We start from the raw sequence: 57,671 nt of genomic DNA on the forward strand, positions 1-57,671 counted from the left end.
GAAACCTATAAACAGGTTTCCGATTGTCTCTCATCAGAAGGATCGGTCAACTGATCCTTATCTGATCTACATTGCGCCTGAGGCGACCTTTTTGCGTTTTATCAGAGTAGTAATGCTACTCCAAACGACTTAGATATATTCTACTCGGTCAATTTCGAAGTCTTTCGCGCCACCCGGAGTTTGAATAGCAACTTCATCGCCTTCCATCTTACCAATCAGGCCACGAGCAATAGGTGAGCTCACTGAAATGCGACCTGCTTTGATATCGGCTTCGTCATCACCAACGATTTGGTACGTTTTTTCTTCTTCGGTGTCGATATCAATCAAGGTTACGGTTGAACCAAAAATAACTTTACCCGTGTTCTCCATCTTCGTTACATCAATAACTTGAGCAACTGACAGTTTGTATTCAATGTCACGGATTTGTGCTTCACAAATGCCCTGCTCTTCACGAGCGGCGTGATATTCAGCATTCTCTTTTAAATCACCTAGCTCACGAGCTTCAGCAATTGCCTCTGAGATCTGAGGACGTAGTTTAAGTAGACGATCGAGTTCTGCACGTAGCTTTTGCTCGCCACGTAGTGTCATTGGAACTTTTTCCATTTTATAACCTCAAGCCCAAATGGGTCTTTGGACAAAAAAAGCCCACCCTGTCATAGGACTGGGTAGTGCGCTTAAAGATGTATTTCGTTTAGTGTAAACAAACTCCCGGACGAAATCATCTTAATTCGAAAGACAGCAAGACTATGCCTTTTCGGCATAATGATATAACTCACTTTTAGAGCGGTTCTAGGGCGAATCACCTTCTCAATTTATTGAAAAACAACACTGTTCATTACACCAAAAACCTCAAAAAAGATAAAAACTAATCAATGTCAGGCCAATGTCATTGCCAATAATTTCAATCAAAAACAGTAATTTAAATAAAAACAACGCACAATTGAACAGTGTTCATCAGTGGGATTTATATCATTTTACTAACTCATACGGAAACTTTAGCAGTAAAACATGTCCAGCGAGTTGTTAGATCAATGGCTTACAAGTGCGAACTATATCGCTCAATTAGCCAATTTTGGACCAACAACTTGTGAGAGATCACCTCTCCCCCATACAACAATGATTATGGACAGCTAACTAGGACAAATAAGATGAAAAAGACTCTAATTGCTCTTTCTGTATCTGCAGCAGCTATGGCAACTGGCGTAAACGCAGCTGAACTTTACAACCAAGACGGTACTTCTCTAGAAATGGGCGGCCGTGCTGAAGCACGTCTATCTATGAAAGATGGCGACGCTCAAGACAAATCTCGCATCCGTCTAAACTTCCTTGGTAAACAAGAAATCAATGACAACCTATACGGTGTTGGTTTCTGGGAAGGTGAGTTTGAGACTGCTCAAAACGGTACTGTAGACGGCGACGACAAGAGCGATCTAGAAACTCGTCTTGCTTACGCTGGTCTTGGCGGTGCTTACGGTGAGTTCGCATACGGTAAAACTGAAGGTGCACTAGGCGTTATCACTGACTTCACAGATATCATGGCTTACCACGGTAACTCTGCAGCAGACAAACTAGCTGTATCAGACCGTACAGACAACATGATGGCTTACAAAGGCCAGTTTGAAAACCTAAGCGTAAAAGCAAGCTACCGCTTCGCTGATCGTATGGAAAACAAAAACACTGGTGAGTACTACGACAACAAACAAGACGGTTACTCTCTATCTGCAATCTACGCTCTAGCTGACACTGGTCTTGAGCTAGGTGCTGGTTACGCAGATCAAGACAAAGCTAACGAGTACATGCTAGCTGCATCTTACACAATGTCTGATCTTTACTTCGCTGGTGTATTCACTGACGGCGAGAAAATGGAAGATTCAAACAACAGTAACACAGTTGATTACACTGGTTACGAGCTAGCGGGTGCTTACACTCTAGGCCAAACAGTATTTACAACATCATACAACAATGCAGAAACTAACAACGAAACTTCTGCAAACAACTTCGCTGTTGATGCTTCTTACTACTTCAAGCCTAACTTCCGTGGTTACATTTCTTACAACTTCAACCTGATTGATGCAGGTGACAAGTTTGGTTCAACTGACACTAGCAAAACAGTTGCAACTAAGATCGATGCTGAAGACGAGCTAGCTCTAGGTCTACGTTACGACTTCTAATTCCGGTCTTTGACTAGAATATCGAATGCCCGCTTTAAGCGGGCATTTTTTATACTTCATTTTAAGCAGCGCGCCTTTCTCTCGTGTCTCATTCATGAAGACATTTGAAGCATTTCTTTAGTTACCTAGCATATTGAAAGGACTTGCGTATACTCAATCACATAACTCACCTTAGAAAGTATCATTATGCGTTTACGTTGGCTCTTGCTCATATTCTCTTCATTACTTTCTGCTTTTTCACAAGCGTACCCTCATCAAGAGGTGTTGCCTGAAGGCGCCCGCATCAGTTTAGTTGCGGAGAAACTCAGTGAAAATGCTGAGCTTGACGGTGTTCATCCTACCGAACAACTGTTCCCACCAGCGAGTACATTAAAAATCGTCACCGCATTAGCCGCAAAGCTAGAACTGGGTGATAATTTCCGGTTTCGAACCAAGCTGGAAACGTCGAACTCAGATGCAGTGATTTACTTTGTCGGCGACCCAACACTCCAAACCAACGACTTAAAATCACTTCTCACTCTAGCTAAGAAAAATGGCTTAAAACGGATTAACGGTGACCTATGGCTCGATAACAGCGCATTCACTGGTTATAACCGTGCGGTGGGCTGGCCGTGGGATATCTTGGGAGTTTGCTACAGCGCTCCGGCATCGACCATCACACTCAATAACAACTGTGTACAAGCCTCTATCTATACACAAAAAGATGGTGGAACGCGGGTCTACGTACCAGAGCATCAACCTATTCGTGTCACAAGTACCGTAGAAACAGTTTCTAAAACCATTAAGAAAAGTCGTCATTGTGACTTAGGTTTAGTTGCAAATCCCGATAACAACTACAAGCTAACAGGGTGCTTGGTTGAAAGAGACAAACCATTGCCACTGAAATTTGCGGTTCAAGACCCTGAGCGTTACACCAGTCAAAGGTTGGCGACTTTGCTTAAGGAGCTCAACATTGGGGTATCAGGAAAGATTAGGGTCGGTACGGCGCCAGAAAAGCAGCGAAAGCTCATCGCAATGCATCAATCAAAGGCCTTACCAGACATTCTTGAAGATATGCTCAAAAACTCTGACAACTTGATTGCCGACACATTAACCAAAACACTTGGTGCTAAATTTTTCGTTCAGCCAGGCAGTTTTACTAACGGTACAGAAGCGATCAAGCAGATCATTTTCGCCAACACTGGTATTGATATTCGTAATGCGCGCCTAGAAGACGGCTCAGGACTTTCGCGAAATAACCGGATCTCCGCGACCAAGATGGCTGAAATGCTGCGCTATATTTGGAAGCATGAAAACGAACTCAAATTGATTGCCATCATGCCGAAATCAGGTGAATCCGGCACATTAAAGTACCGACAAAGTATGCGAAAACTTCCAATTAAAGGACAGCTGATAGCGAAAAGTGGCTCTATCTACGGGACTTACAATATGGCTGGATATGGCTTGGATAAAAATGGTCAACCTAACACCATTTTTGTTCAGTTTGTTTCAGACTACTTCCCAGAAAAACGGGACGACAACACACCTGTCATCGCCCCGATTACACATTTTGAGCAGCTTTTTTACAATGACATTGTGAACTTTAGTCAGGCAATACCTAAGAAATAGTTCACCACGTTAAAGTAAATCCACATTCCTGAAATATCGACGATAGACGCAAGAACTGGACTCACCAATACGGCTGGGTCCAACTTGCAAGCTCGTGCAATAATTGGCAACAGCCCGCCCAATGTTGTAGAAATGGTGACTTGAATGAACAGCGCAACTGCTATTGCCAGTGCGATATCGGTCAGTTCAAAGCCTCCTGTTGATTGTCCTGCACTAAATAACATAATGCGTCCAATCATCACGATAGCGATCGCTAGCGCAATAAATAGAGCGACTCGGCTCTCTTTCCACAAAACTTCTAACCATTGGCGTTTTTTTAACTCTCCAGTAGCAAGAGCACGAATCACTAAAGTTGCTGCTTGTGTTCCTGTGTTACCACCAGCAGCTGCAATCACTGGCATGTACACTGCAAGTAAAACAAGCTGACTAAGGGTGTCCTCATACTGAGCAATGATCAAGCCTGACACTATCCCTAAAAGAGCCAGTGCAATGATCCACCCAATACGCTGCTTCACGTGCCCCAAAACACTAGTCGATAAATAACCATCAGGTGTATCAACTTCAGACATATGCAGACCTAATTGGTGAGCATAATGACGTGCGCGTTTGTCATGGCCTGCTTGCTCAAGTTGAGCAATAAGACTATTCACATAGCCGACAGAGCAATGCTGTAAAATACCTACAGCCTCATCAATCGGCATAACCGTAAGCAAATGGACTTGTTGCTCTTGCTCGTACTGCAAGAATGCATTGCGAGCTGCACCAATTTCTACTTCAGAAAAGTTTGGTGTTGTTTCAATAAAAGTGTTGTTCATTACCGTCATGGCGAATCTCCCGATTGGCATTGGTAACGACCATCGACAAAGCATGAAAAGCCACTCTTGCACGCTAAAAGTCAGACAACAAATAAGATGCACAGAGAAAACCAATGCGAATGCACTGTCTATTCAGAATGTATGAAGGAAATAACGAGAAAAAAATTAGAAAAGATGCCTCACCACTTAGGTAAGGCGGAGATCGCCAATACCGAAGCGGGTTATTTCGCTCCCTTAATCTTACTCACCCAACGACTGGGAGGATGGTCGGTATTGTTCATGTAAATCTCCGATAGCGCTGCCATTATTGGCAGCGCAAGTATAGTAGCAAAGTTCATCAGGTATGGAAGTTTTACTTTGCCGTTTTTGCTAAATTTTCATACAAAAAAAGCGCCCTTCGGACGCTTTCATTTGCAGTCATTATGGATTACTGAATAGTAATACGAGCAAATTTACGTTTACCTACTTGGAACACGTAAGTACCCGCTTCTGGAGCAAATTTGCTGTCCGCAATTTTTTCACCATCAATCTTCACAGCGCCCTGCTTAACCATGCGCATCGCATCTGACGATGATGGACATAAACCCGCTTCTTTCAACAGATTACTCACTGGGCGACCTGCGTCAAAGTCAAACTCTGGCATTTCATCAGGAATTTGGTTCTTCGCAAAACGGTTTACGAATTCTTGCTCTGCTGCATCGGCATCGGCTTCACTGTGGAAACGAGCAATAATTTCTTTTGCTAGCAATACTTTGATGTCACGAGGGTTTTTGCCCGCTTCTACATCAGCTTTGAATTGAGCAATCTCTTCCAGAGGACGGAAAGAGAGCAGCTCGTAGTAGCTCCACATTAGGTCATCAGAAATAGACATGATTTTACCAAACATTTCGCTTGGCGCTTCGCTGATACCGATGTAGTTGTTTGCTGACTTAGACATCTTCTTCTCGCCATCAAGGCCCACTAGAAGCGGCATCATCAGTACAACCTGAGGTTTTTGACCGTGAGACTTTTGCAGTTCACGACCCATTAGAAGGTTGAACTTCTGGTCTGTACCACCTAATTCAACATCCGTTTCCATTGCTACTGAGTCCCAGCCTTGTAGAAGTGGGTACATGAACTCATGAATAGCAATTGGCTGACCACCCGCGTAACGCTTTTTAAAGTCGTCACGCTCTAGCATACGAGCAACGGTTTGGTTTGCCGCAAGGCGAATCATACCTTCTGCGCCCAGTTCAGACAGCCACTCAGAGTTAAACTGAATTTTAGTCTTTGCAGGATCGAGAATTTTGAACACTTGCTCTTTGTACGTTTCAGCGTTACGCAATACGTCTTCGCGACTTAGCGGTGGACGAGTTGTGTTTTTACCTGTTGGGTCACCAACCATTGCAGTGAAGTCACCGATTAGGAACGTCACTTCATGACCTAGTTCTTGGAACAAGCGAAGCTTATTGAAAATAACCGTATGGCCTAGGTGAATGTCAGGTGCTGTTGGATCAGCGCCCAATTTAATACGTAGAGGACGGTCTTCTTTTAGTTTTGCGATTAGCTCTTCTTCTGGAATCAGCTCTTCAACACCGCGCTTAATCTCGGCTAGTGCAGCTTCAATGCTCGCCATTCTTGTTCACTCCCACAGATTTGGCAAAAATATAATAGCTGAACATATTACTTGAATAGCGATGCATTTTGAAACACGTTAGACTAGGTAGTTGTCACTTTTTCCGTTTAATTTAGCAATCAAGTACCTCATGCATTCGATTTTTGTCCGACTTCCACTCTTGCACAAAGTATTGATCGGTTTTTTTAGTGCGCTGATTATCTTCGCGCTCTTCTTTTTACCTGATCCGCAAGACCTAGACCCGCAGCAGAGCCGATTAAAAGTTGGTCAACATTATCCTGTGCCAGTTTCCCTCGAACTCAGTGCACTAAATAGTTCATCGCCTGCGGTTCCCGCCGTGCTGCGCTGGGAGACATACAAGGTAAAAAATGGCGAGAGTGCTGCCATCTTATTTAGTCGCGTAGGGCTTTCTGCTCGTCTATTACATGAACTGGTGTCATCAGACAAAGAAGTGGAAAAACAGTTAACTCGGCTTCGACCTGGTGACCGATTGCAATTTGGTTTTGACGAAAATAACGACTTGGTGCAGCTAAGAAGAACACTAAGCGCGTTCGAGACTTTTCGTATCACATTAAAAGACGGCAAGTACGTTTCTGAAGTTGATAAAAAAGAAGTCGACTTCCAGTACAACTACGCTGAAGCCACCATCAAATCAAACTTTTGGAATGCAGGAATATCTTCTGGATTAAATGGTAACCAAATCATGGAACTGGCTGGCATATTTGGTTGGGACATCGACTTTGCTTTAGATATTCGTAAAAACGACAGCTTCCGAGTACTTTACCAAGAGGAAGTGGTAGAAGGTGAAGTAATCGGCCGTGGAAAAATCATTGCTGCGATCTTTAAAAACCAAGGCGATACCTTTACCGCAATATTGGATCAGAAAAGTGGCAAGTATTACGACGAAAATGGGCGTGCAATGAAAAAAGCATTCTTACGCGCGCCGTTGGATTTCCGTCGAGTTTCGTCTAATTTCAACCCACGCCGCTTACATCCAGTGACGGGACGCGTTCGTCCTCATAGAGGCACGGACTATGCAGCACCAGTGGGCACCCCGATTTGGGCGGCTGGTGATGGTGTCGTTCAAAAATCGTCTTACAACAAATTTAATGGTAACTACGTTTTCATTAAACATAGTAATACTTACATTACCAAGTACCTGCACTTAACCAAACGTACTGTACGAGCTGGTCAACGCGTTAAGCAAGGCCAAACCATTGGTACGCTTGGCGGAACTGGCCGTGTAACTGGCCCTCACCTGCACTATGAGTTCCTTGTGAATGGTGTCCATAAAAACCCGCGCACGGTGAATTTGCCACAATCTAAATCCCTGACAGGCAAAGCGAGACAAACTTTCATGGCAAACGCGAAAATTAGCATGGACAAGCTTGAACGCTACAGCAAACTGCTAGCAATGAAGTAAGCCAGGTATTGAAAAGGGCAGCGAAGCTGCCTTTTTGTTTTGTCGATATCATCACGATAAAGCTTACTGCTCGGAGTGATGCTCTCTCCCGAGCATCAGCAAACACGGGGTCAGAACCAACGTTAGCAAAGTCGCAAACGCCAAACCACCCGCGACAGCGGTCGCAAGCTGAGACCACCATTGAGTGCTTGGTGCACCAAACTCCACTTTCTGATTAACTAAGTCGATGTTCATTTCTAACACCATTGGCAATAAGCCTAATATGGTGGTCACCGTCGTGAGTAAAACGGGTCTTAAACGCTGCACACCCGTACGCAAAATAGCCTCAGGTTTTTCTAAACCACGTTTACGCATCTGATTATAAGTATCGATTAAAACAATATTGTTGTTTACCACGATACCAGCCAACGCAATCACTCCAATTCCCGACATAATGATGCCAAATGGCTTTTGGAAAATAAGTAACCCAGCGAAGACACCAACAGTAGAAAACAGCACTGCGCTAAGGATTAAGAAAGCTTGATAAAAGCTATTAAACTGCGTAATTAAAATCAAAGCCATCACACCAAGCGCGACAATAAAAGCATTTTGCAAGAATGCTGATGAGTTTTCCTGCTCTTCATTTTGCCCCCGAATCTTATATTCAATGCCTTCCGGTAACTCGAGCTGTTCCATTCCAGCAGCAATCTTAGGTAATTCAAGCGCTAAATTGTAACCTTCCACCATATCCGCTTTAATATTGATAACTCGATGACCGTCGACCCTACGAATGGTGTCTTGCTTATGATCTGGTTTGATTTGAGCAAAATTCGTAATCGGTACCAGACCAGCTGCCGTTTTCACTCTCAGTTGATCAAATCGACCTATGTCGCGCTTATCTTGCGGATAGCGCACCAAAATATCGACTTCTTCATCTGCATCATCAGGCAAATAATCGCCTATTTTCAAGCCGTTCGTAACAAACTGGACGGTATTCCCGACTAAGGTAGCATCCGCTGCAAAGCGAGAGGCGTCATCTCGCTGGATATCAATTTGCCAATCAATCCCTTCCTTATTAGTGGTATCACTCAAGTTCGTCAGTGCAGGATTACCATCAGCCCAATGTCGTACTTTTTTGGCCGCTTCATCTAACGCACTAACACTCAAGTTTCGTGATGATACTTCAATCACGAGATCATGCTCGACAGGCGGTCCTGCGTCCGGGAATTTATACTCAAGTTCAACACCATAAAAGCGATCTGTCGTCTCTTTTAGTTCCTCAATAATGGTTTTCACTTTGCGTCGATACTGCCAATCCACAGGCGTTATTTGAATCTGGCCAATCTCGTCCCCATTATCGCTCGACCCCGTGCGCGTGTAGACACTTTCAAACTCGTCATGACCGAGCATCACCTTCTCGATTTCGCGCATAACAACATCTTTTTCGTGAATAGACAGGTCACCATAAGAACGAACTTTAACGGTAAAAAAGGCAGGGTCCACCTCAGGGAAAAACTCTGCACCCAAGCCAGCTTTGTTGTAAGTGAAGCCGACACCTGCCGCTAGCAGTATCGCGCTGAGTAAGACCTTCCATGGATGACGAATCGCTACCGACAGAGTCTGGTAATAAAGCTTGGTAATGCCTGTCGCTTTTTCAAAGTTGCCGTTATGCAGCTCCACCATTTCTCGCTGAGCTTTCTGATTGACGACTTGAGGCTTGCCAATGATCCCACCGATGACAGGAACGAACAGTAAAGCCATCATCAGTGAAGCGGCCAAGGTAGCAATTAAAGTAAGTGGTAAGTACTTCATGAACTCACCAGTGATGTCTGGCCAGAAAAGTAACGGAGCAAACGCAGCCAATGTGGTTGCTGTGGATGCGGTAATAGGCCAGGCCATTCGCTTTGCTGCATCTCGATAGGCTTCTTTACGTGGCGTTCCTTCTTGCATGCGCCGATCTGCAAACTCTGTCACCACAATGGCACCATCCACCAACATACCTACTGCCATAATTAAAGCAAACAGTACGACGATATTGACCGTCAGCCCAAATACCGATAACACCAACAACCCAGTCAAGAACGATCCTGGAATAGAAATCCCCACGAGAAGCGCGGTCCTAACCCCCAATATGGCAATAATGACGATAACTACGAGGATAATTGCGGATAAGATATTGTTTTGTAGATCACTGAGCATCAATTTGACATCGTCGGATTGATCCCAAGTGTATTTAACTTGCAAATTGTCGGGCCACTCGGCGCGCTTCTGTCCCTGAGCCAGTACTTCTTTTACCAGCTCAACCGTTTCAATGATGTTTTCCCCTGCCCGTTTTTTTACGTCCAAAACGATGGCAGATTCGCCATCTAAACGAGCAAAACTTTCAGGATCGCGAAATGCACGCCGTACTGTCGCCACATCGCCAAAAGTGATCACCTCTTTGCCATTCACCTTGATCGGTAGTTCAAGCACATCTTTCAGTGAATCAAAAACCGATGGGACTTTTACCGAAAAGCGTCCATACCCAGTATCGACAAACCCCGCAGCCACAACTCGGTTATTCAAGGCAATTAAATTATAGATATCCGCTTGATCGAGACCGTAGCTTTCCATCAATAGCGGATCGACAACTATTTCCACGATGTCTTCGCGATCCCCTGCGATTTCAACTTCAAGAACCTGACGGAAACTCTCCAAACGATCACGTAGCGTTCTGGCAATCTGTACAATGGTCCGCTCTGGTACGGTGCCATATAGCACAACGGTCAACACAGGCTCTTCAGATGCAAACGTGACTTCGTTTACCGTTGGCTCATCACTGTCCTCTGGTAACTTTGGCTTCGCAAGATCAACCGCATCACGCACATCTGCCATCGCTTTATCAAGATCCACTCCGACACTAAATTCCAGCGTCACCGAAGCATGCCCTTCTGATGCCACAGAGGTCATCTCTTTTACGCCTTCAATAGAGCGCAACTCTTGCTCTATTGGCCGAACTAATAAACGTTCGGCATCGACGGGAGAAATGCCTTGATGCCCAACAGAAACGTAGATAATAGGAATGGTAATATCTGGGCTCGATTCCTTGGGGATAGTGACGTAAGTAATGACACCGGCAATTAAGATCATCACCAGTAATGTCAGCATGGTGCGAGCGCGGGATAACGCAGCATCAATCAGAGTGTACATAAGTGCTCCTTACTGCTCACTAGCCGCTTCAACAACTACGTCATCAACTTTATTGGCCAGTACTTGATCACCATCTCGCACAAAACCTTGTCCCAGCACGATAATGTCTGCACGCTCTCCTAACCCAGAGAGCCACACACCATCATCCTCGGCCTTAACGAGTTGAATTGGAACAAACTCAACATACTCATTACGCAGTGTCTTGACACCTAAGTTACCTTCTTCATCTAGTGCTAACATGGCAGCCGTAATCTTTACTGCCAACACTTCACTCAAAGGCAGCTGTACTTCTGCGCTCATACCGGCAGGAATTCTTGCGTCTTGATTATCAATTTCGATTTCAATTGGAAATGTATTAGTAGAAGCAGAAGAAACACGTCCAATGTAGCGCACACGACCTTGATGATGCTGTTGGTTAATGGTTCTTACGTCGGCTTCTAGGCCTTCCTTAAGGTATTGTATATGCCGTTCACTGACATCGGCTTCAATCACTAAAGTATCCAAATCAATGACCGTCGCAATAGGATCGCCAATCCCGACAAAATCACCTAACTCAACAAAGTGGTGATCTACGATGCCATCAAATGGCGCTTTAACCTCAGTATTTCTTAAAGCCGTTTGCACGTTACTCAAATTCGCACGTGCATCTACCAACGCTGCTTGCGCTGTCGCAAATGCAACCTCACCTTGCAGTCCACGACTTTTTAGCGATTTAGCTGCATTAAACTCTTTCTCTTTAACCAACAGCATCGCCTGGGCCCGTTTAAGTTGAATGCCAAGGTCGCGCTTATCGATGTTTGCGATCACTTGTCCCTGTTTGACCGCTTGGCCTTTCTTTATGTTAAGACTGACTATTTTACCGGCAACTTCGGCGCCAAGACGCGCTTGACGATTGGGCGCTGTTCGTCCATACAATTCAATGGTTTTACTGGTAGGTTCGGCAAGAAAAGTATCAAACATCACCTTTGCAAGTGGTGTCGTGTTCGTGGATGTTGAAGAGTTAGGATGATCATCTTGTGCTTTGAGTTGGCCGATGGTTAGCCATGCAACAAGAAGTAAGACGAGGATAAGAGATACTAGCCAAGGGCGCTCGACAATTCGGCGTCCAAAAGAAAGTCCAGACATATAAAGTCCTTTTTATTATTTCTCTGCATATCTGCGAGCGTGCGCTTTACGTGACATCCTTCTACATAAAGCACAGGCAGCCATTAGCTGCCTGTTAGGTGTTAATTACACACTGAACGATGCACCACAACCACATGTTGTCGTTGCATTGGGGTTATTTACGAAGAAGCGCGCTCCTTCCAACCCTTCTGTGTAGTCAACAATACCGCCAACGAGATATTGCAGACTCATAGGGTCTACAACCAGTGTTACACCACTGTTTACGATTGTCGTATCGCCTTCGTTTACATTTTCATCAAAAGTAAAGCCGTATTGGAAGCCGCTGCAGCCGCCGCCAGTAATGTATACGCGCAGTTTCAATGCTGGGTTTTCTTCTTCAGCAATCAATGCTTTAACGCGAGATGCTGCTGCGTCAGAAAAAGATAATGGTACGTTTACTTCGCTCACGAAGACCTCTCTCACTCGTGTAATGCGTCAAGCCTGAAGCAAGACGTCAAATTTGTGCTAATTGAGACGATTATCCAATACCTGACAAACTCGTTCAAGTATTCGCCGCCGATTCTTTATAACAGATGCGGATATATAAGATTACACTGCGAAACAACACATAAATTAAGCAAAACGTTTCTAACTTGATTATAGCTAGGTACAATGCGCTCCACTTGGTCCGAGCAATCAAAAGAGGATAACCCCATGACCAAATCATCAGAGCTGTATCAAAAAGCTCAGCAAACCATCCCTGGCGGTGTCAATTCACCAGTTCGTGCATTCAACGGCGTTGGCGGTTCTCCGCTATTTATCGAACGAGCAGACGGTCCACTGATTTTTGATGCCGATGGTAAAGCGTATATTGATTACGTTGGCTCTTGGGGTCCAATGATTCTTGGCCACAACCACGCGGTTATCCGCGAAGCAGTAATTGATGCAGCGCAACGCGGTCTCAGCTTCGGTGCGCCAACAGAACTTGAAATCGCGATGGCAGAATTAGTTTCTGAGCTTGTTCCATCAATGGAGCAAATCCGCATGGTAAGTTCTGGTACTGAAGCTACTATGAGCGCGATTCGCCTTGCACGTGGCTTCACCGGTCGCGACAAGATCATGAAATTTGAAGGTTGTTACCACGGCCACGCTGACAGCTTGCTAGTAAAAGCAGGTTCTGGTGCACTAACACTAGGTCAACCAAGCTCTCCTGGCGTTCCTGCAGATTTTGCTAAGCACACGCTAACAGCAACATTCAACGACCTAGATTCTGTACGCGAGCTATTTGCTGCTAACAAAGGCGAAATTGCTTGTATCATCGTTGAGCCAGTAGCTGGCAACATGAACTGTATTCCACCAGTGGAAGGCTTCCACGAAGGGCTACGTGAAATCTGTGATCAAGAAGGCGCGCTACTAATTTTTGATGAAGTAATGACAGGCTTCCGTGTTGCTCTAGGCGGCGCGCAAGCACACTACAACATCAAACCCGACCTAACGACACTGGGTAAAGTAATTGGTGGCGGTATGCCAGTAGGTGCTTTCGGTGGCCGTAAAGAAGTGATGCAATACGTTGCACCTACAGGCCCAGTTTACCAAGCTGGTACCCTTTCCGGTAACCCTGTCGCAATGGCAGCAGGCTACGCATGTTTGAACCTTCTAAAAGAAGAAGGCAACGAAAAGCGCCTAACTTCTAAAACGAAACAACTTGCTGAAGGTTTTAAGTCTCTAGCAGAAAAACACGGTATTCCGCTAGTTGTTAACCAAGTGGGCGGTATGTTCGGCTTCTTCTTCACTGACCAAGAAAAAGTAACTTGCTACGAAGACGTAACGAAGTGCGATGTAGAACGCTTCAAGCGTTTCTTCCACTTAATGCTAAAACACGGTGTCTACCTTGCGCCATCTGCGTTTGAAGCGAGCTTTACTTCACTCGCTCATGGTTCAAAAGAGATTGATGCCACACTAGAAGCTGCTGACCGCTGTTTTGCTGTTCTTGCAGAAGAAGCGAAATAATCGCTAAAAACGGCGATAACGCATTTAGAAAAGGACCGTAACGGTCCTTTTTTATTTCCAATTCAAAATAACCAATATCGCTAATACCCCAACGACAATGCCAAACCACGGTATTCGCTTAGCTTTTTTCTCAGTTTGACACTTTTTATCACCGTTGCAACAACCCATAGCTCATCTCTTGATTGATAACCGACTGATTTGTAGTCATTATAGCAAGGTACATCGCCCTGCTCTAATTCGGCATTGTCATAAGCTTGAAAGAGTTAAGAGTGCAAAGTAATAAAGGTTACACGCCATCATTGAAGGCATAAACCGTAAACGTCACCTGTAAGTTGGACTAATACCATGCCAAATAATGTAAAAATAACGTCGAGTCACCGAGTACTAATGGTTGCTTTACTCGCCGCTGCTTTTGCTTGCTACTTATTGGTTGAGCCATATATCAACTCAATTGTGATGGCTTTTATCATTTCTTTGCTCATGTTTCCGATACACGAATGGTTTGAGCAGAAAATTCCCAAGCACCCCAATATGGCGGCACTGCTGTCATGTGTCGTTTTGACGTTTATTATTGTTATCCCGCTTTTATTTGTGTTTGCCGCCATTGTTCAGCAAGGCTCTGTTTTCTCACAAAATACATATAATTGGGTTACCAATGGTGGTATCCAAGATATATTCCAACATCCTTTCGTTATCAAAGGCTTAGCGATTGTTAATGAGTACTTACCTTTTGATAAAATCGAGCCCAAAGCCATCGCTGAGAAAATTGGGCAATTTGCCACATCGTTTGGCTCTAACTTAGTTGCTATTAGCGCAAAGATTTTAGGAGACGCAACCAACTTCCTAATGAACTTCTTCCTAATGCTGTTTGTGTTGTTTTTTCTGCTTCGTGACCACGACAAAATTATCTCTGCGATTCGTCATATTCTGCCACTTTCACGTAGCCAAGAAGACCGAATATTGACAGAGATAGAGCAAGTTTCTAAATCAGCCGTAATGGGCTCATTCATGACGGCGATTGCTCAAGGTTTGGCTGGCGGCATCGGTATGTGGCTCGCCGGCTTCCCTGGGCTATTTTGGGGAACGATGATGGGCTTTGCATCATTCATTCCAGTGGTAGGAACCGCGCTAATCTGGATTCCTGCAGCAGCGTACTTGTTCTTAACAGGCGATATGACTTGGGCTATCTTTTTGACGGTGTGGAGTGTAGTTGTCGTTGGCTCTATAGATAACCTATTGCGCCCGTTGCTAATGCAAGGCAGCGCCGGCATGAATACCCTTATGATTTTCTTCTCATTACTGGGTGGTCTGCATCTGTTTGGTTTGATTGGTCTTATCTACGGCCCACTTATTTTTGCCGTGACCATGGTACTGTTTAATATCTACGAGGAAGAATTCAAAGACTTCCTTAACCAACAAGACAACAGCTAGTCACCGCTTAATCACTTCAAGCTTGGGGCAGATTGTGCGAAAATCTGCCCCAAATTATTTCTGATGAACCAAATTTATGTCTGCTTATATCGCTCCTAGCCAAATAGCTCAGCGCCAACTTGAATACTTCAACGGAAAACACGTTTTAGTCGCTGGTGAAGTTGAAGACCTATTTCCTCTTGAGTTAGTAGCTCATTGTGAGTCTGTTGAAGTGTTTACTTCCAACTATAGCTACTACCGCCAAATTCAAACCTCTGACAAAGTGAAAAGTCATTTTGGCTCTGTGTTTGATGTTGAAACAAAAGCAGACATGGTCCTTTTATACTGGCCAAAAGCAAAAGCCGAAGCAGAATACTTGCTGGCGATGTTGATGGCGAAACTGGGCATTAACACCGAAATCGTCATCGTTGGTGAAAACCGCTCCGGCATCAAGAGCATCGAGAAGATGTTCCAAGAATACGGCCCTGTGAACAAGTACGACTCTGCTCGTCGCTGCTCATTTTACTGGGGTAATTGCCTCAATGAACCAAAACCTTTCAACCAAGCAGATTGGTTTAAGTCTTACACTGTTACACTCGGTGAGCAGTCGCTAGCGGTTAAGAGCCTACCTGGCGTATTCAGCCATGGCGAGTTCGACTTAGGTAGCCGATTGCTGCTTGAAACCTTACCTAAGCTGTCGGGCAAAGTGCTCGACTTTGGTTGTGGTGCAGGTGTGCTCGGTGCGTTTATGGCGAAAGCGAATCCAGAGATCGCGATTGAGATGTGTGACATTAATGCTTATGCGATCACTTCTAGCCAAGCCACATTAGAAGCGAATGGTTTATCCGGACGCGTATTTGCATCAGATATATACTCGGATACCGCAAAAGACTACCGCTTTATCGTCAGCAACCCGCCATTCCACAGTGGTTTAGACACAAATTACAACGCAGCGGAAACCTTGTTGGGCCAGGCACCACAATATCTAACCAAAGACGGTGAAATGGTGATTGTCGCGAATAGCTTCTTAAAATACCCACCAATTATCGAGCGGGCGTTTAATAATTGCGAGACGCTAAATAAGACCAATAAATTTTCTATCTACTACGCGAAAAAATCATAACTTCCCCCGCGCAGGCACAAACCTGCGCGATTTTTTCTCATAAATTCAACACTCATAAGAAAAACTGCGTCACCCTGCACGCTTTACAACTAACTTTCTTGTCAAAGAAAAAAAACTCGTTAATTTTGTTAATTCTATCTAGTTGAACATCTTATCCGTTTTTAACGAGAACCTCGGCAGCGAAGTATGTTTTAGAACTGCCCATTATGAGTTGTAATCTTATCCATGTTTAAATTCTACAAAAAACAGAAATTTAAGCGCCTTCAGAGTACACTGATGACCGCATTTCTGGTGCTCAGTATCACACCTCTTACCATTACTGCGATCTTTTTCTTGCAGTCCCACAGTAAAGATCTGCAAGAACAAAGCACCTCGCACTTACTGTCTGTTCGAGATACAAAACAGCAGCAAATCATCGACTACTTTGAGGCACGAGAAACCGAAGTCATGGGCTTTGTGCGCTCAGAGTTGGCTTACGCCAGTGGTGGCCGATTCTACGGTCTCGTCAATGCTTTTAGTCGTTTAGGCAATGATATTGAAGAGTCTCGTAAAAACGCCCAACAGCGCTACATCAAGGGCAGCGGAGACCAAATCAAAACCTCAACGTTACCCGAGTCATCCAACTATGTAGGAAGTGAACGTTACCGGCTTTTGCATAAACGCTATCATTGGGCCTACTTGGAGCTCCTCAAGCGCTCTGATTTTAATGACATTTTGCTGGTCGACATCAATGGTAACGTCACCTACTCGATCAACAAAGACGATAACTACGGAACGAACTTGTTATCAGGCCCCTACAAAGACTCGGCACTTGGCAAAACTTTCAAGCGTCTCGCCGATGATGTGACTGAACGTCGAAAAGTAAACGAAGACTACACTCCTGTGATTGTGTCTGACTTCGAGCTGGAAGGGGGGAAATCAGTCGCTTGGCTAGGTGCACCAATTGTTCAGCAAGGTTATCTACACAGCTATGCCATGTTCCGCTTGCCAAATAATGGCATCACTAAGTTAGCCGCAGACGCTAATCGAGAGTCATCCATTAACACCCTGCTGGTTGGAAATGATCACCAACCTCGCACAATTAACACGAAACAAGACGACATTAAGAACAGTTTAGAAGTGATCGATAAAGCACTCTCTGGTGCGTTTGGTGTCGGCACTTACACGAACGGCTTAGGTGAAGAAATCATCGCGGCTTATGCACCGATTGAAACTCGTGGTGTGATTTGGGCGCTCGTCGTACAGTTACCAGAAAACGAAGCTTTCGCTCGTATCCATCAACTCGAAAAACTATTCGTTATCGCTATGTTGATCGCCATTATCCTTGTGGTGATCGCTTCTCACTATTTATCAAACTTTATCACTTCTCCGTTGCTGAAATTGACTTGGGTTGCCGAAAAGGTCTCTGCAGGGGATCTTGATGACACGTCTTTTAATACGGTTCGTAAAGATGAAATTGGTCGGCTTGCGTTAAGCTTTGAACGAATGCAACGCTCTATTCGAGAGAAGATTCAAACCATTAAGAAGCAAAATGAAGAACTAGAAAGCAACATACAGATCATTCAAAAACAGAATGAAGAACTGCAATTGGCCGATAAATTAAAAGATGAATTCTTAGCCACGACTTCTCATGAACTTCGTACACCGTTACACGGCATGGTCGGGATTGCTGAAACCTTAGCGTCCGGCGCCAATGGTACGATCCCCGCTAGCCAGAAATATCAGCTTGATATCATCATTAAAAGTGGTCAGCGTCTCGCTAATCTAGTCGATGACTTGTTGGATTATCATAAAATGCGTTATGGAAGCATGGATATCCAGAAATCAGCAGTGAGTTTGGGCAGTGCAACACGATTGGTTTTAGAGCTTTCTAGCCATTTACTCGGAAGTAAAACCATCCGCATCATCAACCAAGTCCCAGCGGATTTAAAAGCAGTATCAGCTGACCCGCAACGCCTTGAACAAGTGCTATATAACCTGATTGGCAATGCGATTAAATACACCTCAGAAGGTAAAATTGTTATCTCCGCTAATGTGGTAGATGATCATGTACGCGTACAAGTCGTGGATACTGGACAAGGAATTCCCGCAGAACAACTTGAGCATATTTTTGAACCACTTATCCAAGCAGGGCAAGACGCGAGCCGTTATCGTCAAGGTGCAGGGCTTGGGCTCTCCATTAGCCGGCAATTGATCGAATTAATGGGAGGCTCGTTATACGTCAGTAGCCAACCAATGGTCGGAACTACCTTCAGTTTCACTTTACCGCTCGCCAGTGAAGAAGAAATCCAAGCAACCCAGACTCTAGCTGCGCACGGGCACTTCCAAATTCCTGAAGTTAATGTAGAGAACAGCGAAGACTTATCACTTCCAGAGAACCCAGACGGCCCGTTACTGTATGTTGCTGACGATGAACCAGTAAACTTACGCGTGCTTGAAAGCTTTTTACGTTTAGAGGGCTATCGTGTGCGTACCGTCTCCGATGGGCCAGAAACGTTAGCGCTCGTCGAGCAAGAGAAGCCGGAACTTCTGTTATTGGATATCATGATGCCAGGCATGAGCGGCTACCAAGTTTGTAGTGAACTACGTGAAACCTATGATCATGCCGAGTTGCCAATCATTATGCTCACCGCACTCAGTCAAACAGAAGATCGTGTAAGAGGTTTTGAAGCAGGAGCCAACGACTATTTATCGAAACCATTTAATAAACAAGAGTTGGCGGCACGTATCCAAGCGCATTTAACGGCAAGTAAAGCAGAAATGCGCCATATGGAAAACAAAGTGCTAGAGTCTGAACTTAGACAGCGAGCAGTCGTTGAAGCAAGCTTACTTGAGACTCAAGGTCGTTTGTTGGAACAGCTAGAATCGGCTCCTGAAGCTATCATCTGTCTACGTGAAGACAAGCGTATTCGCTTTGCTAACGAAGCTGCTTGTAAGCTATTCAAGCGCAGCTTAGAACAGCTAAAGCGCTCATCTGCTGATGAGCTGATTGCCCCTAAATATCTAACCGTCAAACAACCTCATTACTGTGGCAAGATTGATATCTATATTGAAGATATTCGTCAGAACATCGAAGCAGACATTCTTAAGCTCCCTGAAGGTTCAGGGTTAGATATCATGTACATCTTTAATGTCGGCGGTGGAGCCAGTGCCGCTCGCATACATAATCTAGAAACCGCCGTAGAAGTGCTTTCAAGTTATGCATTTGATGGTGACAAAGACCAATTGCAAAAGCTAAAAGAGCTTGGCGGAGAATTTACGCGCCTTGCAGACAAAGCACTCGGTAATAAAAAGGACAAGCAAGAACTTATGCGGGAAGTTCTAGTCGACGCAATGACACATGCTTTAGAGTATTGGGAATCTGTAACGGGTGAAAGTAAATTCGCATTTGCAGAGCAAAGTGGCTTGTGGCGCGTTTATCTAGACCGAAGTACTTTACAAACACGCACCTTAGATAAATACATGCGTATAGAAACATTACCCAAAACACCACGTTGGAGAACGGTGCTAAGCTCGATAGAGTTCATTCTCGAACACTGCAAAGAACAGAGCCCCGAGAGAGCATACATAGAAGCACAACGAGATAAACTACAGCGACTATTGACCAGCTAATATTTATCAAAAAAACTAGCCCAGCGTGCATGCTGGGCTTTTTTGTTATTCGAGTATTCCCTTCCTTGAGATAAAAGAGACCGCCTCTTCCTACCCCATTAACATATTTCCAATAACGAACATTCGGTTAGACAACGCTATCTATTGTTGGTCTTCAAAACGTACGACCTTATCCATTTAACTTGTCTTAACTAGGTAAGTTCGAGCAACCGAAAAAACTTCATTCATACAATAAAAAAAGGACAACAAACGGAAGAAAACTGTCGATAAAAAAGGCCATTTTTCAGATAACAAGCGGATTTTGACGAACTATTGATAGAGATTGCGAACTTAATCACAACAGAACGGCAGATTAATTTTTAGCTGATTAATTAACACCATTTCTGCATGTGAGCGAGATCTCCGAACCTAGAAAACAAGCAGGAAACGTATATTTAAAAAGGACCAGCAGGTTAGTAATCACCAACACTTATTATTAACAAGGATATAAACTGCGACGCATATCAACGTTTATTTTTTGGCCCAATGCTGGTTAAAATTAGCCAAAATAACGTTTATAACGGAGAGCTCAGAGATTTTAACGTTTTTAACGGGAATCAAGTTTGATTATTTTATGGATAAGGTGTTTTCTTACTCCTGCCTAAGGCCTACAGGCCACTCTTGGCGAAACTCAATGTTGTAATGAGTAAGGCATGTACAAGAGGTAGGTCTTAGAGAGTGTTTATCAATTGATGACATTCAATTCCATTTAGTGAAATGAAAGCAAATAGTAAGGAACAGCTATGCTTGCCAATATTAAAAAAACAGCACTAGCAACAGCAATTATTGCAACGGCTACTACAGGTTTTGCATCGGTAGCTACTGCGGCTGAACGCAGTGAACTGACTATCCACCCTAAAGAGTTTACAACTTTCGTTCGTAACTTTAACCCTTTCTTGGGTGCAACTAACCTGCACACAACAACCGACTTTATTTACGAGCCGCTCGTTGTTTTTAACGAAATGCACGGTAACACGCCTGTATTTCGTCTAGCAGAAAACTTTACCATGGCTGATGACCTGATGAGCGTAACCTTCGATATCCGTAAGGGCGTAAAATGGTCTGATGGCAAAGCGTTTACCGCTGATGATGTTGTTTATTCTTTCAACCTAGTTAAAGAGAAGCCAGAGCTAGACCAATCTGGTATCAACTCTTGGGTGACTGGCGTAGAAAAAGTTAACGACTACCAAGTTAAATTCCGTCTAAGCGAAGCAAACTCAAACGTTCCTTACGAAATTGCGAAAGTACCAGTCGTACCTAAGCACGTATGGAGCAAAGTAAAAGATCCAGCAACATTCACAAACGAAAATCCAGTAGGCAGTGGTCCATTTACTGAAATCGACACTTTCACACCGCAGCTATATATCCAGTGTGAGAACCCGAATTATTGGGATGCTGACAACCTAGATGTAGATTGTCTGCGTGTGCCACAAATCGCGAACAACGACCAATTCTTGGGCAAAATCGTTAACGGCGAAATGGACTGGACGTCTTCATTCGTACCAGACATCGACCGTACGTACGCTGCAGCAAGTCCGAATCACCACTACTGGTACCCACCAGCGGGTACTCAAGCATTTGTAGTGAACTTCAAAAACCCAGACGCTGCGAAAAACGAAGCACTAACTAACGTTGACTTCCGTCGTGCGTTCTCTATGGCGCTAGACCGTCAAACTATCATTGATATCGCTTTCTACGGCGGCGGTACAGTGAACGACTTCGCATCTGGCCTTGGCTACGCATTCGAAGCTTGGTCTGATGAAGAGACGCACAACAAGTACAAAGGCTACAACACATACAACGCGGAAGGTGCGAAAAAGCTTCTAGCTAAAGCTGGCTTCAAAGATGTAAACAAAGATGGCTTTGTGGATACACCATCTGGCAAGTCTTTCGAGCTTCTAATTCAATCACCAAACGGTTGGACTGACTTCAACAACACGGTACAACTAGCCGTTGAGCAACTAGCAGAAGTGGGCATTAAAGCTCGTGCTCGTACACCGGACTTCTCGGTATACAACCAAGCTATGCTAGAAGGTACTTACGACGTTGCTTACACCAACTACTTCCACGGTGCAGATCCACACTTGTACTGGGATAGTGGCTACAACTCGAAGCTACAAGCTGGTGACGGCATGCCTCGCTTTGCAATGCACTTCTACAAGAACGATAAGCTAGACGGTCTTCTTAACAGCTTCTACAAGACAGCAGATAAGCAAGAACAGCTAGAGATCGCTCATGGCATTCAGAAGATCATTGCTCAGGACCAAGTAACTATTCCTGTGCTATCTGGCGCGTACATGTACCAATACAACACAACTCGCTTCACTGGTTGGTGGAACGAAGAAAACCCTAAGGGCCGTCCAAACATTTGGGCAGGTATCCCAGAGCGTCTACTTCACGTACTGGACCTAAAACCAGTTAAATAAGTAGAAGTTCATTTCAAGCGGCATGCATCCCGTGTGCCGCCTATAAAAATCCCTTGTTAACGAAACCAATATGTGGCGCTCGTCGTCAGGGGATTTTTCGCTCTAAATTTCGCTAGGAGCGACCTGAAACCAGAAACAGGGAAAAAATCTGGGTGAGTAAGGTGTGAGTTATGGGTTATTTTTTAAGACGTTTGTCGTTCTATCTTGTCGCGCTCTTAGTTGCAGCGACGTTAAACTTTATTATTCCGCGAGCAATGCCTGGTGACCCAGTTACCATGATGTTTGCTAATGCTTCAGTACAGGTGACTCCAGAACGAATCGCAGCAATGAAAGAACTGCTCGGTTTCGTTGATGGGCCAATTTACATTCAGTACTTCTCGTACATTAAAAACATTCTAAGTTGGGAGCTAGGTACATCAATCCAGTTCTACCCTCTTTCAGTTAATTCTTTACTAGGTAGTGCATTTGGCTGGTCACTATTTCTAGCTGGTACTGCGGTTGTACTTTCTTTCTCCATCGCTTCTGTCCTTGGTATTTTTGCCGCCTGGAAGCGCGGTAGTAAGTACGATGCATTCGTAACGCCTGGCACATTGATCATTCAAGCGATTCCACAAATGGTTATCGCAATGTTAGCACTGTTTACCTTTGCGATTGGCCTGAAATGGTTCCCATCTGGCTATGCTTACACGCCAGGTACTATTCCTGATTGGACAAGCTGGGAGTTCATCAAGAACGTGGGTTACCACGCTGTACTACCTCTATTCTGTGCAACCATCGTTCAAATTGGTGGCTTCCTAGTTAACATGCGTAACAACATGATCAACCTTCTCGCCGAAGACTATATCACGATGGCTAAAGGTAAAGGGCTGAGTGAAAACCGCGTCGTCTTTAATTACGCCGCACGTAACGCACTACTTCCAAGTGTTACCGCACTGTCTATGTCTTTAGGTATGGCCATCGGTGGTCAATTAATCATCGAGATGATTTTCAACTACCCAGGCCTAGGTACTGTTCTATTGAACGCAATTCACGCTCGTGACTACCAAGTACTTCAAGGTCAGTTAATTATCATGACGATGTTCATGCTGTGCTTCAACTTAATGGCTGACATGCTGTACATGATTCTAGACCCTCGCCTACGTACGGGAGGCAAATAATCATGAAAGAACTATTCAAACTTATTTTAGGTAACGCATTTGCTCGCATTGGTCTTGGCATTGTTACGCTGTTCGTGTTCGTTGCGATTGCCGCTCCTTTACTTACAAAGCATGCGCCAGACAAGCGAACCGGTAACCCACACGAATACCCAAGCTTTGTTGTAAAACAGGCACAAAACAACCCTGATGGTTGGGTTGCTAAAAACCTAGCAGACGATCGTCGTACACTGATTATGTCTAAAAAGGCCGACCACGTATTAGGTACTAGCCGAATGGGTCGCGATATCTGGTCGCAAGTGGCTTACGGTGCACGAGTATCACTGGGTGTAGGCTTTGGCGCTGGCATCATCGTGTGCTTCTTAGCAACAGTCATTGGTATATCGGCAGGTTACTTCGGCGGCAAAGTGGATGACGTATTGAGTGCCGCGATGAACATCATGTTAGTAATTCCGCAGTATCCATTGCTATTCGTGTTGGCGGCCTTTATCGGTGAAGCAGGCCCACTCACTATTGCCTTGATTATCGCTGGTACTTCTTGGGCATGGGGTGCACGTGTTGTCCGCTCTCAAACTATGGCACTACGCGAGAAAGAGTTCGTTAAAGCCGCCGAAGTATTGGGAGAGTCTTCATTCCGCATCATCTTTGTTGAGATTTTACCAAACCTTATCCCAATTGTCGGTGCGAGCTTCATTGGCTCAGTAATGCTGGCGATCAACACTGAAGCGGTCATTTCGTTCCTAGGTTTGGGTGATGCCAACACGATCAGTTGGGGCATCATGCTTTACAACGTGCAAACCTCATCAGCCATGCTGATTGGCGCATGGTGGGAAGTACTAGCACCTTGTATTGCCCTAACATTACTGGTTACTGGTCTTGCTCTGTTGAACTTTGCCGTTGACGAAATTGCGAACCCTCAACTTCGTTCTCACAAAGGCATGAAACGCTGGAAAAAACTAGCAGCAAAAGACAAGAAAGAGCGTGAGCCTGAACTGGCACCACAAAATGCACTATGGAGCGGAGATAAATAATCATGACTGCACCACTAATTTCCATCCGTAACCTATGCGTAGACTACATCACAGACGCGGGCGATGTCCGCGCCTGTAACAACGTGAGCTTCGACATTGCACCAGGTGAAGTATTCGGTCTGGCTGGTGAATCTGGCTGTGGCAAATCCACTGTTGCCTTCTCACTAATGCGCCTTCATAAGCCGCCAGCGTTTATCACAGGTGGTGAGGTTATCTTCAACGGTGAAGATATCCTTCAGTACAGCGATGATCGCATGCAAGCGTTTCGCTGGAGTGAAATGTCGATGGTATTCCAGAGTGCGATGAACGCTTTGAACCCTGTTCTAACCATGGAAGAGCAGTTCTGTGACGTCATCATGCGTCATACCAATATGACTCGCGCTCAAGCAAAAACACGCGCTGAAGGTCTGCTGGAAATCGTTGATATCCACCCTAGCCGATTGAGTGATTACCCGCACCAGTTCTCTGGTGGTATGCGTCAACGTCTAGTAATCGCAATCGCTTTGGCTCTGAACCCAAAAATGATCATCATGGACGAACCGACTACCGCATTGGATGTAGTGGTTCAACGTGAAATTCTACAAAAAATTTACGCGCTTAAAGAAGAGTTTGGTTTCTCAATTCTGTTCATCACACATGACTTGTCATTGATGGTCGAGTTCTCGGATCGTATCGGCATCATGTACTCAGGTGAGTTGATTGAAGTCGCGCCTTCTAAGCAAATACTGGAAAGTCCTTACCACCCTTACACCAAAGGTTTGGGTAGCTCTTTCCCTCCACTAACTGGACCAAAGACCAAATTGACTGGTATTCCAGGTAACCCTTTGAACTTGCTAGAAGTACCACAGGGCTGCCGCTTCCAAGCTCGTTGCGACCGCGTACATGAAGCATGTACACGTGTACCAACCCAATTACGTCAAATTGAACCAGGTCGCCTCTCAAATTGCCATTTGTACGGCGACACCATTGCTCAAGCTAAGGTTTAACAACAAAAAAACGCTAGCTAAGAACAAAAATTACACTGGAGAGAATTATGAGCAAACAATTCGGCGAACTGCTGATTGAGGGTAAAAATGTCGTTAAGGACTTCCCTTTAAACAGTAACTCAATCAAACAATCTAAGATGCGCGCAATCAACGACGTCTCTTTCAAAATGTACAAGAGCCGCGGCTTGTCAGTGGTAGGTGAATCTGGTTCAGGTAAGTCTACTACTGCAAAAATGATTGCAAAAATGTACGCACCAACCGATGGCATCATTGAATACAAAGGTCGTGATATCCAAGATATCACCTCTCGTCACGATTTAATGACCTACCGTGAAGGTGTACAAATGGTGTGGCAAGACCCGTTTGGCTCGCTAAACCCAACGCACAATATCTTCCACCATATTGCGCGCCCGCTGCTGATTCATAAGAAAGTAGCACCGGGCAACAAGAAAGAACTGGAAGAGCGTGTGTACGACCTACTTGAACAAGTTGGTCTTATTCCACCAAAAGAAACGGCGCAAAAGTTCCCGCACCAGCTATCTGGCGGTCAGCGTCAACGTGTAAACCTAGCTCGTAACATCGCAGTTGGTGCAGAAGTGGTATTGGCGGATGAGCCAACATCGATGCTCGATGTATCAATCCGTGCCGGTGTTCTGAACTTGATGGAAGAGATGAAGTTCGAGAAACAAATGTCTCTGCTTTACATCACTCACGACATCGCAACAGCGCGTTACATTGCTGAAGATCTCGCGGTCATGTACGTAGGTCACATGGTTGAATGGGGCGATACTGAAGAAATCATTCACGATCCTCAACACCCATATACGCAACTGTTGGTATCTGCGGTTCCAGATCCATCGAAGTCTATTCACGAGAAACTGAAAGGCAACAAAGGGGAAATCCCACTTTGGACACCAGAATCTGTCGGCTGTCCATTTGCTGGACGTTGTGTACACGCTACCGACAAATGTCGCGAACGACTACCGGGCGTCACTCAACTGTCCGACAACCACTTTGTCCGCTGTTACTTATTTGAAGATTAATCATAACGAGGGTCAGGTTCAGCCTGGCCCATTCCTGTTTTTATCGTTTCCCGGAGACATTGAATGCTGCTACTGACTAACCACATTGGTTATGAACGTCTGGGCCCAAAGAAAGCCATTATCCAGACCGAACAACCACACTTGTCTTCTTACACTGCTCAATTGATTTGTGCCACTAGCGAGCAAACCGTGGCAACTTTTGCGGTTGAAGAACAAGGTAAAGTGGCGAACTGGCATCAGGGCTATTTCTACCTCATCGACTTTTCCTCTTTCACAACGTCAGGTGACTATTTCTTGCAAGTAGAAGATACGCGCTCTTCCTCTTTCATCGTTGGCGAACACATTCTGTTGGATCAAACTTTGTCAGATGTGATCCACTACTTCAAATCGCAACGTTGCGGCGGGATCTTCGATCAACAAGATCGACAACTTCCAGTACTAAACTCCAATAAAAAGGTTGATGTACACGGCGGCTGGTACGACGCATCAGGAGACGTTAGCAAGTATTTAAGTCACCTTTCATACGCGAATTATTTGAATCCTCAACAAACCCCAATGGTGGTTTGGAACATCCTAAAAGGGGTTTCATTGCTTGAAGGAAGCGAAGACATTGCAGCTTTCACACGTACACGTCTGATTGAAGAAGCCCTGTTCGGTGCAGACTTTCTTGTGCGTATGCAAAACGAAAAAGGCTTTTTCTACATGACGGTCTTTGACAAGTGGAGCAAAGATACTGCGCAACGCGAGATTTGCGCGTACGAAACTCAACTTGGTCACAAATTTGACGACTATCAAGCAGGCTTTCGACAAGGTGGCGGTGTCGCCATTGCAGCGCTAGCGGCAGCGTCGCGTTTAAGTGTTCACGGTGAATACGATCAACAAAAATACCGCAACGCTGCCGAAAATGGTTACTGGCACTTAAAAGAGCACAATACGCAGTACCTCAATGATGGGGAAGAAAACATTATCGACGAATACTGTGCGCTACTGGCTTGTGTAGAACTGTTTAAAGCAACCAAAGAAACTCGCTACTTGGAAGAGAGCCGTTTGTGGGCGCAACGTTTAGTTGCACGCCAAATGAGCGACGAGCAGATTCAACACTTTTGGTCAGCAAACCAAGACGGCAGCCGTCCATATTTTCACGCAGCCGAAGCTGGTCTACCAGTTATTGCCCTATGCGAATATCTATCAATTGAAGACGACTCAGCACGAGCGGAATCGGTAAAACGTATCGTCAACCTAGCGTGTGAGTTTGAGATCACAATATCGAATAAAGTGATCAACCCATTCGGTTACCCTCGCCAATATGTTAAAGGCGTAAATGAGTCAAAACGCGAGGCATTTTTTGTAGCACACAACAATGAATCCGGCTATTGGTGGCAAGGCGAGAATGCTCGACTGGGCTCACTCGCGACCATGGCGTACCTTGCTCAACCGCATATAGCGTCGCAAGAAGTACAGCAACAACTTTCTGTGTTTGCTCAAGATGCATTGAACTGGATTGTAGGCTTAAACCCATACGACATGTGCATGCTAGATGGCCATGGTCGTAACAACCCTGATTACCTCCCTCAATATGGTTTCTTCAACGCAAAAGGTGGCGTGTGTAACGGAATCACTGGCGGCTTTGAAGACGAGGAAGACATTGCATTTAATCCACCAGCGCAAAAAGAAGACGTGTTACAAAACTGGCGCTGGGGCGAACAATGGATCCCGCATGGCGCTTGGTACTTACTCGCGATAATCAGTCAAGCTCAGCATGTTTCTCAGTTGGCAACCTCTAAAAATATGAAGGAAGAATAATCATGGGAATGTATTTTGTCGGTATCGATGGTGGCGGCACGTCATGTCGAGCCAGGATTAAAGATTCACAAGGTAATTTTCTTGGCGAGGCCAAAAGCGGCAGTGCCAACATCATGCTAGGTGCTGAAATAGCAATGGCTTCGATTCTTGAATCCATCACTTCGGCTACCGAGCAAGGCGGTCTGACACAACAAGATTTCGCGTCGATGCACGTCGGCTTAGCCCTTGCTGGCGCAGAGCACAAAGCATCTTGGCAAGCCTTCATGTCTCTTCCTCATCCATTTGCCAGTATAACTCTGAATACCGATGCTTACGGTGCGTGCGTTGGTGCGCACAATGGCGAAGATGGCGCAATCATGATTGCGGGAACCGGTTCTTGTGGCATCTACCTTAACGGATTGGAGCAACACGTTGTCGGTGGTCGTGAGTTCCCTATTTCGGATCAAGGTGGCGGCGCAGTGATGGGGCTACGTCTAGTTCAGCAAGTTTTGTTAGCTGAAGATGGCATCAGAGAAAAAACGCCCCTAGCACAACATGTTATGACGCATTTCGAAAATGAGGTAGACAACGTGGTGGCGTGGTCAAAACAGGCGCTTCCTCGTGATTATGGGCAGTTTTCTCCGGCTATTTTCCAACATGCGGAACAAGGCGATGCACTGGCCATTGAAATGCTGAAGCAAACCGCAGCGGATATAGAAATGTTTCTCGTGGCATTAAACAAGCGCGGCGCAACACGTATTTGTTTAATGGGCAGCATAGCTGAACGCATTGTACGTTGGCTTTCACCACCAGTTCAGCAATGGGTTGTTGAGCCACAGTTTGACGCGATTGAAGGCGCAATTATGTTTGCTGGCAAACCAGAACATAACCTTTACTCGCTCAGTGCGGCGTAGGAGTAGATATGGAATATCGTGTTGATCTCGTAGTCCTTTCTGAGCAGAAACAAAACTGCCGCTTTGGCCTTACCTTTCATAACTTGAGCGACCAAGACCTGAACAGCTGGAGCTTAACTTTCGCTTTCGATCGTTACATTCTTCCAGACAGCGTTTCAAATGGTCAACTGACTCAAATTGGTAGTTTTTGCACACTTGAACCAGAAGGGGTGGTACTGGCTGCCAACCATCACTATTACTGTGAATTCAGTATTGGTTCGAACCCATTCCGTTATTACTCGGATGGCTTTAACGAAGCGATGATCAACTTTGTCGTTGATGGAAACCCACAGCGCGCACAAGTGGATGTCACGCCTATCGTATTAGCTTCACCATACCGTGAACGCAGTGAGATTCCGGCAAGTTTAACCCATGCACAGCCCTTGCTGCCAAAACCAAACCATATTGAGGTCAGCGATCACTATTTTAGCTTTGATCATCATGCTGGCGTCGCGGTTTATTCAAGCCTGGCCAATTCAGCTAAAGAATGGCTACTTGAAGAGCTTAAGCGCATTCACCAATTTGAGTTCGCATCAGACAATGGCAGTCAGATCATCTTCAAAGGCAACCCAACCTTGGATGAAGGCGCTTACAAACTGAAAGTAGCCGAAGAGTCAATCAAAATTGAAGCAGGATCTTCGTCTGGTTTTACCCATGCTTGTGCAACGTTATTACAACTAATCAAAGTTGGCGATCAACCTAACTCAATGGAAGTAGTTTGCTGTTCAATCAAGGACAGGCCACGTTTTCGTTACCGCGGTATGATGCTGGATTGTGCTCGTCATTTTCACTCCGTTGAGCAAGTCAAACGCTTGATCAACCAACTGGCTCATTACAAGTTCAATACGTTCCATTGGCATCTTACCGACGATGAGGGTTGGCGAATTGAAATCAAATCACTGCCTCAACTGACCGATATTGGTGCTTGGCGCGGATTGGATGAGATCAATGAACCACAGTACACGCACTTTGATGAACGTTACGGCGGCTTCTACACACAAGAAGACATCAAAGACGTTATCGAATTTGCATCGCAACGCGGCATCACCATCATTCCTGAAATTGATGTACCTGGTCATTGCCGAGCCGCCATCAAGTCGTTACCACACCTATTGGTAGAAGCGGAAGATACCACCGAATACCGCAGTATTCAGCATTACAACGACAACGTCATTAACCCTGCTCTGCCGGGGAGTTATGAATTTATCGACAAAGTGCTAGAAGAGGTCTCTGCGCTTTTTCCTGCGCCTTACGTTCATATTGGTGCCGACGAAGTACCTAACGGCGTATGGTCAAAAAGCCCAGCATGCCAAGCACTAATGGAACAACTGGGTTACAGCGACTACAAAGATTTGCAAGGACACTTCTTGCGTTATGCCGAAGACAAACTTCGTAAATTGGGCAAACGCATGCTGGGCTGGGAAGAAGCTCAACACGGCGACAAAGTCAGTAAAGATACGGTGATCTACTCATGGCTAAGCGAAGAAGCGGCATTGAACTGTGCTCGCCAAGGCTTTGATGTGGTGCTGCAACCAGCACAAACCACTTACCTAGATATGACCCAAGACTACGCACCTGAAGAACCGGGCGTGGACTGGGCAAACCCACTGCCACTAGAAAAAGCTTACAACTACGAACCGCTCGCTGAAGTGCCTGCTGACGACCCAATACGTAAGCGCATTTGGGGCATTCAAACAGCATTATGGTGCGAAATTATCAATAACCAACCTCGCATGGACTACATGATCTTCCCTCGTTTAACTGCAATGGCAGAAGCATGTTGGACAGACAAACAACACCGAGATTGGACCGACTATTTATCACGCTTGAAAGGCCATCTACCTCTGCTTGATTTGCAGGGAGTGAATTACCGTAAACCGTGGAAGTAATACAAAACTGATGTCGAAACATCACGCTTGAAGAGTTTTTAAATTTTGGCTGCTGATGCAGCTTCGTAAAAAGGAAAGACACAAATGAAATACGGCTATTTCGATAACGAGAATCGCGAATACGTCATCACTCGCCCTGACGTACCAGCACCATGGACCAACTACCTAGGTACTGAGAAGTTCTGTACGGTTATCTCGCACAACGCGGGTGGCTACTCGTTCTACAACTCTCCAGAATACAACCGTGTTACTAAATTCCGTCCAAATGCGACATTCGATCGCCCAGGACACTACGTTTACTTGCGTGATGATGAGACAGGTGATTACTGGTCAATCTCTTGGCAACCAGTTGCGAAGAGCCTAGACGAAGCAAACTACGAAGTTCGTCACGGCTTGTCTTACTCTAAGTTCAAATGTGAATACAGCGGTATTACCGCAACAAAAACTCTGTTCGTGCCAAAAGGCGAAGACGCTGAAATCTGGGATGTAGTGATTAAAAACACCTCTGACAAACCACGTACGATCAGTGCATTCTCATTTGTTGAGTTCTCATTCAGCCACATTCAGTCTGATAACCAAAACCACCAGATGTCTCTCTACTCTGCTGGTACGGCTTACAACGAAGGTGTGATAGAGTACGACCTGTACTACAACACTAACGATTTCGAAGGCTTCTACTACCTAGCGTCAACGTTTGATCCAGATTCATACGACGGTCAACGTGATAGCTTCCTAGGTCTATACCGCGACGAAGCAAACCCACTAGCAGTAGAACAAGGTAAGTGTTTTAACACCGCACAAACTTGTTACAACCACTGTGGCTCTTTGCATAAGCAATTTACTATTCAGCCGGGTGAAGAAGTTCGCTTTGCTTACATTCTCGGTATCGGTAAAGGCAACGGAGAGCGTCTGCGTGCTAAGTACCAAGACCTTGCAGAAGTCGACAACGCATTTGCGGGTATCAAAGCACACTGGGATGAGCGTTGTGGCAAGTTCCAAGTGGAATCACCAAACGAAGGTCTAGATACCATGATCAACGCTTGGACGTTATACCAAGCGGAAACGTGTGTGGTGTGGTCTCGCTTTGCTTCATTCATCGAGGTGGGAGGCCGTACTGGTCTTGGTTACCGCGATACAGCGCAAGATGCAATCTCAGTTCCTCACGCTAACCCAGCAATGACGCGCAAACGTATCGTTGACCTACTGCGTGGCCAAGTAAAAGCGGGCTACGGTCTACACCTATTCGATCCAGATTGGTTTGATCCAGAAAAAGCGGATGTTAAACCATCGAAGTCTCCAACCGTAGTTCCAACACCTTCTGATGAAGACAAAATTCACGGCATCGAAGACACTTGTTCCGATGACCATCTATGGCTAGTTCCAACCATCTGTAAGTACGTGATGGAAACCGGTGAGCACAGCTTCTTCGACGAAGTGATCCCTTACGCCGACGGTGGCGATGCAACGGTTTATGACCACATGAAAGCCGCGCTAGACTTCTCGGCTGAATACGTAGGTCAAACCGGTATCTGTAAAGGTCTGCGTGCAGACTGGAACGACTGTCTGAACCTAGGTGGCGGCGAATCTTCAATGGTGTCGTTCCTACATTTCTGGGCACTGCAGGAGTTCATCGACCTAGCGAAATACCTAGGTAAGGAAGCCGACGTTGAAAAATACACCGAGATGGCAGCAAACGTGCGTGAAGCGTGTGAAACACACCTTTGGGACGAAGAAGGCGGCTGGTATATCCGTGGTCTAACGAAAAACGGCGAAAAGATCGGTACAGCGCAACAAAAAGAAGGTCGTGTACACCTAGAGTCAAACACACTTGCGGTACTTTCTGGTGCGGTATCTCAAGAGCGCGGCGAAAAAGCGATGGACGCTGTCGATGAGAACCTATTCTCTGAATACGGCCTCCACCTAAACTCACCATCTTTTGCAACACCGAATGATGATATCGGCTTCGTAACTCGTGTTTACCAAGGCGTAAAAGAGAACGGTGCGATATTCTCGCATCCAAACCCATGGGCTTGGGTAGCTGAAGCGAAACTGGGTCGTGGTGATCGTGCAATGAAGTTCTACGATGCGCTAAACCCATACAACCAGAACGACATCATCGAAAAACGTATTGCAGAACCATACTCATACGTTCAGTTCATCATGGGTCGTGACCACCAAGACCACGGTCGTGCAAACCACCCATGGTTAACAGGTACGTCAGGCTGGGCTTACTTCGCTGTTACCAACTTTATTCTTGGTGTGCGTACAGGCTTCGATGGCCTAACTATCGATCCATGTATCCCAACGAACTGGCCTGGTTTCGAAGTGACTCGCCAATGGCTAGGAGCAACGTACAACATCAAAGTCGTTAACCCAGACTCAGTAAGCAAAGGCGTTAAGTCGATTACCGTGAACGGTGAAGCTGTAAATGGTGCATCTGTACCAGTTCAAGCGGAAGGTTCAGTAAACGAAGTTATCGTTACTCTAGGTTAATCATCTTTTGGGGGAGTCCTTCTCCCCTTTTGATTTATCCGGTGCATTTATGTTTTACAAGTGCATCGGTTCGCTAGCAAAGATTTAAGACGCGGTGGGATGCCGCTCTTATCGAGGATCGAATCATGATCAAATTTGGTACAGGCGGTTGGCGTGCATTTATTGGTGAGGAGTTCACCAAAGATAACGTACGCTTGGTTGCCCAAGCAGTTGCAAACATCACGAATAACGAATCGGTTGCTGATCGCGGTTTTGTGATTGGCTATGACCGTCGTTTTCTTTCCGATAAAGCAGGTCGTTGGTTCGCTGAAGTTCTAGCAGCAAACGGCATTATGGTTAGCTTTATCGACAAATTTGTCCCAACACCTATCGTAATGTTTAAAGCGAAAGAAATGGGCTGCGCATACTCGGCATGTATTACCGCATCACACAACCCTGCCGATTACAACGGCATTAAAGTCTTCATTGAAGGTGGTCGTGACGCAGATGAAATCATCACCCAAAAAATCGAATCACAAATAGACGCGCTCACTGCGCAAGATGTAAAAAGCGTCGACTTTGAACAAGCGGTTGAAGATAAGCTGATTGAAATCATCAATCCGATGAACGAATTCGTTGACTCAATCATCGACTTTATCGACATCGGAGCGATCAAGAAGGCGAATTTACGTGTTTTGATCGACCCAATGTTTGGTGTCGCGAAAAACGCACTGCAAACCGTATTAATCAACGGCCGCTGTGACGTTGATGTGATTAACGATGGCAAAAACCCAGACTTCGGTGGGTTAATGCCTTCGCCAAGCGCTGCAACACTCTACCGTTTGATGCACCTAGTGAAAGAGCAAGGTTACGATATTGGCATCGGTACTGATGGCGATGCGGACCGTCTTGGTATTATCGACGAAAAAGGTAACTTCATTCATCCAAATGAAGTGCTACTGCTGCTTTACTACTACCTACTTGAATACAAAGGCTGGAAAGGCTCCGTGGTACGTAACATCGCAACCACCCACCTTCTCGATAAAGTCGCCGAAGATCATGGCGAGAAATGCTTTGAGGTTCCTGTAGGCTTTAAGCACATCAGCTCCCAAATGGAAGCGGATGACTCACTGATTGGCGGGGAAAGCTCTGGTGGCCTAACCATTCGCGGCCACATCAAAGGTAAAGACGGCGTATTCGCATCAAGCCTATTGGTAGAAATGATTTCAGTAACCGGCAAGAAGCTGTCTGAGTTGCTGGATGAAATCTACGGCAAGTACGGCTATGCCTACATGGCAGAAGGCGATTGCAAGTTCAAACCAGCGCAAAAAGACGTACTGTTCAACAAGATTTATGTTGAAAAGCAGTTGCCTGAGTTCGAGTTTGAAATCGAAAAAGTCAGCTATGAAGATGGTGCGAAAGTCTACTTCAAGAACGGCGGTTGGATCATCGCTCGCTTCTCTGGCACTGAGCCACTGCTACGAATTTTTGCAGAGATGCAAGATAAGGACACTGCGGAACGTGTTCTTCAACAGTTTAAAGACTTCTTGTCTTTATAACTGAACCTTGTGCCCGCTTCGAGCACTATGATGAGAGTCAACGCTGTCTGAAAAGGCGCTCATCAACAGGAGAAGAGCACTTGCCCGGCTCCACAGCCGGGCTTTTTTATTGTATGTTGGGAAGTCGTAAACGAGATAGAAAAGATACTCAGGAGCGTTAAGCAAATGCCAGGACGCCTTGCGTTTCAATTTTCACCGCGACGGACTCACCTATATTTAATGCTTGCGAAGCTGTAGCTAACAAACGGTCACCATTCGCGTTAATCACATAACGGCAGTGATCACCCATAAAATGCTGTTCCAATACGGTTACCGAACTATCTTCATCGGATTGAATTTGCACATGCTGCGGTCTTAGCAGTAAAGAGCACTCCGCCTGTACTGGAATATCTTGTTGAGCCGTGGCTTCAACCACGCCCAAGTGGGTTTCATATTCTGAATTCGAAACCCGTTTAGCAGCAAGGTAACTGCCACCACCTAAGAAATCAGCGACAAATTTACTTGAAGGCTGGTAGTAAAGCTCAGATGCTGTGCCATATTGCTCGATGACTCCATTGTTCATCACTGCCATTTTATCGGCGAAAGCAAAAGCCTCTTCACGGCTATGCGTAACAAAAATGGCAGTCACACCTTGGGCCTTAAAAATCTTACGGATCTCACTTATCAACTCATGGCGAACTTGCGTATCAATATTAGAAAACGGTTCATCAAGTAACAATAAGTCTGGGCTGTAAGCTAATGAGCGAGCAATCGCAACACGCTGCTGCTGTCCACCAGACAATTGATGAGGATAACGATCGCCATAACCTTGAAGATGCACGAGTTCTAACATCTCTTGAACTTTGGCATTTTTCTCTTTTGTCGAGCACTGCTTTAAGCCAAAGGCAATGTTTTGCTCCACCGTCAAGTGAGGAAAAAGTGCGTAATCTTGGAAAATCATCCCGATATTACGCTGTTCTGGCGGCAACCAGTTTTCCCCATCATCAATTGTGACGCAATTTAGACTCATTTCGCCTGACGTTAACGGCAATAATCCCGCAACGGCCTTTAATAGTGTTGTTTTCCCACAGCCACTGGCTCCTAGCAAACAGACAATCTGCCCTTGTTCTACCTCAAGAGACAATGATTCGAGTACAGTTTGATCGTCATATTGGCACGTTAGGTTTTTAATTGATAATGCACAGCTCATCAGTGATTTTGCTCCAGTGAACGGTTAACAACAACAAGCGGGATCAACCCAACAAGAACCAACAGAACCGCTGGCAAAGCGGCCAATTCTAAATGCTCATCCGAGGCGAAGTTATAAACGTATGTGGCTAGTGTTTCAAAGTTAAACGGACGAAGTAACAAAGCCGCATTAAGCTCTTTCATCGACTCGATAAACACTAATAAAGCCGCAATCAGTGCACCGCGCTTAACCAGCGGAAAGTGCACGCGCCACAGCATGGCATTGGGCTTACAACCCATAGTGCGCGATGCCATATCTAACGACGGAGAAATTTTATTTAAATTACTTTCGATACTACCAATCGCTACCGCGGAAAAGCGCACAACCATGGCAAATACTAGTGCGAACATGGAACCAGAAAAGATAAGTCCCGGCCTTCCCCACTCCATGGCTTTAGCAACATCGTTGACACGATGATCCATAAACAGCACAGCGACCATCACACCGATGGCTAGTACCGTTCCTGGTACTGCATAGCCCATAGAAGAAAGACGCATAAATGCCAAGCTTTCTCGTTTACCACTGACTCGATGGGTAAAGTTAACGATCAGTGCGACAGCAACACCAATAATCGCAGCAATAACAGACACAACTAAGCTATTCCATGCGTATTCACGAAACTCTGAGGTCCAACTCTGCGCAAAATAAGTGATCGCATAATCAATCAGCTGTAGTAGCGGCAAAATAAAAGCGACTGAAACCAAGCCCCAACACCAAACCAGTGCGGTCCACTTTTTCCAGCCCGTCAACTCGTAACGAAAATCTTCGTGACTGTTAAATTGGCTTTGAAAAAGCTTTTGTTTACGGCGGCTGTATCGTTCGGCACTAAGAAGCAGTACTACAATGACGAGCATCATGGCAGAAATCTTGGCTGCCGCATTAAGATTAGAGTACCCCAACCAAGTATCGTAGACCGCTGTGGTTAACGTATTCACCGCGAAGTAACTTACCGTACCAAAGTCACCGATGGTCTCCATTGCGACCAATGATAAACCTACTGCGATAGAGGGTCTTACTAACGGCATCGAGATGCGCCAAAAGCTTTCCCATGGAGAGCACTTGAGCAAACGCGCGCTTTGCAATAAAGATACATTTTGCTCCATAAACGCAGCCCGGCACAATAAATACACGTAAGGATACAACACCAAAGCCAACACAAAGGTCGCACCAGGCAACGTACGAATGTCAGGGAACCAATACTCGCCAGGTCCCCATCCGGTTACATCACGCAAAAAGATCTGAATCGGGCCTGCAAAATCAAACCAATCAGTAAAAATATAACCAATGATATAACCTGGCATTGCAAGAGGTAGCACCAATGCCCACTGCAACCATTTTTCGGTCGGCAGTTTACACATGGCCATTATCCAAGCGCTTGGAATACCAAGAATTAAGGACAGCACCATTACGCCAACAGTTAGCGCAACCGTGTTAAAAATATAAGTCGGCATGACCGTTGCCATTAAATGAGCAAACAAATCATCCGTTTCACCAATTGCGGTGTAGAAGATCGCTAAGATCGGCAAAACCAGTAGCAGAGTTATTACCCCACTACTGGTTTTCCATAAAGAGTGTTTATCTTTCATCGCCTAATTACTGCAAGGCTGTATGAAATACAAATGCTGTTGCAAATACATCTCATATCCTTTAATCAAATGGGGGTACTGTTATACCCCCACAAGGAATTAAAGGTCAAATTTCACTTCATCTAATAGCTTAATTGCCGCTTCGTGGTTGGCTGCAATATCGTCTAGAGAAAGCTTGTCTGCTTTAAAGTCACCCCAAGATTCCACAAGCTCAGAACGCTTCACGCCTTCTTTAACTGGGTACTCGTAGTTAACTTCTGCGTACATTTGCTGCGCTTTGTCACCCGTTAGGAATTCCATTAGCTTCACAGCATTGTCTTTGTTTGGAGAGTACTTAGCCATCGCCATACCAGAGATATTCACGTGAGTGCCTGTAGTCTCTTGGTTAGGGAAGTTGATGTAAACTGCATCAGCCCAAGCTTTTTGCTCTTTGTCGTTAACCATTTTACCTAGGTAGTAGCTGTTACCTAGAGAAACATCACATAGGCCTTCTTTGATCGCTTTAACTTGTGCACGATCGTTGCCTTGTGGTTTGCGAGCAAGGTTTGCTTTCACGCCTTCTAACCACTCTTTGGTTTCTGCTTCGCCATTGTGAGCAATCATTGCTGAAACTAGAGAAACGTTGTACGGGTGCTTACCGCTACGAGTACAAATTTTACCTTTGAACTCTGGCTTAGCTAAGTCTGCGTAGTTGAAATCTGCGCCTAGTTTACCTACGCGATCACGTGATGAATAAACGCTACGAGAACGTAGAGTTAGAGCAAACCACTCATTCTCTTTATCTTGGTATTGATCAGGTACGTTTTCTTCAATGATTTTGCTATCGACTTTCTGAACTAAACCTTTGTTTGTCAGTTCAGCTAGACGGCTGATGTCTGTCGTAAGAATAACGTCAGCAGGGCTGTACTCACCTTCTTGAGCTAGCTTTTCTGCTAAGCCTTTTTTAGCAAATTTTACGTTTACTTTGATACCAGTTTCTTTAGTGAACTCATTGAACATAGGTTCAACTAGGAAAGGTTGACGGTAAGAGTAGACGTTCACTTCTTCAGCAGCCATTGCTGTTGGAGCTAGAGTAGCGCAAGTTAGTGCTGAAAGAGTTAGCAGTTTTTTCATTGTTTAATCCTTTACCATGCTAATGATAACGTTTATCAGTTGCGTTATTATATGTATGTTCAATAAGAAGACAATGACGAATATTAAAAAACCTGCTCATCGGAGCAGGTTTTATTGTGTTAAGTGTGTAACCATTTATTACAAGCTAATGATTATTTCACCGTAACAAACTCTGGGTAAGCACCAACACCACAATCATGCATGTCCATACCTTCCATTTCTTCATCTTCTGTAACGCGAATCCCAACGGTCGCTTTCAAGATTGCCCACACAACTAGGCTAGCACCAAATACCCAAGCAAAGATAACTACGGCACCTAAAAGCTGTGCACCAAACGTTGCATCACCGTTGCTCAGTGGCACTACCATTAGGCCGAAGAAACCACACACACCGTGAACTGAGATAGCACCTACTGGATCGTCAATTTTAAGTTTATCTAGAGCAATGATACTGAATACTACTAGTGCACCCGACACCGCACCAATCGCAACCGCGTACAGTGGTGATGGCGATAGAGGGTCTGCAGTGATGGCAACCAAGCCAGCTAGCGCGCCATTGAGGATCATCGTTAAATCGGCTTTACCCCAAGTAGTTTTACAAACGAATAGCGCCGCAATTGCACCGGCAGCCGCTGCTGCGTTAGTGTTTAGAAAGATCTGACCTACCGCTGTAGCATTCTCAAAATCTGAAACCATCAACTGAGAGCCACCGTTAAATCCAAACCAGCCAAACCAAAGGATAAAAGTACCCAACGTTGCCAAAGGCATGTTAGAACCTGGAATCGGATAAATTTCACCATTTTTACCGTACTTACCCTTACGCGCGCCAAGCAGTAACACACCAGCAAGAGCAGCAGAAGCACCTGCCATATGTACGATACCAGAACCCGCAAAGTCACTAAATCCAGCTTCTGCTAGGAAGCCTCCACCCCATGTCCAGTAACCTTCCATTGGATAGATAAACGCAGTTAAAATCGCTGAGAAAATCAAGAAAGACCAAAGCTTCATGCGCTCAGCTACCGCACCAGAAACGACGGACATGGCAGTTGCAACGAAGACAACTTGGAAGAAGAAGTCAGACTCTAAAGAGTGGTCGGCCCCTTCACCTTGAGTACCAATTAACGTACCAAATGAAGGTAACCAGCCTCCTTCTCCATTATCGACATACATGATGTTATAACCGACAATCAGAAACATCGTACATGCGATGGCGTACAAACAGATGTTCTTCGTAAGAATTTCTGTTGTGTTTTTAGAGCGCACAAGGCCAGCCTCTAGCATCGCAAAGCCTGCTGCCATCCACATTACCAACGCACCGGAAATGAGGAAGAAAAAGGTGTCAAGTGCGTAACGTAACTCGGTTACTGTTGTTGTTAATTCCATAATAAGTATCTCCAATCCTTTGAATTCTTAAAGTGCTTCTGCGTCCATTTCGCCAGTTCGGATACGCACCGCTTGGTTCAGATCGTAAACAAAAATTTTACCGTCGCCGATTTTTCCGGTTTGCGCAGCTTTTGTAATTGCTTCAACAACGCGATCTACATTGTCTGCGTGAGTCGCGATTTCAATTTTCACCTTTGGTAGAAAATCGACTTGATACTCTGCACCGCGATACAATTCCGTGTGACCTTTTTGACGACCGAACCCTTTAACTTCTGATACTGTCATCCCTTCGATACCGACATCAGCCAATGCTTCTCGTACATCGTCTAATTTAAACGGCTTAATAATGGCATTGATTATTTTCATTGAGTTATCTCCGAAGCTTTCATCCTGAAACACTTCTTATAATCCAATCTACGTGCCAAGTTTTTAAGTTATTGAATAATAAAAACTAACCTCAATTTACATATCTATAAACAAAAAGAGCGCACCATATCGGTGCGCCCTTTTCACAAATTTAAAGCAACGGCAGAGAAGTTACCCAAAACTGTGCATTAAATGTTCAAAAAGTCTTTCCACTGTTCGATAAGTGCCATGAAATCCTCTATCCCACAACTTGCTGTACTTTCTGCATTGTAGAAGTCGAACTCACTTTCCATCTCGACATCATATTCATGGGCTAATGCGTTTTCTTGTACAAGAACTTCGTCGCCCTGAATCATCAAGCTAATTTCCGTGCCTGTTAGGTTATGCTCCTGAGAAGGCGCTGAAAATGACCGCTCAATTAGCTTTTCAACCTGTGCAACCTTCATCGGATCTTTGCCAATTTCTTCTTGCAACCAGCGCCCTACAATCTCATGTCCCATGCTACATTTTACGTAGTACTCGCCCATCAACGTGTTACGAATGAATTCAAATTCCACCGAGATTGCCTATTTCGTATCAATTTGGTGCGAGTATAGCGAATTGCTCCCATAAAAAAAGCACCTCATATGAGGTGCTTTTGAATTGTGCATTTCTGATTATGCCGGTTCTTGGAAGATCACTTCGTCCGCTTTCTTGGTGTATTGATCCATTTTATGGAAGTTCAAGTAGCGGTATGTATCCGTTGCCGTAGCGTCGATTTGCTTCGCGTATTCTAGGTATTCTTCTTTGGTTGGAATCTTACCTAGAATTGCACCTACTGCAGCTAGCTCAGCTGACGATAGGTAAACATTCGCCCCAGTACCCAGACGGTTCGGGAAGTTACGCGTTGAAGTCGACATTACTGTTGATTTATCTGCAACACGTGCTTGGTTACCCATACAAAGTGAACACCCTGGCGTTTCAATACGAACCCCTGCACGTCCGAAGATACCGTAGTAGCCTTCTTCAATCAGTTGGTCTTTATCCATCTTTGTTGGTGGCGCTACCCAAAGGCGCGTTGCTAACTGGCCATTGAACTTATCAAGCAATTTACCTGCTGCGCGGAAGTGACCGATGTTCGTCATACAAGAACCGATGAACACTTCATCAATCGCTGTGCCTTGTACTTCAGACAACAAACGAGCGTCATCTGGGTCATTCGGTGCACATAGTACTGGCTCATTGATTTCAGCCATATCGATTTCAATCACATGTGCGTATTCAGCGTCTTTATCTGCTTGCATCAGCTCAGGGTTTGCTAGCCACTCTTGCATTGCTGTAATGCGGCGCTCGATAGTACGGCGATCACCGTAGCCTTCAGAGATCATCCACTTCAGCATCACGATGTTAGAGTTTAAGTACTCTTCGATCGACTCTTGAGACAATTTCACAGTACAACCTGCCGCCGAACGCTCTGCAGATGCATCAGAAAGCTCAAATGCTTGCTCAACCGTTAGCGTTTCTAAGCCTTCAATCTCAAGGATACGGCCAGAAAATTCGTTGATCTTGCCCGCTTTTTCTACCGTTAGTAGACCTTGCTGAATCGCGTAGTAAGGGATGGCATGAACAAGATCACGCAGTGTAATACCCGGTTGCATCTCACCTTTAAAACGAACCAAGATTGACTCTGGCATGTCTAGCGGCATAACGCCTGTCGCAGCTGCAAAGGCAACCAAGCCCGAGCCGGCTGGGAATGAAATACCCAGAGGGAAACGAGTATGTGAGTCACCACCCGTACCGACAGTATCCGGTAGTAGCATACGGTTTAGCCATGAGTGGATAATACCGTCACCAGGACGAAGAGATACACCACCGCGGTTCATAATAAAGTCCGGAAGTGTATGGTGAGTGTTAACGTCTACTGGTTTTGGATAAGCCGATGTGTGACAGAAAGACTGCATGACAAGATCAGCAGAGAAGCCGAGACACGCCAAGTCTTTAAGTTCATCACGAGTCATAGGGCCAGTAGTATCTTGCGAACCTACTGTCGTCATTTTCGGCTCACAGTAGGTTCCAGGACGGATGCCTTCTACGCCACATGCTTTACCAACCATTTTCTGTGCAAGCGTGTAACCCTTGCCAGAATCTGCGATTTCACCTGGTTTGCGGAATACGTCCGAAGGCTCAAGACCTAGCGATTGACGCGCTTTGTCTGTCAAACCACGACCGATGATCAATGGGATACGACCACCAGCACGAACTTCATCAATCAGTACTTCTGTTTTTAGCGAGAACTCAGCTAGAACCTCACCAGTTTCGTGGTTGCAAACTTTACCTTCATATGGGTAAACATCGATAACATCGCCCATGTTGAGCTTAGTTACGTCAACTTCGATTGGTAGTGCGCCAGCATCTTCCATTGTGTTAAAGAAGATAGGGGCAATTTTGCCACCAAGCACATACCCACCAGCTCGTTTGTTTGGAACGTAAGGGATATCATCACCCATAAACCAAAGCACTGAGTTGGTTGCAGATTTACGTGAAGAGCCAGTACCAACAACATCACCAACGTAAACCAATTGATGGCCTTTGTCTTTTAACTCTTCAATTTGCTTGATCGGGCCAATAGTACCCGGTCGATCAGGGTTTATTCCTTCACGCTCGTTTTTAAGCATCGCCAGTGCGTGTACTGGGATATCAGGGCGAGACCAAGCGTCAGGTGCAGGTGAAAGGTCATCCGTGTTCGTTTCACCTGTTACTTTAAATACGGTTAGAGTGACTTTTTCTTCAAGCTTAGGCTTAGAAAGGAACCACTCAGCATCAGCCCATGATTGAAGTACTTTCTGTGCATGCGCATTGCCTGCTTTCGCTTTCTCTTCTACGTCATAGAAAGCATCAAACATCAGCAGCGTATGAGACAGCGCTTTTACTGCGATCTCTGCCAGTGCTTCATCATCCAATAGCTCAACTAGCGGTTCGATGTTGTAACCACCTTGCATAGTGCCTAGCAGTTCAGCCGCTTTTTCACGACTCACTAATGGTGATTTAACTTCACCTTTTGCTACTGCTGTTAGGAAACCCGCTTTTACATAAGCAGCTTCATCAACACCTGGAGGGATACGGTTTTCAAGTAGGTCAAGAATGACTTTTTCTTCACCTTGCGGGGGATTTTTCAGAAGTTCTACAAGTCCAGCAACTTGTTCTGCGTCTAGCGGTTTAGGAACAACTCCTTCAGCAGCACGCTCTTCGACGTGTTTACGGTAGGCTTCAAGCACGACTTTTTCCTCTCATTGCGGTTCCTCCTCTATTATTACTATTGTTAAAGTAAAGGAGTGAACATCCTTGGAAACTTGGCTCTCCATTGCCCTTGTTTTCATTCAATTATGATTGAGAAACAGCGCCGTAGAGGCCAAACTGTGGGCAAAATAATAGCAAATTTAACCTTAAATTAAAATCTTATCATTTTGACCAACATAGCAACTTACGACTAAAGTTCTGCTAATTTTGACCAAATATGCCAAGTTTTTGCTTTCTCATACCCGATTAATTAAACGATGTTCCTACGATCAAATACACAGCATCCAAATCTTGCTCGGTACGACCGTATGCCAACATTATTGGTCCTATTGGTGAGTCAACACCAAAGAAGATGGAGCCAGCATTGTAAAGCGGCGCTTCGTTTAGTTTCAGATCATTATCAGACCAAACACCGCCATATTCGACCGATGCGCCCAGGTAGACTGGAGCTTCAAACAATCCGAAATCATTATCAAACCACTTATATCGGTACACCAAACTGCTGAAAAATAAGTTCTGTCCGATCAGGCTATTTCTTGGGATTCCCGATAGGCTTAAGAAGCCGCCCAACTCTCTGGGATCAAGCGGTAAAGATGAGTTTTTACTCTCTACAAAACTATATTCAGCATGTCCGACTAAAGTATGACGCTGATGACTCACTGCACCTTTAAATCGTGCAGAGATTTCATAAACGGTATCTTCAATAATTTTGTCAGTTTCTAAAAGGCTAACGCCTTGAGGACTTTGATCATGAGACACTAAATATTCGAGATCGACTAAAAGCCCACGAGTCGGAAATGCGAAATCATCAAGTGTATCTAGGCGATAATTGGCAAACAGGCCACGACGTTCAAAATCCAATTTACCAGCAGAAGCCAAAGTAGAAAGCTCAATATCTCCGGTTGAGTAGCGAGCGCCAAATCGAAGTTCTTGCCACAATGTGGGTTGGATACCTATCGCTAACTCTGTTGTAAAATCATCGTAAGTGACCGGAAAAAAGTCATTTACTGACTCTAAATCTGGTGCTTGAGGCTCTGTTAAAGGTAAGTTTCGGCTCTCACTACCATAGGAAATTCGCCCCGATACAAAAAGTTCTTGGCTAGATAAAACAGGGGAATACAACTCAGCTTCAATCAGCTTATCCGTGCCCATTTCTACGTTGAACGCCAACTCCGCGCCATGAGAGTTTAAATTGGTAAAGTTGGTCGATATTCCTATGCCGTACTGGCTATCTGTATCGAAGTCATCTTCAAGAAAAAATCGGAAGTTGAGATAATTAGGCCCCCACGACTTCTCGTTAACATCAAAAACCAACAATGTCTCACCATCCACCTCTTCAAAGTGATAAGTGATGAGCTCGAACCTATCTAACGCGTAGAGGTTTTCAACGGCTTTCTCAATTTCGGCCGTTGAAATACGACGTCCGGTTTCTAATTCAATACGATTCGTCAACAACACATCGCTGTAGTGCGTGTTATTAACAATCACTATGTCATCAACCACACGCTGATCACCATAAATCAAAGTTTTACGAACTTCTTGTTTGCGATCGATGTATTTTTGATAGTCCGCATTGGACAAGCGCAACCCTTTCAGCTTGTCTTTTAACTGCTTGGTAATATCGTACCCAGCTTGAAAAGCCCAAGGCATTTTGTCGAACTCGACAGTTTCCATGGTGCCCACATTGGGACGAATATAGATATCTTGAGGTTCAAGCTCGTCCACTTGCTGTTGTGTACTACGACGAACGAGATAGTTAGAGAGTTGGTCCGCGACAGTAAACAGCCCCGTAAATTCATCTTCGGTTTTGTAATCGGTGCTAATATCGACGGCAATAACGACATCAGCCCCCATGGCGCGAGCCACATCGACAGGCATGTTATTGACGACGCCGCCATCAACAAGCATATGGCCATTGAGCTTATAGGGAGGAAGCGCTCCTGGTACAGACATGCTAGCCATCATGGCGTCCACAAGGTAACCATTGCCCAATACGACTTCTTCTAAAGCAAGAATATCTGTCGCAACAGAACGATAAGGAATGGCAAGATCATCAAAAGAATCGAATCGCCCTAAGTTCCCTGTAGTCTCACGCAATACTCGCAACATGTTCTGGCCTTGCACCACACCCGTTGGTGCTCGTACCTCACCGAACCTTAAGCCGAGATCGGTATTAATTTGATAGCGGTCTTCATACTCTTTGTCACGAACTCGACGTTGGCTACGGTCAACACGATCTCGATAACCGCTGCCCCAATCGACGGTGTAGATAAACCTCTCAATTTCATCAGCACTCATCCCCGTGGCATAGAGCCCACCCACATAGGCGCCCATACTGGTACCGGTCACAATATCGACAGGGATCTGCATTTCTTCCAATGCTTTTAAAACCCCAATGTGTGCCGCCCCTTTCGCTCCGCCACCAGCGAGCACAACCGCCACCTTTGGTCGAGGTTCCAAGTCATCCGTTTTTGTTAGAGAGTTTGCGAGGGAAACAGAAGGAGTGATCATCAAAAAGGTACTAACCCAAAGCGCAAAGTTGCGAACCGATGGGCTTGATAACAGCTTTTTGAACATTCACTTCTTCCTTTATTGAATATCTGATCAAGTAGGGCGTGCTAGCAGTACTGTACTAACACGCCCTAATATGTACTAAGAATTAATCAGATAAACAAGCTAATGTTGTTGATTTGGCGATGCTACCAATCAAATATGCTATTTAACCAGTTTGATTTCTTCTCACACTGTTGCTTTATCTGACCGGTTTTATCCCAAACCGGCAGTTTGTAATCACTACGGCAGTTCATTTCTAAACCTCCATCAGATGTAGGCTTGAACCCTAATGTGGTGATTTCTCTTGGCCATGGGAGCTCTAAACGCTCAGGAATACGCTGCTTCAAGTACTCTGCGTACACTCGTAATGCACCACTCGACCCTGTTAGATTCACGGGTTTATTATCGTCACGGCCTAGCCAAATTGTCGTCACCTCACGACCATCAACACCGACAAACCAACTATCGCGGTTGTCATTACTGGTACCCGTTTTTCCTGCCAATGCAGCCCAACCAAACTGGCTTTGTAAGAAGCGGCCAGTGCCTTGAGCAACCCCTTGTTTCATCGCGTAGGTCGTTAGCCATGCAGCTTGTTCATCCACGGCTCTTGATGAACGAGGCAAGGATTGATACAGCACATTACCTTCCATATCCATGACTGAGCGCAGAGCGGTCAGTTTGGCACGCTTACCTGAATTCGTCAGAGTCTGATACATCTGTGCGACTTCGAATGGCGTCAAAGAAAACGAACCCAAAAACATCGAAGGCACTGGGCGAATTTCGTCTTTGTTCACGCCCAAACGCTCTAAAGTATTGGAGACTTCAGGAATGCCAAGTGCCATACCTAAGCGCACGGTTGGTACGTTAAGTGATTTCGCTAAAGCAATGTAAAGTGGCACATCACCACGATATTTTCTATCGTAGTTGCGCGGCGTCCACACGTTACCTTTACTGCTCTTCAGACTTAACGGCGTGTCGTGTAGCGTCGTGCCTAGGTTGTATTTATCCGGTTGTTCTAGAGCCGTTAAGTAAATCGCTGGTTTCACTAAAGAACCAATTGGACGACTGGCATTGAGCGCTCGGTTAAAGCCTTCATAACCGACACGTTTACCACCAACCATCGCACGGATTTCACCACTATGGCGATCAACGGCCACAGCAGCGGCTTCTAACTCTTTACCACCCCGTTTAGCTAGTTCTGGGATCTTTTTCGCGATAGCTTGTTCCATTTTGCTTTGCGATACTGGGTCCAGAGACGTAAACACGCGCAGTCCGGTCTCTGCTTTAAATCGCTCCCCAACTTTTTCTTTTAATTCAATGCTCAATTGTTGGAAATAAGCTGGCTGACGGCTCGCAATACGTGGCTTGCTTTGCGTATCGAGTGGACGACTTACAGCTTGTTCATACTGCTCTGAAGTCAACATGTTTTGCTGCATTAACAGGCGCAGAACGAGATCACGACGCTCTTTCGTTCTCTCAGGGTAACGAATTGGGTTGTAGTAAGACGGTCCTTTTACCATCCCAACTAACATCGCCAATTGATCGATTCGCAACTCCTGAATTGGCTGCCCAAAATAGTAACGCGACGCCAAGCCAAACCCGTGGATCGCTTCACCTCCACTTTGACCTAGGTACACTTCGTTGAGGTAGGCTTCTAAGATACGATCTTTGCTGTAACGGTAATCCAAAATTAGCGCGATATACGCTTCTCGAACTTTACGCCACAGTGTTTTATCACGAGTCAAAAACAGGTTTTTTGCCAATTGCTGAGTCAGCGTACTACCACCTTGAACAGTACGACCGGCCTTAATGTTCGCAACCAATGCACGTGCAATCGCCAGCGGTGACACCCCGTCATGTTGATAAAAATCCCGGTCTTCGGTCGCAAGCAGTGCATCCACTAAAATTTCAGGGAACTGATCACGACGTAAGAAAAGACGCTGTTCATCACGGTCTTTCTCCAGCATGCCCAACATCTTCGGTTCTAGGCGCAAGTAACCAAGGTCTCCTCGAGATTCTAAAGACTGAATACGTTGCAAGCCGGAATCAGAGAAATGCAGCATAATGTGACGATCCGGCTCGGGACCATCGGCAAACTCGAATGGACGGCGAATCAATTCAATCCGAGTGGAAGAAGAGGAATATTCGCCTGGGTAACGAGGTTGACTCACTTTACGGTAATTCAACACATCTAGCTCGTTGCGCAGTTCTTGGATGGTGATATTCTCACCAGGGCTTAGATTCAAGATACGGGCATAAACCACCGTTGGCAGCTCAAACAGCTGGCCTTCAAAGCGTTCTTTCACCACACTATCTAAGTAAATCCCAACAAACAGCAAAACAGCGGCAAGTGCAACGCCAGCTTTCCAGCTAAACGACCACAGAACTTTCAACCACGAACGTTTCTCGTTAGTCGGTTTTTTACTCGGCGTACGTCGAGTCTGTTTTGCGGTTCCTTTATTGGTTGTACTTTTCTTCGCTGGCGCTTTTTTCGCGCTAGGCTTCTTGCTGTCAGTCATTATTCAATTGTCTTTTTGTTTTCGTTGTTGCTACATGATTGGCAGGATCATCTGGCCAAACGTGTTTTGGGTAGCGCCCTTTCATCTCTTTTTGAACGTCTTTGTAGCTTCCGTTCCAGAAAGCCGCCAAGTCCGACGTGACTTGCAATGGACGTTGTGCCGGTGAAAGCAGTTCAAGCACCAAACGCTTGCGGCCAAGAGCCACCGTTGGGGAACCACTCTCCCCAAATACTTCTTGCATACGCACCGATAATATCGGCTCGTGGCCATATTGGTAACGGATACGCTTCTTTGAACCTGTGGGTAGTTGGTAATGCTCAGGTAACCATTCATCCAGTTGTTGATTGAGTGGCCAACCTAATAGAGCATTAAGCGCTTCGACCAAGTTTATCTTGCTCAGGTCTTTAACCGAGCTGACAGACGTCATGTATGGTTCTAACCACTCCTCTAATGAATCCAGCAAACTGGCTTCATCAAACACTGGCCATGACTGCTCAGGTAACCATTCCACCGCACAACGAATCCGAGCCAACAAGCTCTCCGCTGCCGGTGTCCAGTTTAGACTCTGTAAGCCCTGGCGGCGGACATACGTGAGTAAAGCTTGTGTCATTTTTTCTTTGCCCGGGCTTGGCAACGGCTCGCGTTCAACGACCAGCAGACCGAGTTTTGTTTGTCGCTCAGCTATTAGACGGCCTCTTTTTTCATCCCAGTCCACTACTTCTTCAGACGAAAATAGCGTATCAAAGGTCGTTCGCAATATATTGACATCCAATTCACATGCCGAATGAATTTGACTTGAGTTAGAATGAGAACGCATTAAGTCAACGGCAACCAAATACTCACAGCCACCTAGCATGTCTTCCTGACGACATTCTGCACCATGACCATTAGCCAAAGTAAATCGCCCAAATTGATTTGTGCGCTGCTGCGCAATGCGATCTGGAAATGCCAAACTTAACACCAGCGGTAATGCATCTTCATCCACGCCTTTCAGGTCAAATACCGTATCCAATTTGTACGCTAGAGATTGAGCACGCTTGAACAACATCGACTTTTTTGGATGAGTACCAACAAGCCAACGATGCAAGCTATGAGCGATATTGGTAACACTCCTCTCTGGCTCTTCAATCAGTGCGACCGCCGCCAAAGCAGCATTTAACATCTTATCACTGTAAGATTGCGCTTTAATTAGCATCGCAGCCGCACGAGGCTCAACGCCTAGTTCATGCGCCTGTTTTCCTTCGGACGTTAATTGCCCTTTTTCCGTCAGTAGTCCCAATGACACCAATAGCTGCTTCGCTTGTTCCAATGACGCATTAGCGGGAACATCAAGCCACTTTAGATCGTGGATATCACTCGCTCCCCAAAAGGCAAGCTCCATAACTAAACTAGCCAAATCGGAATGCAAAATTTCGGGTTGGGGAACTAGCGGTTGCTGCTTGAACTGGCTTTCAGAATAAAGACGAACACAAATGCCCTCTTCTATTCGTCCCGCTCGTCCTGCACGCTGAATCGCTGAAGACTGTGCAATGCGTGTTTGCTCTAAGCGTGTTAAACCGTTTTTCAAATCAAAGCGGGCAACACGCTCTAACCCAGAATCAACGACGAGGCGAATGCCTTCAATCGTTAGTGAAGTTTCTGCAATGTTGGTCGCTAGAACGACTTTACGCTTACCTTGTTCTGCTGGCGTAATCGCTTTTTGTTGATCTGCAAAACTCAGTTGACCATAAAGTGGGCATACGTCGATATCATCCGCTAAATGAGACAACCGCTCTTCAACTTGTTTTATGGCACCAACACCCGGTAGGAAAGCTAACAAAGATCCAGACTCTTTGTTCATAAGACTTTCTATTGTTTTTGCCATACTCGTAGGTAAATGCTCGTTCACACCTAACGGCTGGTAGCGCATTGCCACATCAAAGCTGCGCCCTTCAGATTCAATGTAACTGGCTTCCGGCAACAACGATTGTAATGCTTGTTGGTCAAGCGTTGCCGACATTACCACCAGCTTGAGATCGTCTCGCAATGCCTCTTGAACTTCTAAACTGAATGCCAAAGCGGTATCGGCATGAATGCTGCGTTCATGAAACTCATCAAAGATCAGTAGATCAACCCCATCCAGTTCAGGGTCAGTTTGGATCATCCTGGTCATGATCCCTTCGGTCACGATCTCCAGCTGCGTTGCAGAACTTACCTTTGCCTCGCCACGAACTCGATAACCCACGCGTTGACCAACTTGTTCTCCCAATTGCTCAGCAAGATAACGGGCAATGTTACGCGCCGCGAGTCGTCTTGGCTCAAGCATGATGATTTTTCCAGCAACCGAATGATTTAAGAGTAACTGCAAAGGGAAGTAAGTCGACTTACCGGCACCAGGCGCCGCTTTTAAGATCACTTGATGTTGATTTTTGACCGCCGTCAGCAACTCAGGCATCACGGCTTCAATCGGCAATTGTGACAAAGGAAATACCTTATGGTGTAATGGTGGCAACATTGTACATAAAAAATTTTTTGTCTAAATAAGCAAATGCATTTCACACCCGCTTTAGAGTCCGCCACTCTACTCAAACGTTATAAACGCTTTCTTGCCGATATCGAGCTCGATACTGGTGAAATCCGTACAATCCACTGCGCAAATACAGGTGCAATGACGGGTTGTGCTACGCCCGGAAACAAGGTTTGGTTTTCTACTTCCGACAACCCGAAACGAAAATACCCCAATAGTTGGGAGTTGAGTGAAACCGAACAAGGCCACCGTATTTGTATCAATACCGCGCGCGCCAATCAATTAGCCGTAGAGGCTATTGAAAATAATGTCATTTCAGAGCTTTGTGGTTATGACACACTTCAAACTGAGGTGAAATACGGCAATGAAAATAGCCGAATTGATATCTTGCTCAGCGCAGACGACAAGCCAAAGTGCTATATAGAAGTGAAAAGCGTCACTCTTCTTGATGAGACCGACTCTACTGGACAAGGATACTTCCCAGATGCGGTCACGACTCGGGGACAAAAACACCTGAGAGAGCTCACAGAAATGGCACAAAATGGAAGTAGAGCCATACTTTTATTCACTGTTTTACATTCAGGTATTGAAAAAGTATCCGCGGCGCACCATATAGACGCGAAATATTCACTATTACTCAAACAAGCACAAGACGCTGGAGTGGAAGTTCTCTGCTACAAAGCTGAACTGAGCGATACTGGAATGAAGCTGATTTCCGCTATTGATTTTATCAATTAAGAGAAAAAATGATGTCGTCTTCACATTGACGATAACTTTGCGATTCAGTATTTGCTTGCACCGCCTCTTTTTGCTATAGATACCCGCCTTAAATTGACTGCGTAGCAGTTGACTAGGTGTAAGTAGGAGATGCTGTATGCCAGAATCAAAGAAGAAAACGATAGGCATCCTAGCCATTGCCGGCGTGGAGCCATATCAGGAAAAACCTGGTGAAGAGTACATGTCACCAGAGCAGGTTGAACACTTTACGAAAATCTTAACAGCTTGGCGCGACCAGCTAAGAGCTGAAGTGGATCGTACTGTTCACCACATGCAGGACGAAGCAGCAAACTTCCCAGATCCAGTTGACCGCGCCTCTCAAGAGGAAGAGTTCAGCCTAGAACTGCGTAACCGTGACCGCGAACGCCGTTTGATCAAGAAGATTGAAAAGACTTTGGATAAAATCAAAGAAGACGATTTTGGCTTCTGTGAGTCTTGTGGCGTAGAGATTGGCGTTCGCCGTCTTGAAGCACGTCCAACCGCTGACCTTTGTATTGACTGTAAAACACTTGCAGAAATCAAAGAGAAGCAAATGCAAGGTTAATCACCCAGCATTATGATTGTTGAAGGGAGCTCAGGCTCCCTTTTTGTTTTGGCTATCTTCGCACCCTATTTGTTTACTAAATTCGAGATACACGCATGACACGCTATGTAGGTCGATTCGCCCCATCTCCTTCTGGTCCACTGCATTTTGGTTCACTGATTGCCGCTCTTGGCAGTTATTTTCAAGCGAAAGCACAAAACGGAGCTTGGTTAGTACGTATTGAGGACTTAGACCCACCAAGAGAAATGCCAGGTGCAGCGCAACTTATCCTAGAGGCACTCAAGGCCTATCAGCTGCATTGGGATGGAGAAGTGGTATACCAGAGCGAACGTCACGACCTTTACCAAGCTCAAATAAACAAATGGCTCGAAAATGGAGAAGCCTATTATTGCCAATGTACTCGTAAGCAAATTAAAGAGCATGGCGGTTTTTATCCTGGCACTTGCCGCGATAAAAACTTGAAAGACGGCGCGATTCGCCTAAAAATGACCAAGCCTGTCGCTCATTTCCTCGACCAAAAGCAGGGAACCATTACGATTCCAGAGCAACTCGTTAATGAAGATTTCATTATTAAACGTCGAGATGGATTATTTGCTTATAATCTTGCGGTAGTATTGGACGACATCGACCAAGGCGTCACAGAAGTCGTGCGAGGTGCAGACTTAATCGAGCCGACAGGGCGTCAAATTAGCCTGTACCAAATACTTGGTCAGCCTGAAGTTAGCTACTTGCATTTACCATTGGCGATGGACAACAACGGCAATAAATTGTCGAAACAAAATCACGCGACGGCTATTGATATAGATACACCAAAACCTACTCTATTGCGCGCCATGACATTTTTAGGTTTCGAGATACCTGAAACCGTAAGGGCGGCCAACATAGAAGATATTCTTCGTTGGGGCTGCGAAAACTGGCGGTTGGAACAGCTTCCAGCAGAGATCGAGATCACACCGTGATTCTCAAATGGCATTGTGTAGGCTATCATTAGCCGCAAATTAGGCCCTAGAGGCGTATAAAACTAACCAAAGCAAGATTGGATTAAACCCAGTTATTGCCAGATGCACATGAATACAAACGACTATACACCAAGCGAACCTGCCACAATTCCAGAGCTCGCTCTCAATGTAATAACTCGTGAAGAGCACAACATTTCGCGTAAGCAGATCAGTGATAATGCGCTGAAGGTACTGTACCGCCTAAATGGTGCTGGTTTCGATGCTTTTCTTGTGGGTGGCGGGGTTCGAGACTTACTGCTTGGACAAAAACCGAAAGATTTTGACATTGCGACCAACGCAACGCCGGAACAGATCAAACAGCTATTTCGTAACTGCCGTTTGATTGGTCGCCGCTTCCGCTTGGCTCATATTATGTTTGGCCGAGACATCATTGAGGTTGCGACATTCCGTGGTCACCACCAAGAGCAAAAGAATAAGAGCATTTCTCAGCAATCAAAAGAGGGTATGCTGCTGCGTGACAACGTCTACGGCACCATCGATGAAGATGCTGAGCGCCGTGATTTCACGATTAACTCGATGTACTACAACATCGCAGATTACTCGATTCACGACTACGCACGTGGTATTGAAGATTTAGAAGATCGCCTAATTCGACTGATTGGTGATCCAGAAACACGCTACCGTGAAGACCCTGTGCGCATGCTGCGTGCGGTTCGTTTCGCGGTAAAACTAGACTTCGATATTGAAGAAGACACCGCAGCGCCAATCGAACACATGGCACCGTTGCTCGGTGACATTCCGTCAGCGCGTCTTTTTGAAGAGTCACTCAAATTATTGCAATCCGGTCATGGCTTAGAAACCTACCACCTACTGCGTGAGTACAACCTATTCCAGCAACTATTCCCGACGATTGCAGCGCACTTTACAGAAGATTACTCCTCTCACACTGAGCAGATGTTGGATCTTGTCCTAGATTCTACCGACATGCGCATCGAAGATGGGAAACGCATCAATCCAGCATTTATGTTTGCTGCAATGCTGTGGTACCCACTGTGTGCGAAAGCCGATGAACTGATGGAAGAGCGCAACTTAGGCCATTACGACGCCATTATGGAAGCGAGCAACATCATTCTTGACGAGCAAGTTCGCACAATTGCCATTCCAAGACGCCACACCGCAACCATTCGCGAGATTTGGCAGTTACAGCTTCGTCTTCCACGACGTAACGGTAAACGTGCATTCCGTCTTATGGAGCTCAATAAATTTAGAGCTGGCTTTGATTTTCTTGAAATGCGCGGTGAAATTGAAGGTGGTGACACTCAGAAGCTTGCCAAGTGGTGGGAAACTTTTCAAAATGCAGGCCGAGAAATGCGTCAAGCAATGGCTGCCGACTTAGACGGTCAATCACCGAAAACAGGCCAGCGCCGCCGTAAAACTTATCGCAAGAAAAAGAGTAAGCCCAAATCATGATTACAGCGTACATTGCGGTAGGCAGTAACTTGGCTGATCCTGTCAGCCAAGCAAAGCAAGCGATTGAAGCATTAAAAACGCTGCCTAAATCAGAGTTTGTTCAAGCTTCTTCGCTATACAGCAGCACGCCAATGGGGCCACAAAACCAACCGGATTACATCAATGCGGTTGTGTCTATTAACACCAGTTTGACGCCTATTGAATTGCTCAATTGCACACAAGCTATAGAGCAAGAACAAGGGCGTGTCCGTAAAGACGAACGCTGGGGACCAAGAACCTTGGACCTCGACATTGTGCTTTATGGCAATGAGGTGATTAATTCCGAGAGGCTGATCGTTCCTCATTATGGAATGAAAGAGCGTGAATTCGTACTCTACCCTCTTGCGGAAATTGCACCAAGTTTACAACTCCCTGATGGGACCGAGGTCTCTGAACTACTGGAACAAGTAGATAGAAACGGCCTCAGTATCTGGCAGTCATAGCCAACTCCTAGTAAGGATAAAACCATGAAAAAAATGACCATCAACGACCTAATCAAGTGGAAGCAAGAAGGTCGTAAATTTGCTACTTCAACCGCTTATGATGCGAGCTTTGCCCAACTGTTTGAAAGCCAAGAAATGCCAGTACTTCTTGTTGGTGATTCTCTAGGTATGGTTTTGCAAGGTCACAACGATACTCTGCCAGTAACGGTCGATGATATCGCTTACCATACTCGTTGCGTACGTGCTGGTAGCCCAAATTGTTTGTTGATGGCAGACATGCCATTCATGAGCTACACCACGCCAGAGCAAGCTTGCGAAAATGCGGCTAAACTGATGCGTGCTGGTGCCAATATGGTAAAAATTGAAGGTGGTGACTGGCTTGTCGACACGGTGAAAATGCTCACTGAACGATCAGTTCCAGTTTGTGCTCATCTTGGTTTAACTCCTCAAGCTGTTAATATTTTTGGTGGTTACAAAATCCAAGGTCGCGATCAAGAAAAAGCAGACCGCATGGTAAAAGACGCATTAGCGCTGCAAGAAGCAGGCGCTCAAATCGTCTTACTAGAATGCGTACCAGCTGAGCTTGCTGAACGTATTACGCAAGTGCTTGACGTTCCTGTTATCGGTATTGGTGCAGGTAACGTAACAGATGGTCAAATTCTCGTAATGCATGATATGTTTGGTATTTCTGCCAACTACATGCCGAAATTCTCCAAAAACTTTCTTGCTGAAACAGGTGATATGCGCAAAGCCGTTACTAAATACATTGAAGATGTAGCCAACGGTGTATTCCCAGACGACGCTCATACCATTGCCTAGAGGATAAATGCATGCAAACTTTTGCGGAAATCTCAGCAGTTCGTGAACACCTTAAAACCTTTAAACGTGAAGGTCGTAAAGTGGCGTTTGTCCCTACCATGGGCAACCTTCACGAAGGCCACTTAACTTTAGTGCGTAAAGCACGCGAATACGCTGATATCGTTGTCGTAAGCATCTTTGTTAATCCGATGCAGTTTGATCGTGCTGACGATTTAAATAATTACCCACGCACGCTAGAGGAAGACTTAAGCAAGTTAACCTCTGAAGGGGTCGATGTGGTATTTACGCCAACACCAGAAGTTATCTACCCAGAAGGTCTGGATAAGCAAACCTTCGTCGATGTCCCTGGCCTATCAACAATTCTCGAAGGCGCGTCTCGACCAGGTCATTTCCGTGGCGTGACGACGATTGTGAATAAGCTGTTTAACATCGTACAACCGGATGTCGCGTGCTTCGGCGAGAAGGACTTCCAACAACTCGCTGTTATCCGCAAGATGGTTGATGACCTAGCAATGGACATTGAAATCATCGGTGTACCAACCGTACGTGAAATGGACGGTTTAGCAATGAGTTCACGCAATGGCTTGCTTACGCTGGACGAGCGTCAACGTGCTCCTGTACTTGCTCGTACAATGCGTTGGATCAGTAGTGCCATTCGCGGTGGCCGCGATGACTACGCATCGATCATCGAAGATGCA

General features: G+C 45.4%; 40 protein-coding genes (1 of these 40 running past the window's edge). 24 read left to right on the top strand and 16 right to left on the bottom strand.

Annotation, left to right across the window (positions count from 1 at the left end):
- Positions 1 to 129 precede the first annotated feature (129 nt).
- Positions 130 to 603 carry a transcription elongation factor GreA gene (gene greA / locus R7Z41_RS13835; RefSeq protein WP_005380065.1) on the bottom strand — a complete coding sequence of 158 codons (474 nt, stop codon included), beginning with the start codon at positions 601 to 603 and terminating at the stop codon, positions 130 to 132.
- 545 nt (positions 604 to 1,148) lie between these two features.
- Here greA and R7Z41_RS13840 point away from each other — a divergent pair.
- Positions 1,149 to 2,171: a porin gene (locus R7Z41_RS13840; RefSeq protein ID WP_005380064.1), complete on the top strand. Its 1,023-nt coding sequence runs from the start codon at positions 1,149 to 1,151 to the stop codon at positions 2,169 to 2,171.
- A gap of 186 nt (positions 2,172 to 2,357) precedes the next feature.
- On the top strand, positions 2,358 to 3,779 hold the full coding sequence (dacB, locus tag R7Z41_RS13845) for a serine-type D-Ala-D-Ala carboxypeptidase (RefSeq protein WP_053349847.1): 1,422 nt from the start codon (positions 2,358 to 2,360) through the stop codon (positions 3,777 to 3,779).
- Here dacB and R7Z41_RS13850 read toward each other — a convergent pair.
- Together R7Z41_RS13850 and tyrS are read right to left on the bottom strand one after the other, a co-directional pair.
- Complete coding sequence (locus R7Z41_RS13850; RefSeq protein WP_005380062.1) at positions 3,758 to 4,603, bottom strand: magnesium transporter; 846 nt, start codon at positions 4,601 to 4,603, stop codon at positions 3,758 to 3,760. The genes dacB and R7Z41_RS13850 overlap by 22 nt on opposite strands.
- Before the next feature lie 418 nt (positions 4,604 to 5,021).
- The gene (gene tyrS, locus R7Z41_RS13855) at positions 5,022 to 6,209 is read right to left on the bottom strand and encodes a tyrosine--tRNA ligase (protein WP_017820416.1); all 1,188 of its coding nucleotides are present in this window, start codon (positions 6,207 to 6,209) and stop codon (positions 5,022 to 5,024) included.
- Positions 6,210 to 6,339: 130 nt separating this feature from the next.
- Here tyrS and R7Z41_RS13860 point away from each other — a divergent pair, with 130 nt between their 5' ends.
- Complete coding sequence (locus R7Z41_RS13860; protein ID WP_005386530.1) at positions 6,340 to 7,632, top strand: peptidoglycan DD-metalloendopeptidase family protein; 1,293 nt, start codon at positions 6,340 to 6,342, stop codon at positions 7,630 to 7,632.
- Positions 7,633 to 7,695: 63 nt separating this feature from the next.
- Here R7Z41_RS13860 and vmeK read toward each other — a convergent pair whose 3' ends face one another.
- The 3 genes from vmeK to erpA form a co-directional block, all read right to left on the bottom strand.
- Positions 7,696 to 10,800 carry an efflux RND transporter permease subunit gene (gene vmeK, locus R7Z41_RS13865; protein ID WP_206970636.1) on the bottom strand — a complete coding sequence of 1,035 codons (3,105 nt, stop codon included), beginning with the start codon at positions 10,798 to 10,800 and terminating at the stop codon, positions 7,696 to 7,698.
- Between the two features lie 9 nt (positions 10,801 to 10,809).
- The gene (locus tag R7Z41_RS13870; protein ID WP_005386537.1) at positions 10,810 to 11,925 is read right to left on the bottom strand and encodes an efflux RND transporter periplasmic adaptor subunit; all 1,116 of its coding nucleotides are present in this window, start codon (positions 11,923 to 11,925) and stop codon (positions 10,810 to 10,812) included.
- Positions 11,926 to 12,030: 105 nt separating this feature from the next.
- Entirely contained in the window at positions 12,031 to 12,372 is a 342-nt protein-coding gene (erpA, locus tag R7Z41_RS13875) for an iron-sulfur cluster insertion protein ErpA (RefSeq protein ID WP_005380031.1), read from the bottom strand.
- Positions 12,373 to 12,618: 246 nt separating this feature from the next.
- Here erpA and hemL point away from each other — a divergent pair, with 246 nt between their 5' ends.
- The 14 genes from hemL to R7Z41_RS13945 all read left to right on the top strand — a co-directional run bounded on the left by hemL (position 12,619) and on the right by R7Z41_RS13945 (position 35,393).
- On the top strand, positions 12,619 to 13,914 hold the full coding sequence (hemL, locus tag R7Z41_RS13880; RefSeq protein ID WP_130545026.1) for a glutamate-1-semialdehyde 2,1-aminomutase: 1,296 nt from the start codon (positions 12,619 to 12,621) through the stop codon (positions 13,912 to 13,914).
- Between the two features lie 345 nt (positions 13,915 to 14,259).
- The gene (locus tag R7Z41_RS13885; RefSeq protein ID WP_005386541.1) at positions 14,260 to 15,345 is read left to right on the top strand and encodes an AI-2E family transporter; all 1,086 of its coding nucleotides are present in this window, start codon (positions 14,260 to 14,262) and stop codon (positions 15,343 to 15,345) included.
- A gap of 76 nt (positions 15,346 to 15,421) precedes the next feature.
- Complete coding sequence (gene rsmC / locus R7Z41_RS13890; protein ID WP_017820412.1) at positions 15,422 to 16,447, top strand: 16S rRNA (guanine(1207)-N(2))-methyltransferase RsmC; 1,026 nt, start codon at positions 15,422 to 15,424, stop codon at positions 16,445 to 16,447.
- A 225-nt stretch (positions 16,448 to 16,672) separates the two neighbouring features.
- Entirely contained in the window at positions 16,673 to 20,059 is a 3,387-nt protein-coding gene (locus R7Z41_RS13895) for a response regulator (RefSeq protein ID WP_169628517.1), read from the top strand.
- Between the two features lie 782 nt (positions 20,060 to 20,841).
- A complete protein-coding gene (locus R7Z41_RS13900) occupies positions 20,842 to 22,524 on the top strand; it encodes an ABC transporter substrate-binding protein (protein ID WP_005380037.1) in 1,683 nt (560 codons plus the stop codon).
- Positions 22,525 to 22,694: 170 nt separating this feature from the next.
- Positions 22,695 to 23,681, top strand: coding sequence for an ABC transporter permease (locus R7Z41_RS13905; RefSeq protein WP_005380038.1), 987 nt, complete (start codon positions 22,695 to 22,697; stop codon positions 23,679 to 23,681).
- Positions 23,682 to 23,683: 2 nt separating this feature from the next.
- Entirely contained in the window at positions 23,684 to 24,709 is a 1,026-nt protein-coding gene (locus R7Z41_RS13910) for an ABC transporter permease (protein ID WP_025768199.1), read from the top strand.
- A 2-nt stretch (positions 24,710 to 24,711) separates the two neighbouring features.
- A complete protein-coding gene (locus tag R7Z41_RS13915) occupies positions 24,712 to 25,695 on the top strand; it encodes an ABC transporter ATP-binding protein (protein WP_005386550.1) in 984 nt (327 codons plus the stop codon).
- A 47-nt stretch (positions 25,696 to 25,742) separates the two neighbouring features.
- Complete coding sequence (locus tag R7Z41_RS13920) at positions 25,743 to 26,738, top strand: ABC transporter ATP-binding protein (RefSeq protein WP_005380041.1); 996 nt, start codon at positions 25,743 to 25,745, stop codon at positions 26,736 to 26,738.
- Positions 26,739 to 26,801: 63 nt separating this feature from the next.
- Positions 26,802 to 28,541, top strand: coding sequence for a glycoside hydrolase family 9 protein (locus R7Z41_RS13925; RefSeq protein WP_085569820.1), 1,740 nt, complete (start codon positions 26,802 to 26,804; stop codon positions 28,539 to 28,541).
- Positions 28,542 to 28,543: 2 nt separating this feature from the next.
- Positions 28,544 to 29,434 carry an N-acetylglucosamine kinase gene (locus R7Z41_RS13930; RefSeq protein WP_047102644.1) on the top strand — a complete coding sequence of 297 codons (891 nt, stop codon included), beginning with the start codon at positions 28,544 to 28,546 and terminating at the stop codon, positions 29,432 to 29,434.
- An 8-nt stretch (positions 29,435 to 29,442) separates the two neighbouring features.
- Positions 29,443 to 31,362, top strand: coding sequence for a beta-N-acetylhexosaminidase (locus tag R7Z41_RS13935; protein ID WP_047102645.1), 1,920 nt, complete (start codon positions 29,443 to 29,445; stop codon positions 31,360 to 31,362).
- An 84-nt stretch (positions 31,363 to 31,446) separates the two neighbouring features.
- On the top strand, positions 31,447 to 33,855 hold the full coding sequence (locus R7Z41_RS13940; RefSeq protein WP_225478059.1) for a GH36-type glycosyl hydrolase domain-containing protein: 2,409 nt from the start codon (positions 31,447 to 31,449) through the stop codon (positions 33,853 to 33,855).
- 125 nt (positions 33,856 to 33,980) lie between these two features.
- Positions 33,981 to 35,393 (top strand): phosphoglucomutase/phosphomannomutase family protein, encoded by a 1,413-nt coding sequence (locus tag R7Z41_RS13945; RefSeq protein WP_005380053.1) that lies wholly within the window; start codon positions 33,981 to 33,983, stop codon positions 35,391 to 35,393.
- Positions 35,394 to 35,550: 157 nt separating this feature from the next.
- On the opposite strand, the gene R7Z41_RS13950 is transcribed toward R7Z41_RS13945, so the two are convergent.
- From R7Z41_RS13950 to hrpB, 10 genes are all read right to left on the bottom strand, one after another.
- Complete coding sequence (locus R7Z41_RS13950) at positions 35,551 to 36,582, bottom strand: ABC transporter ATP-binding protein (protein ID WP_005380055.1); 1,032 nt, start codon at positions 36,580 to 36,582, stop codon at positions 35,551 to 35,553.
- Positions 36,582 to 38,207 (bottom strand): ABC transporter permease, encoded by a 1,626-nt coding sequence (locus R7Z41_RS13955; RefSeq protein WP_025768193.1) that lies wholly within the window; start codon positions 38,205 to 38,207, stop codon positions 36,582 to 36,584. Before R7Z41_RS13955 ends, R7Z41_RS13950 begins: the two co-directional genes overlap by 1 nt.
- Before the next feature lie 99 nt (positions 38,208 to 38,306).
- Positions 38,307 to 39,320 carry a Fe(3+) ABC transporter substrate-binding protein gene (locus R7Z41_RS13960; protein ID WP_085569818.1) on the bottom strand — a complete coding sequence of 338 codons (1,014 nt, stop codon included), beginning with the start codon at positions 39,318 to 39,320 and terminating at the stop codon, positions 38,307 to 38,309.
- 152 nt (positions 39,321 to 39,472) lie between these two features.
- Complete coding sequence (locus R7Z41_RS13965) at positions 39,473 to 40,702, bottom strand: ammonium transporter (RefSeq protein WP_005386568.1); 1,230 nt, start codon at positions 40,700 to 40,702, stop codon at positions 39,473 to 39,475.
- Positions 40,703 to 40,729: 27 nt separating this feature from the next.
- A complete protein-coding gene (locus tag R7Z41_RS13970; RefSeq protein ID WP_005386570.1) occupies positions 40,730 to 41,068 on the bottom strand; it encodes a P-II family nitrogen regulator in 339 nt (112 codons plus the stop codon).
- A 188-nt stretch (positions 41,069 to 41,256) separates the two neighbouring features.
- Complete coding sequence (locus R7Z41_RS13975; protein ID WP_225478058.1) at positions 41,257 to 41,625, bottom strand: YacL family protein; 369 nt, start codon at positions 41,623 to 41,625, stop codon at positions 41,257 to 41,259.
- A gap of 99 nt (positions 41,626 to 41,724) precedes the next feature.
- Complete coding sequence (gene acnB, locus R7Z41_RS13980; protein ID WP_086047030.1) at positions 41,725 to 44,322, bottom strand: bifunctional aconitate hydratase 2/2-methylisocitrate dehydratase; 2,598 nt, start codon at positions 44,320 to 44,322, stop codon at positions 41,725 to 41,727.
- A 268-nt stretch (positions 44,323 to 44,590) separates the two neighbouring features.
- A complete protein-coding gene (locus tag R7Z41_RS13985) occupies positions 44,591 to 46,921 on the bottom strand; it encodes a patatin-like phospholipase family protein (RefSeq protein WP_318136376.1) in 2,331 nt (776 codons plus the stop codon).
- Positions 46,922 to 47,043: 122 nt separating this feature from the next.
- On the bottom strand, positions 47,044 to 49,416 hold the full coding sequence (gene mrcB, locus R7Z41_RS13990; RefSeq protein WP_005380020.1) for a penicillin-binding protein 1B: 2,373 nt from the start codon (positions 49,414 to 49,416) through the stop codon (positions 47,044 to 47,046).
- Positions 49,409 to 51,877 (bottom strand): ATP-dependent helicase HrpB, encoded by a 2,469-nt coding sequence (hrpB, locus tag R7Z41_RS13995; RefSeq protein ID WP_005380021.1) that lies wholly within the window; start codon positions 51,875 to 51,877, stop codon positions 49,409 to 49,411. The genes mrcB and hrpB overlap by 8 nt, the downstream gene beginning before the upstream one ends.
- 66 nt (positions 51,878 to 51,943) lie before the next feature.
- Here hrpB and sfsA point away from each other — a divergent pair, with 66 nt between their 5' ends.
- From sfsA to panC, 7 genes are all read left to right on the top strand, one after another.
- The gene (gene sfsA, locus R7Z41_RS14000; protein WP_017635909.1) at positions 51,944 to 52,660 is read left to right on the top strand and encodes a DNA/RNA nuclease SfsA; all 717 of its coding nucleotides are present in this window, start codon (positions 51,944 to 51,946) and stop codon (positions 52,658 to 52,660) included.
- Positions 52,661 to 52,796: 136 nt separating this feature from the next.
- Positions 52,797 to 53,243 (top strand): RNA polymerase-binding protein DksA, encoded by a 447-nt coding sequence (dksA, locus tag R7Z41_RS14005; RefSeq protein WP_005386584.1) that lies wholly within the window; start codon positions 52,797 to 52,799, stop codon positions 53,241 to 53,243.
- Positions 53,244 to 53,338: 95 nt separating this feature from the next.
- Positions 53,339 to 54,202, top strand: a complete 864-nt coding sequence (gluQRS, locus tag R7Z41_RS14010) for a tRNA glutamyl-Q(34) synthetase GluQRS (protein ID WP_047102653.1) — start codon at positions 53,339 to 53,341, stop codon at positions 54,200 to 54,202.
- A 102-nt stretch (positions 54,203 to 54,304) separates the two neighbouring features.
- On the top strand, positions 54,305 to 55,672 hold the full coding sequence (gene pcnB, locus R7Z41_RS14015; protein ID WP_005386589.1) for a polynucleotide adenylyltransferase PcnB: 1,368 nt from the start codon (positions 54,305 to 54,307) through the stop codon (positions 55,670 to 55,672).
- Positions 55,669 to 56,154, top strand: a complete 486-nt coding sequence (gene folK / locus R7Z41_RS14020) for a 2-amino-4-hydroxy-6-hydroxymethyldihydropteridine diphosphokinase (protein WP_017635910.1) — start codon at positions 55,669 to 55,671, stop codon at positions 56,152 to 56,154. Before pcnB ends, folK begins: the two co-directional genes overlap by 4 nt.
- A 24-nt stretch (positions 56,155 to 56,178) precedes the next feature.
- On the top strand, positions 56,179 to 56,973 hold the full coding sequence (gene panB / locus R7Z41_RS14025; protein ID WP_005386592.1) for a 3-methyl-2-oxobutanoate hydroxymethyltransferase: 795 nt from the start codon (positions 56,179 to 56,181) through the stop codon (positions 56,971 to 56,973).
- Between the two features lie 11 nt (positions 56,974 to 56,984).
- A protein-coding gene (panC, locus tag R7Z41_RS14030; RefSeq protein ID WP_065274834.1) for a pantoate--beta-alanine ligase crosses the window boundary here: on the top strand, positions 56,985 to 57,671 show its 5' portion. The gene runs 219 nt beyond the window's last position; the window shows 687 of its 906 coding nt (coding positions 1–687); the start codon lies at positions 56,985 to 56,987; its stop codon lies off the right edge, out of view.

The sequence above is a fragment of the Vibrio sp. 1457 genome, from assembly GCF_033340195.1.
In the GTDB taxonomy this organism is placed as follows: Bacteria; Pseudomonadota; Gammaproteobacteria; order Enterobacterales; family Vibrionaceae; genus Vibrio; species Vibrio alginolyticus.

Excerpts from the sequence above, each read along its gene's own strand:
- greA (WP_005380065.1), bottom strand. The coding sequence starts at position 603 with ATGGAAAAAGTTCCAATGACACTACGTGGCGAGCAAAAGCTACGTGCA.
- R7Z41_RS13840 (WP_005380064.1), top strand. The coding sequence starts at position 1,149 with ATGAAAAAGACTCTAATTGCTCTTTCTGTATCTGCAGCAGCTATGGCA.
- dacB (WP_053349847.1), top strand. The coding sequence starts at position 2,358 with ATGCGTTTACGTTGGCTCTTGCTCATATTCTCTTCATTACTTTCTGCT.
- R7Z41_RS13850 (WP_005380062.1), bottom strand. The coding sequence starts at position 4,603 with ATGACGGTAATGAACAACACTTTTATTGAAACAACACCAAACTTTTCT.
- tyrS (WP_017820416.1), bottom strand. The coding sequence starts at position 6,209 with ATGGCGAGCATTGAAGCTGCACTAGCCGAGATTAAGCGCGGTGTTGAA.
- R7Z41_RS13860 (WP_005386530.1), top strand. The coding sequence starts at position 6,340 with ATGCATTCGATTTTTGTCCGACTTCCACTCTTGCACAAAGTATTGATC.
- vmeK (WP_206970636.1), bottom strand. The coding sequence starts at position 10,800 with ATGTACACTCTGATTGATGCTGCGTTATCCCGCGCTCGCACCATGCTG.
- R7Z41_RS13870 (WP_005386537.1), bottom strand. The coding sequence starts at position 11,925 with ATGTCTGGACTTTCTTTTGGACGCCGAATTGTCGAGCGCCCTTGGCTA.
- hemL (WP_130545026.1), top strand. The coding sequence starts at position 12,619 with ATGACCAAATCATCAGAGCTGTATCAAAAAGCTCAGCAAACCATCCCT.
- R7Z41_RS13885 (WP_005386541.1), top strand. The coding sequence starts at position 14,260 with ATGCCAAATAATGTAAAAATAACGTCGAGTCACCGAGTACTAATGGTT.
- rsmC (WP_017820412.1), top strand. The coding sequence starts at position 15,422 with ATGTCTGCTTATATCGCTCCTAGCCAAATAGCTCAGCGCCAACTTGAA.
- R7Z41_RS13895 (WP_169628517.1), top strand. The coding sequence starts at position 16,673 with ATGTTTAAATTCTACAAAAAACAGAAATTTAAGCGCCTTCAGAGTACA.
- R7Z41_RS13900 (WP_005380037.1), top strand. The coding sequence starts at position 20,842 with ATGCTTGCCAATATTAAAAAAACAGCACTAGCAACAGCAATTATTGCA.
- R7Z41_RS13905 (WP_005380038.1), top strand. The coding sequence starts at position 22,695 with ATGGGTTATTTTTTAAGACGTTTGTCGTTCTATCTTGTCGCGCTCTTA.
- R7Z41_RS13910 (WP_025768199.1), top strand. The coding sequence starts at position 23,684 with ATGAAAGAACTATTCAAACTTATTTTAGGTAACGCATTTGCTCGCATT.
- R7Z41_RS13915 (WP_005386550.1), top strand. The coding sequence starts at position 24,712 with ATGACTGCACCACTAATTTCCATCCGTAACCTATGCGTAGACTACATC.
- R7Z41_RS13920 (WP_005380041.1), top strand. The coding sequence starts at position 25,743 with ATGAGCAAACAATTCGGCGAACTGCTGATTGAGGGTAAAAATGTCGTT.
- R7Z41_RS13925 (WP_085569820.1), top strand. The coding sequence starts at position 26,802 with ATGCTGCTACTGACTAACCACATTGGTTATGAACGTCTGGGCCCAAAG.
- R7Z41_RS13930 (WP_047102644.1), top strand. The coding sequence starts at position 28,544 with ATGGGAATGTATTTTGTCGGTATCGATGGTGGCGGCACGTCATGTCGA.
- R7Z41_RS13935 (WP_047102645.1), top strand. The coding sequence starts at position 29,443 with ATGGAATATCGTGTTGATCTCGTAGTCCTTTCTGAGCAGAAACAAAAC.
- R7Z41_RS13940 (WP_225478059.1), top strand. The coding sequence starts at position 31,447 with ATGAAATACGGCTATTTCGATAACGAGAATCGCGAATACGTCATCACT.
- R7Z41_RS13945 (WP_005380053.1), top strand. The coding sequence starts at position 33,981 with ATGATCAAATTTGGTACAGGCGGTTGGCGTGCATTTATTGGTGAGGAG.
- R7Z41_RS13950 (WP_005380055.1), bottom strand. The coding sequence starts at position 36,582 with ATGAGCTGTGCATTATCAATTAAAAACCTAACGTGCCAATATGACGAT.
- R7Z41_RS13955 (WP_025768193.1), bottom strand. The coding sequence starts at position 38,207 with ATGAAAGATAAACACTCTTTATGGAAAACCAGTAGTGGGGTAATAACT.
- R7Z41_RS13960 (WP_085569818.1), bottom strand. The coding sequence starts at position 39,320 with ATGAAAAAACTGCTAACTCTTTCAGCACTAACTTGCGCTACTCTAGCT.
- R7Z41_RS13965 (WP_005386568.1), bottom strand. The coding sequence starts at position 40,702 with ATGGAATTAACAACAACAGTAACCGAGTTACGTTACGCACTTGACACC.
- R7Z41_RS13970 (WP_005386570.1), bottom strand. The coding sequence starts at position 41,068 with ATGAAAATAATCAATGCCATTATTAAGCCGTTTAAATTAGACGATGTA.
- R7Z41_RS13985 (WP_318136376.1), bottom strand. The coding sequence starts at position 46,921 with ATGTTCAAAAAGCTGTTATCAAGCCCATCGGTTCGCAACTTTGCGCTT.
- mrcB (WP_005380020.1), bottom strand. The coding sequence starts at position 49,416 with ATGACTGACAGCAAGAAGCCTAGCGCGAAAAAAGCGCCAGCGAAGAAA.
- sfsA (WP_017635909.1), top strand. The coding sequence starts at position 51,944 with ATGCATTTCACACCCGCTTTAGAGTCCGCCACTCTACTCAAACGTTAT.
- dksA (WP_005386584.1), top strand. The coding sequence starts at position 52,797 with ATGCCAGAATCAAAGAAGAAAACGATAGGCATCCTAGCCATTGCCGGC.
- gluQRS (WP_047102653.1), top strand. The coding sequence starts at position 53,339 with ATGACACGCTATGTAGGTCGATTCGCCCCATCTCCTTCTGGTCCACTG.
- pcnB (WP_005386589.1), top strand. The coding sequence starts at position 54,305 with ATGCACATGAATACAAACGACTATACACCAAGCGAACCTGCCACAATT.
- folK (WP_017635910.1), top strand. The coding sequence starts at position 55,669 with ATGATTACAGCGTACATTGCGGTAGGCAGTAACTTGGCTGATCCTGTC.
- panB (WP_005386592.1), top strand. The coding sequence starts at position 56,179 with ATGAAAAAAATGACCATCAACGACCTAATCAAGTGGAAGCAAGAAGGT.